The sequence below is a fragment of the Acidobacteriota bacterium genome, assembly GCA_028875575.1.
In the GTDB taxonomy this organism is placed as follows: domain Bacteria; phylum Acidobacteriota; class Terriglobia; order Versatilivoradales; family Versatilivoraceae; genus Versatilivorator.
In genome coordinates, this window is the sequence record JAPPDF010000073.1 from 1 (window position 1) to 57,671 (window position 57,671).

The 57,671-nt window shown below is 61.1% G+C and carries 42 protein-coding genes and 1 tRNA gene (1 of these 43 running past the window's edge); 14 read left to right on the forward strand and 29 right to left on the reverse strand.

Going from position 1 to position 57,671, the window contains the following annotated elements:
• Positions 1 to 156 precede the first annotated feature (156 nt).
• The 21 genes from OXI69_10820 to OXI69_10920 all read right to left on the reverse strand — a co-directional run bounded on the left by OXI69_10820 (position 157) and on the right by OXI69_10920 (position 26,728).
• Positions 157 to 1,671 (reverse strand): sodium/solute symporter, encoded by a 1,515-nt coding sequence (locus OXI69_10820; GenBank protein MDE2666636.1) that lies wholly within the window; start codon positions 1,669 to 1,671, stop codon positions 157 to 159.
• 75 nt (positions 1,672 to 1,746) lie between these two features.
• Positions 1,747 to 3,270 (reverse strand): sodium/solute symporter, encoded by a 1,524-nt coding sequence (locus OXI69_10825; GenBank protein ID MDE2666637.1) that lies wholly within the window; start codon positions 3,268 to 3,270, stop codon positions 1,747 to 1,749.
• Between the two features lie 60 nt (positions 3,271 to 3,330).
• Entirely contained in the window at positions 3,331 to 4,215 is an 885-nt protein-coding gene (locus OXI69_10830) for a DUF1932 domain-containing protein (GenBank protein MDE2666638.1), read from the reverse strand.
• A gap of 11 nt (positions 4,216 to 4,226) precedes the next feature.
• A complete protein-coding gene (locus tag OXI69_10835; protein ID MDE2666639.1) occupies positions 4,227 to 5,261 on the reverse strand; it encodes a Gfo/Idh/MocA family oxidoreductase in 1,035 nt (344 codons plus the stop codon).
• Between the two features lie 80 nt (positions 5,262 to 5,341).
• On the reverse strand, positions 5,342 to 6,520 hold the full coding sequence (locus tag OXI69_10840; GenBank protein MDE2666640.1) for a Gfo/Idh/MocA family oxidoreductase: 1,179 nt from the start codon (positions 6,518 to 6,520) through the stop codon (positions 5,342 to 5,344).
• Positions 6,521 to 6,664: 144 nt separating this feature from the next.
• A complete protein-coding gene (locus OXI69_10845) occupies positions 6,665 to 7,813 on the reverse strand; it encodes a Gfo/Idh/MocA family oxidoreductase (protein ID MDE2666641.1) in 1,149 nt (382 codons plus the stop codon).
• 10 nt (positions 7,814 to 7,823) lie between these two features.
• Positions 7,824 to 8,792 carry a sugar phosphate isomerase/epimerase gene (locus OXI69_10850; GenBank protein MDE2666642.1) on the reverse strand — a complete coding sequence of 323 codons (969 nt, stop codon included), beginning with the start codon at positions 8,790 to 8,792 and terminating at the stop codon, positions 7,824 to 7,826.
• 82 nt (positions 8,793 to 8,874) lie between these two features.
• On the reverse strand, positions 8,875 to 9,858 hold the full coding sequence (locus OXI69_10855) for an SMP-30/gluconolactonase/LRE family protein (protein ID MDE2666643.1): 984 nt from the start codon (positions 9,856 to 9,858) through the stop codon (positions 8,875 to 8,877).
• A 53-nt stretch (positions 9,859 to 9,911) separates the two neighbouring features.
• Positions 9,912 to 10,619 (reverse strand): MBL fold metallo-hydrolase, encoded by a 708-nt coding sequence (locus OXI69_10860; protein MDE2666644.1) that lies wholly within the window; start codon positions 10,617 to 10,619, stop codon positions 9,912 to 9,914.
• Complete coding sequence (locus OXI69_10865) at positions 10,610 to 11,626, reverse strand: sugar phosphate isomerase/epimerase (protein MDE2666645.1); 1,017 nt, start codon at positions 11,624 to 11,626, stop codon at positions 10,610 to 10,612. The genes OXI69_10860 and OXI69_10865 overlap by 10 nt, the downstream gene beginning before the upstream one ends.
• Before the next feature lie 59 nt (positions 11,627 to 11,685).
• A complete protein-coding gene (locus OXI69_10870) occupies positions 11,686 to 12,405 on the reverse strand; it encodes an MBL fold metallo-hydrolase (protein ID MDE2666646.1) in 720 nt (239 codons plus the stop codon).
• A 68-nt stretch (positions 12,406 to 12,473) separates the two neighbouring features.
• A complete protein-coding gene (locus OXI69_10875) occupies positions 12,474 to 14,216 on the reverse strand; it encodes a cyclase family protein (protein ID MDE2666647.1) in 1,743 nt (580 codons plus the stop codon).
• 339 nt (positions 14,217 to 14,555) lie between these two features.
• Positions 14,556 to 16,052: a M81 family metallopeptidase gene (locus OXI69_10880; protein ID MDE2666648.1), complete on the reverse strand. Its 1,497-nt coding sequence runs from the start codon at positions 16,050 to 16,052 to the stop codon at positions 14,556 to 14,558.
• Positions 16,053 to 16,150: 98 nt separating this feature from the next.
• Positions 16,151 to 17,134, reverse strand: coding sequence for an aldo/keto reductase (locus tag OXI69_10885; protein MDE2666649.1), 984 nt, complete (start codon positions 17,132 to 17,134; stop codon positions 16,151 to 16,153).
• A gap of 82 nt (positions 17,135 to 17,216) precedes the next feature.
• Positions 17,217 to 17,768, reverse strand: a complete 552-nt coding sequence (locus tag OXI69_10890) for a GNAT family protein (GenBank protein MDE2666650.1) — start codon at positions 17,766 to 17,768, stop codon at positions 17,217 to 17,219.
• A 59-nt stretch (positions 17,769 to 17,827) separates the two neighbouring features.
• Positions 17,828 to 18,661, reverse strand: a complete 834-nt coding sequence (locus tag OXI69_10895; protein MDE2666651.1) for a 3-keto-5-aminohexanoate cleavage protein — start codon at positions 18,659 to 18,661, stop codon at positions 17,828 to 17,830.
• Positions 18,662 to 18,680: 19 nt separating this feature from the next.
• Positions 18,681 to 20,276 carry an amidohydrolase family protein gene (locus OXI69_10900; GenBank protein ID MDE2666652.1) on the reverse strand — a complete coding sequence of 532 codons (1,596 nt, stop codon included), beginning with the start codon at positions 20,274 to 20,276 and terminating at the stop codon, positions 18,681 to 18,683.
• A 159-nt stretch (positions 20,277 to 20,435) separates the two neighbouring features.
• Positions 20,436 to 22,184, reverse strand: a complete 1,749-nt coding sequence (locus OXI69_10905) for a hydantoinase B/oxoprolinase family protein (GenBank protein MDE2666653.1) — start codon at positions 22,182 to 22,184, stop codon at positions 20,436 to 20,438.
• Complete coding sequence (locus OXI69_10910; protein MDE2666654.1) at positions 22,181 to 24,304, reverse strand: hydantoinase/oxoprolinase family protein; 2,124 nt, start codon at positions 24,302 to 24,304, stop codon at positions 22,181 to 22,183. The genes OXI69_10905 and OXI69_10910 overlap by 4 nt, the downstream gene beginning before the upstream one ends.
• Positions 24,305 to 24,505: 201 nt before the next feature.
• Positions 24,506 to 25,435, reverse strand: coding sequence for a dihydrodipicolinate synthase family protein (locus OXI69_10915; GenBank protein ID MDE2666655.1), 930 nt, complete (start codon positions 25,433 to 25,435; stop codon positions 24,506 to 24,508).
• Between the two features lie 66 nt (positions 25,436 to 25,501).
• The gene (locus tag OXI69_10920; protein MDE2666656.1) at positions 25,502 to 26,728 is read right to left on the reverse strand and encodes a PQQ-binding-like beta-propeller repeat protein; all 1,227 of its coding nucleotides are present in this window, start codon (positions 26,726 to 26,728) and stop codon (positions 25,502 to 25,504) included.
• 520 nt (positions 26,729 to 27,248) lie between these two features.
• Between OXI69_10920 and OXI69_10925 the strand changes: the two genes are divergently transcribed.
• Together OXI69_10925 and OXI69_10930 are read left to right on the forward strand one after the other, a co-directional pair.
• The gene (locus OXI69_10925) at positions 27,249 to 29,564 is read left to right on the forward strand and encodes a hypothetical protein (protein ID MDE2666657.1); all 2,316 of its coding nucleotides are present in this window, start codon (positions 27,249 to 27,251) and stop codon (positions 29,562 to 29,564) included.
• A gap of 249 nt (positions 29,565 to 29,813) precedes the next feature.
• Entirely contained in the window at positions 29,814 to 31,514 is a 1,701-nt protein-coding gene (locus OXI69_10930) for a hypothetical protein (GenBank protein ID MDE2666658.1), read from the forward strand.
• Positions 31,515 to 31,522: 8 nt separating this feature from the next.
• On the opposite strand, the gene OXI69_10935 is transcribed toward OXI69_10930, so the two are convergent.
• Positions 31,523 to 32,077 carry a hypothetical protein gene (locus tag OXI69_10935; GenBank protein MDE2666659.1) on the reverse strand — a complete coding sequence of 185 codons (555 nt, stop codon included), beginning with the start codon at positions 32,075 to 32,077 and terminating at the stop codon, positions 31,523 to 31,525.
• 210 nt (positions 32,078 to 32,287) lie between these two features.
• Between OXI69_10935 and OXI69_10940 the strand changes: the two genes are divergently transcribed.
• The 4 genes from OXI69_10940 (at position 32,288) to OXI69_10955 (ending at position 39,879) form a co-directional block, all read left to right on the forward strand.
• The gene (locus OXI69_10940) at positions 32,288 to 33,751 is read left to right on the forward strand and encodes a M81 family metallopeptidase (protein MDE2666660.1); all 1,464 of its coding nucleotides are present in this window, start codon (positions 32,288 to 32,290) and stop codon (positions 33,749 to 33,751) included.
• Between the two features lie 168 nt (positions 33,752 to 33,919).
• The gene (locus OXI69_10945) at positions 33,920 to 35,908 is read left to right on the forward strand and encodes a PPC domain-containing protein (GenBank protein ID MDE2666661.1); all 1,989 of its coding nucleotides are present in this window, start codon (positions 33,920 to 33,922) and stop codon (positions 35,906 to 35,908) included.
• 28 nt (positions 35,909 to 35,936) lie between these two features.
• A complete protein-coding gene (locus OXI69_10950; protein ID MDE2666662.1) occupies positions 35,937 to 38,489 on the forward strand; it encodes a DUF1553 domain-containing protein in 2,553 nt (850 codons plus the stop codon).
• Between the two features lie 43 nt (positions 38,490 to 38,532).
• Complete coding sequence (locus tag OXI69_10955) at positions 38,533 to 39,879, forward strand: DUF1501 domain-containing protein (GenBank protein MDE2666663.1); 1,347 nt, start codon at positions 38,533 to 38,535, stop codon at positions 39,877 to 39,879.
• A 15-nt stretch (positions 39,880 to 39,894) separates the two neighbouring features.
• On the opposite strand, the gene OXI69_10960 is transcribed toward OXI69_10955, so the two are convergent.
• A complete protein-coding gene (locus OXI69_10960) occupies positions 39,895 to 40,479 on the reverse strand; it encodes a nuclear transport factor 2 family protein (protein MDE2666664.1) in 585 nt (194 codons plus the stop codon).
• Positions 40,480 to 40,930: 451 nt separating this feature from the next.
• Here OXI69_10960 and OXI69_10965 point away from each other — a divergent pair, with 451 nt between their 5' ends.
• The 5 genes from OXI69_10965 (at position 40,931) to OXI69_10985 (ending at position 45,772) form a co-directional block, all read left to right on the forward strand.
• Entirely contained in the window at positions 40,931 to 41,719 is a 789-nt protein-coding gene (locus OXI69_10965) for an aldolase/citrate lyase family protein (protein ID MDE2666665.1), read from the forward strand.
• Between the two features lie 429 nt (positions 41,720 to 42,148).
• Positions 42,149 to 43,477 carry a spore maturation protein gene (locus OXI69_10970; protein ID MDE2666666.1) on the forward strand — a complete coding sequence of 443 codons (1,329 nt, stop codon included), beginning with the start codon at positions 42,149 to 42,151 and terminating at the stop codon, positions 43,475 to 43,477.
• 80 nt (positions 43,478 to 43,557) lie between these two features.
• Positions 43,558 to 43,803, forward strand: a complete 246-nt coding sequence (locus OXI69_10975) for a carboxymuconolactone decarboxylase family protein (GenBank protein ID MDE2666667.1) — start codon at positions 43,558 to 43,560, stop codon at positions 43,801 to 43,803.
• Positions 43,804 to 44,115 carry a peroxidase-related enzyme gene (locus OXI69_10980; protein ID MDE2666668.1) on the forward strand — a complete coding sequence of 104 codons (312 nt, stop codon included), beginning with the start codon at positions 43,804 to 43,806 and terminating at the stop codon, positions 44,113 to 44,115.
• A gap of 61 nt (positions 44,116 to 44,176) precedes the next feature.
• Positions 44,177 to 45,772 carry a CehA/McbA family metallohydrolase gene (locus OXI69_10985; protein ID MDE2666669.1) on the forward strand — a complete coding sequence of 532 codons (1,596 nt, stop codon included), beginning with the start codon at positions 44,177 to 44,179 and terminating at the stop codon, positions 45,770 to 45,772.
• Positions 45,773 to 45,966: 194 nt separating this feature from the next.
• On the opposite strand, the gene OXI69_10990 is transcribed toward OXI69_10985, so the two are convergent.
• The 5 genes from OXI69_10990 to OXI69_11010 form a co-directional block, all read right to left on the reverse strand.
• Positions 45,967 to 47,697 carry a hypothetical protein gene (locus OXI69_10990; protein MDE2666670.1) on the reverse strand — a complete coding sequence of 577 codons (1,731 nt, stop codon included), beginning with the start codon at positions 47,695 to 47,697 and terminating at the stop codon, positions 45,967 to 45,969.
• Positions 47,698 to 47,799: 102 nt separating this feature from the next.
• A complete protein-coding gene (locus OXI69_10995) occupies positions 47,800 to 49,326 on the reverse strand; it encodes a phosphate--AMP phosphotransferase (protein ID MDE2666671.1) in 1,527 nt (508 codons plus the stop codon).
• Between the two features lie 553 nt (positions 49,327 to 49,879).
• Entirely contained in the window at positions 49,880 to 50,317 is a 438-nt protein-coding gene (locus OXI69_11000; GenBank protein ID MDE2666672.1) for a VOC family protein, read from the reverse strand.
• 9 nt (positions 50,318 to 50,326) lie between these two features.
• Positions 50,327 to 52,312 carry a hypothetical protein gene (locus OXI69_11005; protein MDE2666673.1) on the reverse strand — a complete coding sequence of 662 codons (1,986 nt, stop codon included), beginning with the start codon at positions 52,310 to 52,312 and terminating at the stop codon, positions 50,327 to 50,329.
• A complete protein-coding gene (locus OXI69_11010) occupies positions 52,305 to 52,664 on the reverse strand; it encodes a hypothetical protein (protein MDE2666674.1) in 360 nt (119 codons plus the stop codon). The genes OXI69_11005 and OXI69_11010 overlap by 8 nt, the downstream gene beginning before the upstream one ends.
• Before the next feature lie 759 nt (positions 52,665 to 53,423).
• Between OXI69_11010 and OXI69_11015 the strand changes: the two genes are divergently transcribed.
• The 3 genes from OXI69_11015 to OXI69_11025 all read left to right on the forward strand — a co-directional run bounded on the left by OXI69_11015 (position 53,424) and on the right by OXI69_11025 (position 57,249).
• The gene (locus tag OXI69_11015; protein MDE2666675.1) at positions 53,424 to 55,556 is read left to right on the forward strand and encodes a sodium-translocating pyrophosphatase; all 2,133 of its coding nucleotides are present in this window, start codon (positions 53,424 to 53,426) and stop codon (positions 55,554 to 55,556) included.
• A gap of 112 nt (positions 55,557 to 55,668) precedes the next feature.
• Positions 55,669 to 55,744: transfer RNA gene (locus tag OXI69_11020), tRNA-Cys, on the forward strand.
• A 497-nt stretch (positions 55,745 to 56,241) separates the two neighbouring features.
• The gene (locus tag OXI69_11025) at positions 56,242 to 57,249 is read left to right on the forward strand and encodes an NADP-dependent oxidoreductase (protein MDE2666676.1); all 1,008 of its coding nucleotides are present in this window, start codon (positions 56,242 to 56,244) and stop codon (positions 57,247 to 57,249) included.
• Positions 57,250 to 57,332: 83 nt separating this feature from the next.
• Here the strand turns inward: OXI69_11025 and OXI69_11030 are convergent, their stop codons facing one another.
• A protein-coding gene (locus tag OXI69_11030) for an SDR family NAD(P)-dependent oxidoreductase (protein ID MDE2666677.1) crosses the window boundary here: on the reverse strand, positions 57,333 to 57,671 show its 3' portion. 447 nt of this gene lie beyond the right edge of the window; only the last 339 of its 786 coding nucleotides appear in the window; its start codon lies off the right edge, out of view; its stop codon occupies positions 57,333 to 57,335.

A 57,671-nucleotide genomic window follows, 5' to 3' on the forward strand; every position in this document is an offset into this window, starting at 1 on the left:
TGAGGGGGAGTCGCAGAAGCCGAGCCGCAGGCGAAGGCTGATGCGGAGGGGGGCAATCGCGGCGCCACAAAGCAGCGCCGAATGGCGAAGGCTGATGCGGTGGGGGGCATGACTCGGCTCCGGATCGTGCGAGAGGACGGCCTGCCCCGGTATCGGCTACTTCCGAGACCGAAAAAGCCGAAACACCAGTTCACTGGGGGGCTGGCCGGGACCGCCCACCAGCCGGCTGGCGAGTTGGCCCGCCAGAAGCGTCGTACACACCCCGATGGGCGCATACCAGAGAAAGGAAACACTCGAGTAGAAGATGAACCCGGCCGTGGTCACGGTTCCCAGGAGCAGCCCCAGGAAGGCGCCCCTGGACTCGGTCGTGCGGGTGAGCATTCCCAGCAGAAAAACCCCCAGCATGGGGCCGGTGAAGCTGTCTACAATGGTGGCGGCGATTTCCACGATAGAACCCAGCTGCCCCACGTAACAGGCCAGCACGGTGACCAGGACTCCCAGGCCCAGGGTCAGCAGGCGCGAGAACGCCAATTCCACCGAACCCGGACCGGGCAACCAGGGCGAAATCCAGGCCAGAGACCAGCCGAACCGCTTGACGAAATCGTTCATGATGGCCGTGGTCACCGAATTAAGCCCCGAATCGATTGACGACATGGCCGCCGCCAGGATGGCCGCGATCATGATCCCCCGCAATCCGGCCGGCATCTGGCTGGCGATGAAATAGGGAAAGACCCGGTCTCCCTGGATGTCGGCCGGCAACTGACCCGGATTGAGATGGTAGAAGGCGAACAGGCCCAGTCCGATCGAGATCATCATCAGCCCCAGGGGGAATCCTCCGCCCATGTTCATGAGAAAGGACTTCTGCATCACCTTGAGGGAGCGGGCCGACAGGTATCGCTGCACGCTGACCTGGTCGGTGCCGTAGGTTCCCAGGTGAGCCACCAGTCCGCTCAGGAAGGCTCCCCAGGTGGTGATCCGAACGGTCGGGTCCAGCGACCAATCCAGGACTCGCGTTCTCCCCCCGGCTTCGGCAATGGTCCAGATTCCGGAAATCCCTCCAACCGCGGAACTCACCACCCACAGGGCCAGGATCGACCCGCAAAACAGCACGAAGAACTGGACCACGTCGGTCCAGATCACGGCTCGCATGCCGCCCAGGACGGTGTAGAGGGTGGCCACCACGCCCACCGCCACGATGGTTTCTATCAAGGCGAATCCGGTGACCGTGTGCAGCACCAGGGAGGGAACGTAAATGGCGGTGCCCATCCAGAGGATCCGCCACAGGATGAAGACGCTGCTGGCCAGAGACCGTACGGTGACGCTGAAGCGCTTTTCCAGGTACTCGTAGGCCGTGTAGACCTTGAGACGATGGTAGAAGGGCATGAACACGAAGATGACGACTACGGCGGAGGGAAAGGCGGCCAGCATCTGCACCGCGAACTCGGCGCCATGAGTGAAGTACTCCGACGGAGTCCCCATGTAGCTGATGGCGCTGTAGAGGCTGGCGATGGTGGATATGCCCAGGGGAAACCATCCCATGGAACGGCCGGCCAGGAAGTATTCACGGGTATCTTTCTGTCCCCTGCCCACCCAGACACCGATAGAGACCATGACCAGGAGATAGGCGAACAGCAGAAGGTAATCCAGGAAGGAAAACGGAGACACGGGCATGGATGTCTTGTCCGAGACGATCCTGTTTTTGCTCTGATTCAGCCGCCCCGTCGTGTGGGGCGGGCCCGTGGCTATTTAGAACCCGGGGATCCGGTAGACCAGGTCGGTGCGCCTGGTCGGGGGGCTCCCCTGCGCCATGCTGATGGCGTAGCCGACCACCAGGGTGGTGGCCAAGCCCACGGTGCCGTACCAGAGGAATGAGACAGTGGAATAGAAGATGAAATAGCTGGTGACCAGGCTTCCCACCAGCAGGCCCCAGAAGGCTCCCTGAGAATCGCATTTGCGGGTCAGCATTCCGAGCAGAAAGACGGCCGCCATGGGACCCGCAAAGCTGTTGACCAACTTGTTGGTGATCTCGATGATGGACCCCAGCCCACCCACGAAGCAGGCCAGCACGGTAACCGCCACACCCAGGCCCAGGGTCAACAGGCGGGAGAGCTTCAATTCCCTGGCGGCCACCTCAAGGGGCGCCTCTCCGGGAGACCATCTCATGATCCACCCGGGCTTCCAGTTGAATCTCTTGAAGAAATCGGTGATCAGGGCGGTGGTGCAGGAATTCAATCCGGAGTCGATGGACGACATGGCGGCCGCCAGGATGGCGGCAATCATCATGCCCCGGAGTCCAATGGGCATCTGGGTGGCGATGAAATAGGGAAAGACCCGATCGCCCTGAATCGCATCGGGCAAATTCTGCGGGTTGGTGGCGTAGTAGGCGAACAGTCCCAACCCGATCAGGATGATGAACCCCTTCATGACCAGGCCCGCACCCATGTTCAGGATGTAGGACTTCTGCATGATCGGAAGCGACCTGGCGGTCAGATATCGCTGCACACTGACCTGGTCGGCGCCATACATGCCGATGTGACCCACCAGCGACCCCATCACCGCTCCCCAGGTAGTCACTCTGATAGTGGGGTCCAGGGACCAGTCGAACAGACGGGTCCTGCCTCCCTGCTCGGCGAGCCTCCAGATTTCGCCCGTTCCCCCCGCATCCATTCCGATAATCCAAACGGCCAGCACCGAACCACCGATCAAAATGAAGAACTGGCAGACGTCAGTCCAGATGACCGCCCGCATGCCGCCGGCCACGGTGTAGAGCGTGGCCGCGATGCCGACCCCCAGGATGGTCTCCAGCAGGGGCATGCCGGTGACGGTGTGAAGCACCAGGGCCGGCACGTAAGTGGCCGTGCCCATCCACAGAATCCTCCAGAAGACGAACACTGCGCTGGCCAAGGTACGGACCTTCAGGTCGAATCGCTCCTCCAGGTATTCGTAGGCCGTGTAGACCTGGAGCCGGTGGTAGAATGGCATGAAGACATACATCACCACCGGAACCACCAGCACGATCGAGAGGGTCTGGCTGGCCATCTCCAGGCCATGGGTATAGTACTCCGCGGGCGCCCCCATGTAGGTGATGGCACTGTAGAGGCTGGCCAGGGTGGAGATGCCGACCGGAAACCAGCCCATGGAGCGGCCGGCCAGAAAGTATTCCTTGGTGTCTTTCTGACCGCGGCCGACCCAAACGCCGATGGCGACCACCAGAACCAGGTAGGTGGTCAGAGCCACGTAGTCCAGCGCTGAAAAAACTGAGGTGTTCACGGATTTCCCCAGAGAAATTGAGCTACGACACCGGTGAGCGGTCGGCAGCTGCAGACCGGATCAGGGCTTGGGCTTCAAGCTTTCGGCCAGTTTGGATACGGTTTGCGGGAGCGTTCGGTCCCGATCCAACGTATCCGTTCGCTCCCCTCCCAAGTCGCTCTCCGCGATCATTCTGAAGACCTCAGCCGCCCCGGAGTGGATGTCCGGGGTGACACCGACGCTCCCGAAGGTTCGGGCAATCTCCTCCATTTCGGCGATCCAGCGGAAGGCCTTGGCCGGCACCCGCCTGACCTGCTCCATGGCCTTGAGCTTCTGGCCCTGGCTGTAGGCAAGCTCCGACCTCAGCTCGTCCGAGAGCCCCAGAGCCTCGGCGCTGGTGAGCACGGCCGCGTGAAGCGCCAGGGTTCCCTTGGTGAGCCCGGCATAGCACATCTTGATGGCCGAAGCCCGTCCAATCTGGCTGCCGATCCACTTGACGGCAATCCCTCGACCATCGAGCTGACCCATGGCATCCGCATTGGAGCCGGAGACATAAAAGCGGGGAGGCTGCCCCTGCCCAGGAGGAGGGCCGATGATGGAGGCGTCCAGATAGCGACCGCCGGCCGCGGAGATGATGCCTTGGATCCGACTGGAGGTCGCCGGGGAGATCGCGTTGCAGTCGGCAAAAACCGGGCGGCAGCCGGTGTTGCTCACGGCCTTGGCCACTGCTTCGGCCAGCGCCACCGCTGCCTCGGGCACCAGAATGGAAAGAATGAGGTCGGCCTGCTCTGCCAGCGCTTCCAGGCTGGGCACGGTCCTGAACCCAGCAAGCTCCGCCATCCGGCAGGTGCGAGGGCTGCGGCCCGACAGGCAGGTCATCACCTCCAGGCCACTGGCCCGAAACTCCCGTCCCACGGCATGGCCCATGTCTCCGGGACTCAGAATGGCAATGCGTTGGATCTGCAGCGGAACGCCCCCTAGAGTTCCACCGGTCGGCCTTCCCGGGCCGACCGATTGAGCGCCGTGATGGCAGCCACGTTGGCGCGGCTGTCTTCCAGGGTAACCACCGGATCGGCGCCGTCCAGAACGGTGGCCGCCATGGATTCGACTTCGTCCTGATAGGCGTTGACGTCGGCGAAGACCCTCCTCTCGGTCCTGCGATTGTCGAGGCCGTCGCCGAAGGTGGAAGACTCCTTGATTCCGGCCTCGCTGACCAGGCGCACGGTGGCCGGCTGATTCTCGCGATTGACCCAGGGAAGATCCAGATGGAGATACCCGGCGGTTCCGAGCAGGTCGGCGTCGACCTGGGTGAATGAAGCAAAGCTGGAGAAGAAGTGAAAGAAGGTTCCTTTCGGAAATCTCAGATGGCCTGAAAAACTCAGGTCGATTCCGGTGGGTCCGGTGACTTCGACGGCACGAACCTCCACCGGTTCGGCCTGTAGCACGGTACGGGCGAAGCTGACGCAATAGCTGCCCAGGTCCCAGACCGATCCGCCGCCCATGGCGGGGTCCAGGCGGATGTCCCCGGGACGTTCCAGGGTGAAGGTAAATAGGCCGCGGCCCATGCGAACCTCACCGATGGCGCCCTGAGCGATCAGGTCGCGCACATAGGAAGTTTGGGAGTGAAACCGCATCATGGTGGCTTCCTGGATGGTGACTCCGCAACGGCCGGCGGCCTCCAGGAGCTGGTCCACCTCTTCGACGGACAGGGCCAGCGGCTTTTCACAGAGCACGTGCTTTCCGGCTTCGGCGCAACGGAGAGACCACTCGGTGTGCAGCCCGTTGGGCAGAGAAATGTAGACCACGTCAATGTCGGGATCCGCCAACATCTCTTCATAGCTGCCGTAGGCCTTGGAAATGCCGTGTTCTTCGGCATAGCGATCGGCCGTATCCTGACTGCGGCTGGCTACCGCGATCAGCTTGTTTCGTTCCGACCGCTTCAGGCAGGGGATCAAGCGCTCATTGATACGGGCCGTGCTCAACAGGCCCCAGCGGGCTCGTTTATCGCCCATCCGTATACCTCACTAAGTATTTGTTAAATAAGGAGAGTAGATAATCACTGTTCATGTAGTTTCTTAGATAACTGGTCTGGTCAGTCCCGTCTAAGACTTCGGACCTCTTCCCAGCATTGGGACTTCCAGGATCGCTGCATGGCCTCCTGGACCTCGGCCACGGCCAGGGCTTCCCTGAATCCCGGCTCCCCCTGCTTTCGGCTGGCCACCGAGTTGAGGAACTCCACCGCCTCGATCAACTTGAGGTCATCGTAGCTCATGCTGATGGCCGGACCGGAGTAGAACTGCACGTAGGAGGGATGGTCGGGACTACTTTGAATCACGGTGGTCCCGTCACGCTCGGTGGCGCTGTCGGGCAGATGGAGCTGAAGCTCATTCATGCGCTCGAAGTCCCACTTCAATGCTCCCCGGGTTCCGTTCAGCTCAAAGGCCATTTCACAGCCGGGCCCCTTGATCACCCGGCAGGCTTCGAAGGTCCCCCGGGCTCCGTTGCCGAACTCGACCAGCGCGCTCACGTAGTCTTCGTTGGTGACCGGCCCCTTGGGGTCATCGGCCGAGCCTGTGGAAAAGTGGGTGCCGGACCCCTTGGGGACCAGAGGGCGTTCGGTGATGAATGTGTGGCTGGTGCTGGTCAGGCGCTTCACCGGTCCGACTATGGAGTGGGCCATGTCGGCCACGTGGGAAATGAGGTCGCCCAGGGTGCCGGTGCCCGACCATTCCTTCTGAAATCGCCAGGAGAGAACTCCATTGGGATCCCTGCCGTAACCCACCAGAAAACGACCGCGATAGTGGGTCACCTCCCCAAGCTTGCCCTCCTGAACGAGCTTGCGGGCGTATTGGACCAGCGGGGCCCAGCGGTAGTTGTAACCGACCCAGCTGATGACGTTGGCCCGGCGCGCGATCCCCTCGATTTCGGCAGTCTGCAGTGGCCCCATGCCCACCGGCTTCTCGCAGAAAATGTCCTTGCCGGCCGCCGCGGCCGCGCTCACGACCTCCAGGTGCAGGTGGTTGGGCGAGGCGACGCTGATGGCCTGAACGGAGTCGTTTTCGATGACCTCTGTCCAGTCGGTGGTCCGCTGCTCGAATCCGAAGCGTTCCTGTCCGTCCCTGGCCCGCGCTTCCACTTCGTCGGCGCAGATGACCAGGCGGGGACGAATCCCCGTGTCCCGGAACCGATCCGCCACCTGGCCATAGACGCGGCTGTGCACGTTACCGACCCAGCCCATGCCGATGACTCCAATACCGATTTCATGTGCCATCACGACTCCTTACATGCAGTGGATAGTGGATAGTGGTCAGTGGTCAGCCGCTCCTCCGCCCTGGCGGGCGGATCATACTAGAGTGAAACAGGTTTGTGTCAGTTGCTGAACGCGTCGATTAATTAGCTATCCACTAATCACTGATCACTGACCACTGACCACTTCCTCCCACTGATTCGACTCCCAGGAACGCTCCACCGCCGTATGCACGGCAGCCACCGCGGCGGCTTCCCGAACGCCCGGTGTCGCCTGCTTTTCCTCCAGAATCGACTTGACGAAACGGGAGGCCTCGATGGTTTTCAGGTCCTCGTATCCCAGGCTGGTACCCTGTCCCGGATTGAAGTGCCCGTGAAACGGATATTCGGGGTTGCTGAACAAGCGGGTATAACCCTGCCGGAGCGGTTCCCTTCCCGGATTCACATAGACCTGCAGCTCGTTCATTCGCTCGAAATCCCAGACAACCGAGCCGGTGGTGCCATTCACCTCGAATTTCAACTCCTGTTGCGGACCGGTGATGACGCGGCAGGCTTCGAAGCTTCCCCGGGCGTCGTTCTCGAACTGAACCAGGCCCCCCACATAGTCCTCGTTGGTGACTGTCTGGCGCGGCAGGGGGGGAACCTGTCCGCCCGCCCTGGGGCGGCTACCGATCCAGGTCTTTCGATTGGCCACTACCCGCTTGATGGGGCCCACCAGAAAGTGGCCCAGGTCGGTGGTATGCGAGAGCATGTCGTTCAACACGCCGGTCCCGGAGACGGATTGATCGAAGCGCCAGGAAATGGCTTCCTCCGGATTGCGGGCATAGCCTTCGAAATAGCGGCTGCGGAAATGCGTGATATCACCGAGGTAGCCCGCCCGGATGAGCTGCCTGGCGTATTGAACCATGGGCGCCCAACGGTAGTTGAAACCCACCAGGCTCAGGACGCCGGACTCCTCAACCACCCTCTGAATGGCTACCGTCTCCCGCGGAGTCCTGCCAACCGGCTTCTCGCAGAGGACGTGCTTGCCCGCCCGGGCTGCCGCGCTCACGATGGCCAAGTGGCTGTCATTGGGAGTGGTCACGCTCAGCGCCGCGATCCGATCGTCCTCGATCAGCGAGGACCAGTCGGTAGTGTGGCCCTCGAATCCGTGCCGGGAGGCTCCTTCCCGAGCCCGCTCGGCTACGGCATCGGCACAGCAGACCAGACGCACCTCCGCCTCCAGTTCCGGAAAGCGGTCTCTTAGCTGGCGATAGGCCCGGCTGTGGGTGTGTCCCATCCACCCCATGCCGATGACGCCCACACCCAATGAGTTCATGGTAGCCCGACTATAGCCAGGGTGGGTTTTCCTCGGGCATGGTCCTGATGAGGAGAGGCTTGAGGAACTCGACGCTCTTGATGATGCCTTCCGGCGCGCTCATCAGGGAATCCTCGTGCTCGATGCTCAGGACGCCATCGTAACCGACCGATCGCAAGGCGCTGAGGAATTCGCGCCACCACAGCTCTCCGTGGCCGAACCCCAGGGTCCGGTATCCCCAGGACCTCTCCAGCACCAGGTGCATGGGCGTCAGGTCTATTCCGCCGCTCAAGGCCATCTTGTGCCGGTCGATGCGGGTGTCCTTGGCATGCACGTGGAAAACGAAGTCGGGACCCAGGTTCTGAACCACCCAGCTCGGTTCCATCCCCTGGTAGAACAGGTGGCTGGGATCCAGGTTGGCCCCCACCGAGGGACCGGCGATCTCGCGCAGCCGCAGCAGCCCGGGGGTGTTGAAGACCGACTGCCCGGGGTGCATCTCGATGGCGACACGGACTCCGTGGTCGGCCGCATGCCGGCCAACCTTCTTCCAGAAAGGTGTCAGGACTTCATCCCACTGCCACTCGAGAAGATCCAGGAATTCCTGCTGGAAGCTGTGGGCCACCCAGTTGGGATAGGGCGTGCCGGAGGGATCGCCCGGGCAGCCGCTCATGGCGACCACCGTATCCACTCCCAACTTGTCAGCCAGGTCAATGCAATTGAAGAGGTCCTGGCCGTGTTTCGTGCCTCTTTCCGGGTTGGGGTCCACCGGATTCCCGTTGCAGTTCAAGGCGCTCACGACCAGATTGCGGCTGTCGACGGCAGCCTTGAATTCCGAGCGCGCCCCCGCATCGGACAGCAACAGGTCGGCGTCGCAGTGGGTAGCCTTTGAAAATCCCCCGGTGGCGATTTCAACGGCTTCGATGCCCTGCTCCACCACCCAATCCAGTGCGGCAGGAAGGGACATGTCGGGAAGTCCGTCGGTAAATAGGCCTATTTTCATGTTGGGCTCCTGGATTGGAATGCTGGTTATGTTCTACTGAACTCATTCAGGGACGGGACATCCTCCCTGCCTGGCCGGCCTCCTACTGCCCGGCTCCCGGATCCAACGGGGGAAATAGACTGTAACCAGGCACGTTGATGCCGATCTTGAAGAGGCTCTTGCCGGCGGTAACATAAAGGGTTTTCTTGTCGCTCCCTCCAAAGGTCATGTTGGTCACCACGTCTTCCGGGATGGGTATCCTGTCCAATAGCCTGCCCCGAGGAGAAATCACGTAGATCCCAGCCGGGTTGACATTGGATTCTCCCTCCCGCTTCGGCAAGGTAATTCCGGCAGCCGTCCACAGGTTTCCTTGCATATCAACGCGTAGACCGTCACCGGGTCGCCCCACACCGAAGTCGTAGACCAGCCTTTGTCCGGAAACCGCGCCCCCGGGACTGAGCTCAAACCCCCAGATTTTTCGGGCTCCGCCCGGACTGATGTTGTAATCCGCCACATAGAGAAAACGGTCGTCCGGACTGACCGCGATCCCGTTGGGTTGCTGGATTGCAGGCTGCTCCAATATTCTGGAGACTCTTCCGTCGCAGTCCAGGCGATAGACGGCTTCGACATCCATCTCCATGGTGGAACGGTCGCCATAACAGGGATCGGTGAAATAGATACGCCCCTTTCGGTCGATGGCCAAGTCGTTGGGGCTATTGTAACGCCGACCATCAAATCGCTCCGTCAACACCTCGACCTGGCCGGTTTCCAGATCGGTGCGTACGATCCGACGACGGCCACCCGACCCCATTTCGCAGCCCTCGCAACTGACCAGCCTCCCTCGGCTGTCGAACAGGTTTCCGTTGGTCCTGCCGCTGTCCGCCCTGAAGACGGAGAGCTGCCCGTCCGCCGCACGCTTCATCACTCGATTGTTGATGATGTCGCTGAAGTAGACGCTGCCGTCGGAGTGGTACGCCGGTCCCTCGGCAAAGGCGATGGTTGCGGCCCGGCTCAGCCGGGCACCGGTGTTCAGGAAACGCCGGGGCGACGGCAGGCAGGCTCGATCCGCCGGGTTTGGTTCCGACATTTCCCTTGATCGGGCTGCATTCATGGTGGCACCGGAGCGTCCGGAGTGTTTCCTCAGCACTGGTGTCTTCTGGGATCGGCGGAAGCCTCCAGCACCAGGATGGCCGGCTTCTTCCATCCCGCCGGTCCCGATGAGAGCCGTACGGTTGTGGACCGCGTATGGATCAAGGGGTCGGCGGGGCGGGTCTTCAGGAAATCACCCAGGGGGCGCATCCTGCTGGGCCACCACAGCAAGAAGTGCATGGGGATGATCCATCGCGGTCTCAATTGGTCGATAAGACTCGACAGCTCTTCCAGAGTCAGCGTGTTGGCCTGACCGGCGATGGCCAGCAGGACATCGCACTTGCCCTCGAAGATCGACAGTTCCGCCGGGCTGAGGCCATAGCCCAGATCCCCCAGATGCAGAATCCAGAGATCCTCAACCTTGAGGGCGTAGAGCGCGTTGTCCTTGGGACTGCCGCTTTCGTGAAGGGGCGATTCGGCCGCGCCCAGTGGAACCAGCGGGTTGCCGTCCACCTCGGCTTGGCGGTCTTCGCGCACCAAGTCCAGGGCGTTGATGACTTCCGGGGTTCCGTGGATCAGCCCGGGATCTCCGTGCGCCAGGTCATCCAGGGAGCTGACAATGGCCAGGTCCCCCTGGATGGCCGGTCCGGCCGGCAAACCCAGGCGGGTCGGAGAAAAGGGATCGGTGACGATGACCGGGCCGCCGTCCCGCCAGATGCGAAAACAGGCATGGCCAACCCACTCGATGTTCACGGCCACTCGATGTCATCCTCCGTAATCTGGTGGAATCCTGCCAGTTCCCACCAGCCGGTCCCTTTCCCGGGCGGCGGTCCCATCACCAGGGGCTTGAGGAACTGGATGGACTTTTCCAATCCCTCCCGCACATCCATGTAGTCGCACTCCATCTCGACCGAGAGGGCTCCCTCATATCCGATGAAGCGCAAGGTGGTGATGAAATCGCGCCAGAACCGCCGATCGTGGCCCCAGCCGATCAGGTTGAAGGTCCAGGACCGCTTTTCTGGGTTGGACGGGGTCTGGGTGGTGTCCAGCAATCCCTGCAGCTTCAGGTTGCGGGGCTCCATGCGGGTATCCTTGATATGGACGTGCAGGAGCCGATCCCCCAGGTAGGCGATGGTTTCCAGCACGTCTATGTGCTGGACGAAGAGATGTGACGGATCCAGGTTGCATCCCACAATCGGTCCGATGGCTTCCCGCAACTTCATGACCGTCACCGGTGTGTGCACGATGTCGCCGATCCAGGGCTCGAAAGCCAGGCGGCAGCCGTGATCGCGGGCAACGGCGGCGTGTTCCCGCCAGAAAGGAATGACCCGCTCCTCCCACTGCCAGCGCAGAATGGCCCGGTTGCGGGCATTGGTGGGGTCCACCACCCAACAGGGGCAGGAATCTCCGGGCGCTCCCGGCGGGCTGCCCGCGTTCAATGTCAACAGATCCACCCCCGTGGCCTCGGCCAGGCGGCAGACTCTGCGAAAGTGCTCGGAGTATTGCCTGGCTTCCGCCGGGTCGGGCGAGAGTCCGTTTCCGTGAGCCGAATAGGCGCTGATGGTAAAGCCGTGGTCATCCAGCGCGCCCTTCCAGCGCTTTAACGCTTCAGGGTCGGACAGCAGTTTTGGAAGGTCGCAGTACTTTCGGCTGGCTTCCCCCAAGCAGGCGATCTCGATCATCTCGACGCCCTGCTTTTGGGCGAAATCCAAGCCTTCCTCGAAATCGAAGGGCAGCAGGAAAAGCGTGTTGACACCGATTTTCACTTCTTACCTCCTCCCGGGGACCCGGTACGGGCCTGGGTGCATTCCGGGCTTCCATCCAATCAATCTTCCAGACCGACAGTGGGTTGGTATCCGCTGGGCTCGAGGGCGACGATGGTTGGGCGGTCCAGAACCGGCAGGTCGATGGGAAATTCGACTACCGAAGACCTGGGAAAGATCAGGGGGTCCTCCCGGCGGCGGTCCAGGAATTCCCGCAGGGGTCGCATGGGTCCCGACACCGGAGGCAGCGCGAAATGCATGGGAATGATCCACCTGGGTTTGAGATGATCGATCATCGCATCCAGATCCGGCAGGGACAAGGTGTTGTACTGACCCACGATGGCGAGCATGACCTCGCATCGCCCTTCGAAGGGAGCCACTTCCTCCCGCGGCAGCCCATATCCGAGATCGCCCATGTGCATGACCCACACCCCTCCCACCTGCAGGGCATAGAGGGCGTTGTCCTTGGGGCTTCCACTGTCGTGAATGGGCGATTCGGCTGCCCCTACAGTTACCAGCGGGCTGCCGTCGACTTCAACTTCCAATCCCTTCTCGACCACATCCAGAGCATCGATGACTCTCCGACGTCCCCGCACCAGCTCGGGGTATCCGTGGGCGTCGTCGGTCAGTGAGCTGACGATGACGGTATTGCCATCGACCCTGGCCGCATCCTCCGGCAAGTAGACGGTCTTGGGCGTGTAGGGGTCCATGACGATGACCGGTCCCCCCTCCCGCCAGACCCGAAAGCAGGCATGTCCTACCCATTCCACCTTTACCGACATAATCCCTCCAGCTTGGCTTTGGCCCGGGGAAGGAACGCCAGCCCCGGAAGTCTCCGTTTCTCGAAGACTCAATACAGGGCCAGGGCTCTGCCCGGACCTCCATGACTGTCTCGGATCTTGATGGGTGCGAAGATGAAGTAGGCTCGTTGCGGCACCTCGCCGAGCCCGATCAAGGATTCGACCCCCACCAGCCCGCGGCTCCCCAGCGCCCAGTAGGTCATCAAGGCCCGGCGGGGCTCGGCGCCTCCCAACGTGGGACCGTCGGTGCCGACGCAACGGATCCCCTTCTCGGCCAGGTAGACGACGGCCTCCGGTCCCGGCGCCGGCCATCCTTCGCTGCGGCCGTTCAACGGATCTGCCATGAACCGGTTGCCTTCAGGGAAAGGCTTGAAATAGCGGTCGCTGTAACCGCTGCGGAAAATGACGATCTCCCCCTTCTTGAGAGGTCCATGCTTGGCCTCATACTCCTGAATGACCTCAGGAGTGATTTCCGGGGAGGCTGGCCACTGATCCTTGGAGGTGGACCCGATCAGATGTTGCACGTCGATGACCCGAGCCCAACCGCAAGTCTGGGAAAGCGGCACCTGTTCCGTGGTCACCCGACTGGTCCCCCTCTTCCCGAAACGCCGTTCGTAGGCCGCCAGCCACTGCCGCACCTCCGGCGCGTATGTCTGGTTGTCGAAACCGGGCGGGGGCAGGGCGTAGGCCGGCGGCACCAGGTGGGTGCCGGTATGACTGTCCAGGTGGTGGAGCTTCATCCCGTAGGGGGGGATGATATTCCGCAGATAGGGATGACGGTTGTTGCCGACTCCCCTGCCGGGCCACCAAACCGGGAGATTGTCGGCCAGCAGCACCGACAGGTCGATGACCCGCTTGTTCCTGGCCGACTCGATCAACTGCCCGGCCAAGGGCTGGCCCACGATGGCGAATGCCCTGGATTCGGCGCCGATCCCCTGGGAATGCTTGAGGCCGACGGTACAGTAGAGGGCCCCGGTTGTCGGCAGCTTCCCCAGGCGGGTCGCTCCTTCAGTCCAGATCATTCCGTGCTTGAGACCGGCATAGTGAGTCTCCTCGGCGATGGGTCCCGGGATCGGCCCCATGCTGGGGCTGTCGGTGCCGAGCGTCATCACTTTTCGGGTCGCCAGGTACTCCATGCACTGGGGAGTGGGGTCGGGCCAACCCGGCGTCCTGCCCTCCAGGGGATCGGCGACGAATCCACGTCCCGACGGAAAGGGACGGTAGTAGCGGTCGCTGAAACCGCTGTAGAAGAGCACCGCATCGCCAAGTCCCAGGGGGCGGTGCCGCTGTTCCCAGGCCTGCACGTGCCTGGCTTCGACCAGGGAGCTGTGGCCATTGGGTGCGCTGTCGAGCAGTTCCCGAATGTCGATGACGCAGGCTTCTCCCACAAACTGCCAGGCCGGCACCTTGTCCCCGGTTACCAGGCCGTAGGGCCCGGCGTTGGGTTTCCCGGAATCGGGGGGCGCCACTGAATGGGTCGGTCCGTCGAACTGGGTGCCCACGTTCTCATCCAGCGTCAGAATATCCGAGTTGTAGGCGCTGAGCGGACCGATCCGCCGGTAGTGGTTGATCTGAAATCCCGGCCCGGCGCCGGGCCAACTGCAGGGGAACTCTGGGGCAACCATGAGGGAAAGGTCGACGAACTCCGGCCCCGGGTGCTTATCGGCCTGAATCCGCCCCGGCTGCAAACTCCAGGCCAGGCATCCCAGGATCACCAGAGTGAAGAAGACGGCCTTCGCCGACAGTGAAGGGCGGGACGAAGAACAAGGACTCGAAAACCGTTTAGGGCGCATCGATTCAAACCTCGCGGGGACTCGCTGTCAGAGGGACAACCGACTTGCTTTGACTGGCGTTCAGGGCTGCTAACCTTATCAATATCGGAAAGCCCATTGCAACCGATGGAACGGAGAGTGAAGTTTGAAGTGTGAAGTGAGAAGGGTGAAGTTTGATGGGTGAAGGGTGGAGAGTGAAGAGTGATCTGATTGGAGCATTAATCACCTTGCTGATCTCGGTCCTGATGCTTAAAGTGCAACCACGTCACAAGGCGCTTGTCTGCTCCTCAAACCCTCCGCCGTCCACCTCTTCACACCTCAAACTTCCAACTTCATACTTCACACTCCTCACTTCTCACTTCAAACTTCATTACTCGGATACTGCGCTTCCAACTCCAGTGGATAGAGCGGGCGCCGGCGGCGGTGGTAGGTGAAACTGGCCGGATTCACGCAGGTGGCCCCCGGCGTGTCCACCAGGATGGTCCGGGCCGCGACCGGATTGTAGGCGGCTCTGGGGGCAATCACACCCTTGGCCACCAGGATCTTCTTGGATTCCGGCTTGATTCCCAGGCTCTTGACCTGCTCCAGGCTCACCGGAGCCATCTTCACGCTGGTCAGCACCAGGGTGTGCTGCTCGGGGGTCTCTACGACCGCCGTCACCCCCTGGTCGAAGGAACCCCAGCCTCCATGCCTCACTTCCGGTTCCTGAAAGATGCCATCCGAGATCATCCGCACCCGGCCCTGAATGGGGACCGGGGAGCCGTGCCGGTCATCGGTCTTGGCTCCGACCTCCAGCTTCACCGGGTTGCGAACCCCGGCTTCCACGCAGCGGGCCACCGACCCGGCATCGAACAGGACCACCATGGCATTGGAGGCTTTCTGGGCCACGATTTCGGCCAGCACGACGGTGGAGTCTCCCGGACTTCCGCCGCCGACGTTGTCACCGATATCCATCAGCACCACCGGGGCCTCGGGGACCCGCATGGCCATGGCCACCGCCTCGGCCGCATCGGGCAGGTCGGCCTGGAATTCCTCCCGCCGGTCCCAGGCCCGTTGGGCCATCCAGCGCGCCGCCTTGCGGGCCAGGTCTCGGTCGCGGTCAGCCACGGCCAGAAAGCTGGCCCCGAATTCCTCCACGTCCGAGTAGGAAAATCCCATGGCCACGCTGGCGGACAGAATTCCCTGCCACCGCAAGACCGACTCAACATCCTCGTACAACCCCTTGGACGGATTCTCGTCCGTGTACTGCTTGGCGATGCTGATGATCAGTGGCGGGCATTCGAGGGCTTGCACCGGTCGAATCTCTCCCCGCAGCGTCCGGCCGAGCAATGAAGCGGCTTCCAGTCCTCGGGTTTTCTGGTCCAGATGGGGATTGGAACGATAAATGGTGGTGGCGTCGGTACTGGCCGCCATTCCCGGAGAAACGTTGGCATGCAGGTCCAGCGTCATGACGACGGGGACATCCGGCCCCACGATTTCCCGCAACCTCCGAGCCATCTCGCCGTCGGCGTCGGGGAATTCCTCCGACACGGTGGCCCCGTGCAATGCCAGATAGAGGCCGTCCAGGGGCAGGGCCGCCTTCAGAGCCTCGACCGTCTCATCCGCTATGGCGTCGAAGGTCTCCCGGACTATGGTGCCGCTCGGCATGGCGAAGGCCGCCACAAGCGGAACGGGCTCCAAACCGTTGGATTGGGCGCCCTCCAGAAAGCCACTCAGTTCGTGATTGCCTCCGGTCCAGCGCTCTATCAGCCCCCTGCCCCGGGTCAGGCTGACCTGTTCAAAGTGCTTGTAGGTGGTGGGGGTGACTGCAAAGGTATTGGATTCATGGATAAATCCCATAACACCAACGCGTTTCATTAGATGTACGCCTCCCTTTCGTCCTTATGGTGTCAAACTGTCCGGGAATTCCGACAGGCCTTTGCCGGAAATACCACAGTACGCACAACCATCCTTGCTTAGTCCCAGGAGTTCATTTCCACCATCCATTCAGGCGGGAAATCCATCTCCAGGGACTGCAAGGCATTGTCCAGATGGCCGGTGTGGCGAGCTCCGATCAGCACGGAGTCGACCCCCTCCCGCTTGAGGACCCACCCCATGGCCAGTTGAACCATGGAAAGACCCGTTCGGTCCGCCATCTGCCGAAGTTGCTCGACGACCCGAAAGCTGCGCGGGTGGAAATAGACGTCCACGTGGCCGGGAATCACGTCGAAGCGGGTGCCCTTGGGAATCTCGGCCTGATCGGCCGTGTACTTTCCGGCCAGGAATCCCGCCCCCAGCGGACTGTAGGTCACCACCCCGACCTCCTGCCGTTGACACAGGGGCAGCAGATCCGTCTCGATCTCGCGGCGAGCCAGATTATAGATGGGTTGAATGACCCCGAGGCGGGGCAAGCCCGTCCGACGACTCAGTCCGAGAGCTTCCGACAGTTGCGCGTCGGAGAAATTGCTGCATCCGCTGCAGCGAATCCTGCCGTCCTTCTCTCCTCGATCCAGCGCCGCCAAACCTTCTTCCAACGGGACGCCGGGATCATACTTGTGGAACAGGTAGAGATCAATGTAGTCGGTCTGGAGACGACGCAGGCTGGCTTCCAGGGCCTCCTCTACTTCCTGCCGGCTCTTGTTGGCCGATACCTTGGTCTGAATGGTGACCCGGGAGCGCACCCCCCGGGATTTCAGCCAACGGCCCAGAATTTTCTCCGAGGAGTACATTTCGCCGCTCACCTCGCGCACGTCCTCGACTCCCAGGTTGTCGCGCCGATATTCTCGGGCCTGCCCGCCGCCGTAGGCCTCAGCGGTATCGAAAAGGGTAATGCCGCGTTCCAGGGCAGCGTCCATGATCTGAAACGAGGTGGCCTCGTCAATTTCCCTACCGAATGTGGCGCAGCCCAGGCCGAGTCGGCTGACCACGATGCCGCTGCGGCCCAATGACCTCATTTCCATTGCTTTTCCCCTCGCCAGAAAATTGGAGCCGGTCCGAGCGGGCCGACCTCTTGGCGGCAAACGACGCCGCCCATAACCTCCATCAGGACTTCAAACCTGCCATATATTCATCCCTGAGGATACCCATGAGGATCAGGTCATGCCACTGGCCCCGGGAGTAGTGCCAGTCCCGCAGAGCCCCCTCCTCCTGGAACCCGCACTTCCGGTAGCAGCGATAACCCCGCTTGTTGGCTCGAATCACCCTGAGACCGACGCGGTGCAGGTTCAACTCCTCGAAGCAGACTTTCAGGAACAGCCGCAGGGCTTCCTCACCCAGGCCCTTGGATAGCGAAGTGACATCTCCAATGACTATTCCCACCTCGGTGTTCTGTCGCCGCAGATCCAGATATTCATAGCCGATATGGCCCAGATACTTGTGGTCCTCCCGGCGACAGATGGCGAATTTTCGGTTGGCGGGGTCCACGTTGTTGACCTGAGCCTCCACAAAGGCTCGAGCCTGCTCCAGAGATTCGGGCCAGACATAGGAACCCGTCCACCATACGATCTCATCCAGGGTTCGCCACTGGTAGAGGGCCTCGACATCGCTCAGCAGGTATTCCCTCAGATACACTCTGTCTCCTAGAAAGTGGGGCATGCTCTTCCTCCCTTCTTGGTTGAATTCCTTTCCTGAAACACACTGAATTCCGAACGCTCCTACAAGAGCCTTGCAAACAGCTCGCGGGCCTGATCGGCGTTGGCAAGAGGCCGTCCCCGTTGCAGCGCACGGGTCGCCGCCAGCCTCACCAGCTCTGCATTGCTGGCGGCTCGGGCGCCGTCGGGTCTGTAGAGATTGTTCTCGAATCCGATCCGGGCGTGTCCGCCCCGACCCAGGGCGCGGTCCATGCAGGCCAACTCCTGCTTTCCGAAGGCGCACAGGAACCACCCCTCCCGAAAGGGGCTGACCTCCAGCAACGGATCCAGGTCAGTGGGTTCCGATTGTTGATGCGGGGTATAGCGCCCAAGCACAAAGAGGACGCAGGGGGCGGAATGTGGAACGACTCCACGGTGAATGAGTCGCACCAGGAACCTGACCTGATCCGCGTCGAAAACGATAAACTGGGCAAAGATCCCTTCCGCCCTCAGCCACTCGAGGAATTCAGCCGCGGCGGATTCAGATGTCGGATTGGAGAATATTTCCCCGACGGAAAGACTCACTGCCTCGGGCCTGAGTTCCCGAACCAGGTCCATCTGCTCCTCCGGACGGTAAAGGCCGCAGGACTCGGTGGTAACCTGAATCACCAGACGGTCGCCCACCTGGGAGCGAATAGCCTGGATGGCGGCTCGGTAGGCCGTCACGTCCAGAATGTGGGCCAGATTATGGTCCCGGACATGCAGATGGATCATGGCCGCTGCCGCCTCCAGACTCTCGGCAGCCGCTCGCCCCAGTTCAGCGGGCGTCGTGGGCAGATCGGGATGGTCCCGGCGGGTCTTGCGTGCCCCGTTGGGGGCGACGCAAAGAATCGCAGGAGATGGTTTTGCCGTGGACATGCTTCCCTGTTGACGGCTGCTATTGACGGCGCAACACCCGCCCGCCGCGATTTCCCGTCAATCGACCGTCCCTGACAGTCAGAACACCGTTCACGACCACGTGAGTCATGCCGACGGCGGTCTGGTTGGGTTCGTAGGTCGTGCCCCGCTCGCTGAAGGCCTGCGGATCGAATATTGCCAGATCCGCGCAAGCTCCCTTCTCGATGACGCCCCTGTCCTTCAATCCCAGGCGGCCGGCCGGAAGTGAGGTCAAGCGGCGAATCGCCTCTTCGGGGCGGAGCTTTCCCGTATCGCGCACAAAGTGCCGGTAGAACCAGGAGGCCCAGGTGTAGGCCCCGTGGAAGGATCGGTCCCGCAGAGGTCCGTCGGTGGCCAGGGCGGTGGCGTCCGAGCCCACCATGCAATGGGGATGCTCAAAGGCCAGTTCATTTTCGTCCAGTCGGTAGGTCAGGGCCATCACCATCAGTCGGTGGATATCATCGACTTCCGCCAGCAACAGATCATAGACGGCGTCGAGAGGTTCGACACCCATCCGTCGGCCGATCTCCCCGATACTCTTTCCGGAAAACTCCGGGTAGGCCAGAGAATCGAAAATGACAATTCGCTCCCAGTCGTCCTGCACCAGTGAGCGAAGATGACTCCGGTAGGTCTTGAGCTCGCTTCGAACCCCGGAATCCCGCAGACGCGCGGCGACGGCTTGGGGACCTCCTTCCAGAGACCAGGGCGGCAGCGCCGTTCTCAGATTGGTGGTTCCGAACAAGCGGGTATGCATATCGAATCCCACGTCCTGACCCTGCCCGCGGGCTTCATCCACCATCCCCAGGGCCTGCCGGTAGGCCTGCTGTCCGTCATCGGCCAGTCTGGCCACCACCTGGATGTGGGAGATTTGCAGTGCCGCTCCCGAAGCCCGGCCGGTTCGAATGGCTTCCGCGATAGTCTCTTCCACCTCACCGGCCCGATTCCGAGTGTGGGTGGAATAGAATCCCCCGGCGTCGGCCACCAGACGGCACAACTCGACGATTTCCTCCTCGGGACAGGCCTTCTCGGGTCCGTACTCCAATCCTGTCGAAAGCCCGAAGGCGCCTTCTTCCAGGCACTGGGACAGCAACCGCTTCATGCGGCTCAGTTCCGCCGGAGTAGAGGGCTTGCTGACATCCTCGACCGCCGCCAGTCGAAGCAGACCATTCGGCACCAGCGTCAGCACGTTGACCGCAGGCTGGCCCGCTTCCAGGCGTTCCAGGTACCCGGCCATGGTGCGCCAACCGATGTCGTCCGCGGCGTGGCAGCCATAGATGTTGGACCGGGCTCGCTCGGGGTCCACGATGGGGGCGCAGCCGTGGCCACAGTTGCCGATCACTTCCAGGGTGACCCCCTGCATGACCGAGCTCACGGCCCTAGGATCGACGATCAGCGTGAAGTCGGAATGGCTGTGTATATCGATGATTCCCGGACTTGCCCACAGCCCGGCAATATTCAACTCGGCAGCGCCATCGACCCGACCGATCGATCCAACCTCCGAGATCCGCCCGTCCGTGACTGCCAGATCGGCCCGAAAGGGCGGTTTCCCCGTCCCGTCCAGCACCTCCCCACCTCGCAGGATCAGATCGCAACTCATTCTGAAGGCTCCTCCCTGATTCCACCATCACTCACCCTTCCACTTGAGGAGGCAGGGGAATGGCACGATGTTTTCTGACCGGTGCCCGAGTGGTCACGAGTGTGAAAACGCTGAAACACAGGAGTAGAAAATGATTCATCATTCATATTTCATCATTCATCATTTATCCAAACGACTTTTCACCTGCTGCCGCAGGCTCGCCGTAGCCACCGCATCCACTTGGCCGAACCCATCCAGGACGACGCCGTAGTCCCGTCGAGCGCTACCCGAGGAAACCTTGCCGTTTCTGACATCTCGAGCCACCGCCGCCGGATCTCTGGTGAGGGGATCTCCCCATCCTCCACCGCCGGCCAATCGATGATAGACCGAGTCTCCGGCCTTGATCGAGGTCGAAATCATGGTGGGCAGGATTTCAACCCCGCCGGCCCCGTCCACCTCACTCAGGGAGGGCGCACCCGGCTTCCCGCCCTTGAGTCCGTAAGGCCGGTGGTCTCGCCGATCGGAGCGGATGGACAGGGTGGAACCTCCAGCCAGAAGGCGCCACTTGCGCTCGATGGCCAGACCTCCTCGAAACCGGCCCGCTCCCCCGCTGTCCCGGACCAGCCCGTAACGCTCAATGCACAGCGGGTACTCGCTTTCGGCCTGCTCGACCGGTATGTTGCCGGCGACGTTGGAGGGATTGCACAATCCGTCGTTCCCATCCCTGTCGGGGCGCCCACCCCAGGTCCCGGTGACCAGCTCATAAAACACGTAGGGCTTCCCTTCCGGTCGCTTTCCCCCGAAAATCAGCAGTGAATTGCCCCCTTCTCCGGCCGCGAACACGCGGTCGGGCAGCAATCCGGCCAGGGCGCCCCGCACGGTGTCGGAAAGACGGAACCCGGTAACCCCTCGCATCGAGGATGCGGCCGGCATGCTGGCGTTGGCCACGGTGCCCTCCGGGGCAATGACTTTGATTGGCTTGAACATGCCGGCAGTGTTGGGAATCTCCGCTTGAATGACCGATCGCAGGCAGACCGCGACCACCGAGGTGGTAAACGAGAGCGTACAGTTGATGCCGCCGCGCACTTGGGGATCGGTCCCGGAAAAGTCGGCGGTCAAGGTGTCGCCGCTCACGGTCAGGGTCACCTGCAACCGGACGGGAGGCCCGCCGACTCCATCGCTATCCATATGGTCGGTGAAACTGGAGGACCCGTCCGGCCAGGAGGCGATCTCTGAGCGAACCAGGCGCTCGGTGTAGGTCAGAAGGTCTCGACAGCACCCCTGGAATGTCTCCAGGCCGTAGCGTTCGATGAGCTTCAGGACGGAGTTCGCTCCAATGTAGGTAGCGGCCAGTTGGGCTCTCAAATCTCCCAGAGTCACTTCAGGAATCCGGACGTTGGAAGCCAGCAACCCAAAGATGGCTTCGTCCGGACGGCCTCGCCGATAAAGCTTGAGCCAGGGAATTCGCAGTCCCTCCTGGAAGATCTCGGTGTTATCGCAAGCCGCGCTCCCGGGCAGGCGCCCTCCCAGGTCCGCGTGATGAGCCGTGCTGACGGCAAAACCGACCCGACGGTCCTCCCGGAAGACGGGGCGGACCACAAAGATATCGGGAATGTGCATGCCTCCGTCGAAGGGATCGTTGAGAATGAACACATCCCCGGGATCGATTTCGTGTCCGTATTTTTTTAACAAGGTCCGCATGGCGAACGGGACCGACGCGATGTGGTGCGGGAGTGTGACGCCTTGGGCGATCATCTCTCCCTCGGCGTCGCAAAGAGATGTGGAAAAGTCCAGGCAGTCCCGAACGATGGTGGAATAGGCCGTGCGGTAGAGGCTGATCGCCATCTGGTCCGCCGCCGACGCCAGGGCGTGTTGCATGATGGCCAAAGTGATCGGATCGGCGTGGCCTGCCGGGTCGCGCATGCTCATTGGTGGGAGCCGGCTCCTTCCATGACGACATTCTGAAGGTCGTCGAGCCAGACCCGAGTCGCGGGTGGCACCACGACGGTCGTGTCATACTCGTCGATCAACAGCGGGCCTTGGGTGATCTCCCGGAGAGAAGTTCGGGCAACTACCGGGGTATCAATCGCCCCCCACCGCGAACCGAAGTAAGCCATACGGCTGGGCGCCGCTTCGCCTTGGAGCTTAACGGGTTCGGGAAACCCCTCAGTCTGGTCCCGCATTGCTTTCCCCACCAGGCGCACCGCAAGGACTTCGACCGTGTGGCCGGCGGCGGACCGATGTCCGTAGAGCCGCTCGTGCTCAGCCTCAAAGGTTTGGCGAAGGGTGTCGACATCCTCAGGCGTGAGTGGCTTGGCCGGGAGTGGAACCCTGATTTCCGAGGTCTGTCCCCGAAATCGCATATCCACGCTGCAGGCGAGCTGAACTCGTTCTCCGGAATAGTGTCCTCGCCGGAACCAGGCCAGCATGTCCTTTTCCAGTGTCTCTCGCAACTGTTCGATTTCCCGGGGACAGAGGGATTCAACGGAGAGCAGGCAGCTCCGAACTCCGTGGCGCTCGACATCGGAGTAAAGCAGGCCGAGCGCGCTGAAGAGGCCCGGCAGTTCCGGGATCATGGCCCTTTGAACCGAAAGTTCCTCAGCCAGGCCTGCGGCGTGGACCGGCCCCGACCCCCCGAAGGCCATCAGCACAAACTCGCGGGGATCCCTTCCCCGTTCGGTTGAGACTTCCCGCAGGGCTTTCATGATGCGTGTGTTGGCTATGCGGTGAATCCCCTCGGCAGCCTCGAACAGTCCTACTCCCAGCGGACCGGCAATCCGGTCCTGAATGGCGCGCCGTGCGGCCTCCGGATCGACATGGACCTCCCCGTTGGCCAGCGGCCCGGGGCGGACATAGCCCAGGACCACGTTGGCATCGGTTACCGTCGGTTCCTTTCCTCCCTGCCGGTAGCAGGCGGGTCCCGGAACAGCTCCGGCGCTTCGGGGACCGACATGGAGCCCGCCGGCCCGGTCCAGATAGGCCATACTGCCTCCCCCGGCCCCCACTTCGGCGATGTCCAGGCTGGGTGCGCGAATGAGCTCTCCGCTGCCGCCCATGAGCCGACTGCCGGTGGACAAGGAGGCACCGACTTCATATTCGGAATGGTAGCCAACCCGTCCCTCCTCGATCATGGAGGCTTTGGCGGTGGTTCCTCCCATGTCGAAGGTGATCACGTTGGCCAGGCCCATCCTGCCTGCGGTGGTAGCGGCTGCCAGGACTCCCGCGGCGGGACCTGACTCCAGGACGAAAACGGGACGGGAGGCTGCGTCGTCTTCGGGTGTCAAGCCCCCGGCCGACTGCATGATGAGCAGGGGGGCCTCGATATCCATCCGGCGGAGACTTCTCCTTAGCGCATTCAGATAGCCGCGCATCACCGGGCGCACGTAGGCATTGACCGCGGTCGTAGCGGTTCGTTCGTATTCCTTGCGCTCGGGCAGTATCTCGGATGAGAGCGAAACTGTCAGATGGGGAAGGTGCTTCCTCAGGAAGCGACCCGCCATCATTTCATGTTCAGGGTAGGCGTAGGCATGGAGAAAGCAAACGGCCACCGATTGCACGGCCTCCTGTTCCAGTTTTTTCTTGAGATCCCACAGCTCCGACTCCCGCAGGCCTACTTGAACGTCCCCGTTGGCCAGGACACGTTCATCCACCTCGAAACGCAGATAGCGCTCCACCAGTTCCCTTGGTTTCTGGAAGAACCAGTCGTAGAGCACAGGCACCCGAATCCGCCTCAACTCCAGAACGTCCCGGAACCCCTTGGTGGTGACCAGCGCCGTTCTTGCCCCCCGACGCTCCAGCACGGCATTGGTCGCCACCGTCGTACCATGGGCGACTTCCCTCACGCGAGCGCCGGAAATCCCTGTTGAGCCGAGCCAAGCCCCGATGGCGCGGATGACGGCCTCTTCAAAGTGAGGAGGGGTCGACGGCACCTTTTGAGTGTGTAGATTTCCCCGCCCGTCCAAGACCACCACATCGGTAAAGGTGCCACCAACGTCGGCGCCAATGCGTACGCCGCCCTGAGGGAGAATGGCTCTCTTGGCGGCGTTCAACCCAACCTCCCGGGTTCATCGGCTTTGCGACTTGTTGGGAGCGAAGGTGTTTTCCTCGATTCCCGATTCAATTGGAGATCACCAGCGGCGGCAGACAAATGCAACAATCCCTGTGGGGAGGCATCGGGTTCTAAAGGTTGGATTTGGGAATGCCCTACTCTTGGAATGGAACCGGACAATCGTCTTCTGGCTTCGTCAGGATCAGGACGGTAGCAGGACGTCCCGGTTCTCGGCGACGATCCGCTTGATGTTGCGGATACAGGCACGGTCCAGAGGATAGCCCAGGTAGTTGGACCAGTTCCGGAACACGCCCAACTCCATCAGAAGGCGCTTCAGGCCCGAGAGCCAGCAGGCCAGCCGGTCGCCGCCGTAGACTGTGTATAGCATGCGTGTCGTGCGAGTCTGTATTCTGTCGGCACGGGCATAGTCGTGGGCCGCAACCGCCTGGATCATCTGACCCACCAGGTAACCCGTAAAGATTCCGCCGCCAAGCAGCAGGCCGTCATATCCGGCTCTCAAGTAATCCAGACACTGAAATTCATTGCCGTTGAGCAGGCGCAATCGGGGGCGTTTCCGCCGCGCGGCCAGGGCAATCTCCCGTCGCTGATTGTCGGACGAGCTGTCCTTGACCATGATCACCCGCCGGTCGGCATAAATGGTAGCGAGAACCGACTCCGGGATGACCACCGAACTGTGGCGCCCACGATCATAGATTCCGATGGGCAACTCACTCTCCCTCAGAATCTGACGGTAGTGGTTGGTCAGTGTCTGGGGATTGGCATTGAGAAAAAAAAGCGGCGGCGCGACCACCGCAATCTGGGCTCCATCCGCCTTGGCGGCCCGAATATTGGCGACCACGCGACTGGCCGAGTTGTCGGTGACCTGCACCGCAATCATCAGCCGGTCTCGAGAATACTTGCGGGCCGCCCTCACCAGTCTCCGTCGCTCCACATCCGGCATCCAGGGACCCTCTCCGCAAGTGCCGGCCAGGAAAAGCCCCCGGACTCCCAAGCGCAAATGGTGCTCCACCATTTTCTTGACAGCCACCGTGTCGACCTTCAAATCCTTGGTAAACGGCGTTGGCGTGGCCGACCAGACCCCTCCAAGTTTCTGCAGCTGGAGCTTGGTCATCGTTAGACTCCTACGCCCGCACTTCTCACCGGGCCGCTTCGTGTATGACAAGACTTACAAGATCAACTAACTGGTCGACCGTTCGATCCGATAGAGGTGGCTGTCGGTTCTCAAGTAGATGGCGCGGCCGTGCACGGCGAACGAGGCCAGGGTGCGACCCGGCAACCGGTTGCTGGCCAGCTTCTTGAACTCCCTCCCAACCTCCAGGACGGTCGCCTCTCCTGATTCGTTCAGCAAATAGATTTTCCCTTCGGCATACACCGGCGAAGCCGAGTACTCTCCAGGCAGCCTTTCCTGCCAGTGGTGCTTGCCGGTCCGGGCGTCCACGCAGGATGCAATACCGCGATCGCTGACCATGTAGAGTTCCTTTCCCACCAGCAAGGGAGAGGGATTCAACGGAACCCCTCGTTTCAAGCTCCAGGCCACGTGACTATCGGTCACGTCGCCCTGGCCATCGGGACGGATTGCGTAGAGCACGGGATGCGGGTACCCCGAGATGATATAGACCAAACCCAGGCCGAAAACAGGGCGAGGGACTAGGGAAAACCCGTCGTAGCGCACCGACCAGATCTCCTCCCCGGAGAGTGGGTGGTAGGTCACGACTCGATCGCCACCAGTGCTGATCAACTGGGGCTTGCCCTCCACCTCGATGGCCAAGGGGGTCGAGTATGCCATCCGACCCTCGCGAGTCTTTTTCCACCTCAACTTCCCGGTATGCTTGTCCAAGGCTGCCACGAACTGTACGTCGGTGCCGTCGCAGTTGTAGATGAGAAGGTCCTCGAACAGGACCGGAGAACCGCCCGGTCCGTGGCGGTGATCGTAGTCGAACCGATGTTTCCAAAGGATCCTGCCGTCGCTGCGAAGGCTGGCCGAGCCGAATGCTCCAAAGTGGACATAGACTCTGTCCCCGTCCAGAACGGGAGTGGGAGAGGCATGGCTGTTCTTGGAATGGATGCGGCCCGCCTGCTCCTGGCGGAATACCTCCAGGTCATGGATCAGTTTTCCGTCACTCCTGCTCAGACACAAGGCCCGCAGCGAACGTCCTTCGTCCACCGAGGCGGTCAACCAGATTTTTTCGCCCTGAATGACCGGTGACGACCAGCCGTTTCCCGGAAGGGGCACCTTCCAGGTGATATTCTTGGTTTCACTCCATTCCTTTGCGAGACCACGGGCGGAAGCGTGACCCTGGCCTCCCGGCCCCCTGAACTGTGGCCAGTCCTCTTCCTGATCCGGCAGTCCGGTTAGGGAAACGACCAGAGAAAGCAATACAAGAAAGAGGACGGGGTACTTCATTAGTGAACTCCTTGCCATATTCCCGACTTGATGAGCAGCCTCAAACCGAATTTCCTGTCATGACCCGGAACGCCGGGAAGGAAACGCGGTTGAACCGCGCTGAAAGCAAAACGCAACGTTATGCTAACTTACTTAATGATTCAACTTATTTGAACACACAGGGTTGCGCCCGTTGCCGTCAAATCGCCCCATCGGGCGCAATCACGCCATCATTACCTTCCCGTCGAAGCCTTCGGCCCACTGTCTATCCTATCTCAAAAGACTGATTATATGGACTATTGTCGGCAGTGCTCCCTTTGGCCCTCAGGCAACACCTCGTTCGGTCCCACGCATCCCACCCACTGCACTCGATCCGGTTTTCGTCCACCGGCCATTTGACTCAAAAATCTCTCAAGCAGGAAGGGCCTGACATGGAAACACCGCTTCTCTCCAGGTATACTGGTCGAGTGCAGGTCCTTCCGCCGTGTCCGTACGCTTCAGACAAGTAAATTCCGCAGCTACGACCGGGAGGTCATCAGCCATGACAAGTCGACGTGGAATATTGGTTCTGTTTTCCCTCGTTGCCATGTCTATCAATCACTCGGCACTGGCACAGTCGCAGGAGACCGGTCCGGCGCTGGGCGTCGCCAGGCTCAGCCTGGCCAAGGGCGACGTCACCGTGCAGCGAGGCGAATCGGGAGATTCGATTCAGGCCACCGTCAACATGCCGCTGGTGGAGGCCGATATTCTGACTGCTGGATTGGCCTCCCGTGCCGAAGTCCAACTGGACTACTCCAACTTTCTGCGCCTTAACGAATTGTCCGAGGTCCGACTGGCCAACCTGGGCCACCGAACCTTCCGGATTCAACTTGAGCGCGGCGTACTCACTTACAGCGAATTGAGGGGCGGCGATGCCGACGTTGATATTGAGACCCCATTGGCCGCGGTTCGTCCGGAAAAGAACGGACGCTACCGAGTGGAAGTCGTCGGTCTTGATCGCGTGACTGTCACCGTGAGGAAGGGACGGGCCGAGGTCGCCTCGGCAAGCGGCAGCGAAACACTCAAATCCGGTCAACGCATGATCGTCCGCAAGGGAGATCAGGACATCGAATTCCAGGTGGCCAAGGCCGATCCCCGGGACGACTGGGACCTTTGGAACATCAAGCGGGACCGGAACCTCATGAAGTCCAAGGCCTACGGCTACGTGCATAGGAGCGTTTACGGCGTTGAGGATCTGGACGATCATGGCCATTGGGCCTACGTTCCCAGCTACGGCCGTTGCTGGTTTCCGTCGGTTGCGGTGGGTTGGGCGCCCTATCGGCACGGTCGATGGGTGTGGATGGACTATTATGGCTGGACCTGGGTCAGTCACGACCCCTGGGGCTGGGCGCCCTACCATTACGGGCGCTGGTTCCGCCACGCTCGTTTCGGTTGGGGCTGGTACCCCGGATCCTTCTACTCCCGTCACTATTGGCAGCCGGCGCTGGTAGCCTTTTTCGGCTTTGACGGCCGTGGCGGCCTAGGAATCGGCTTGGGTTCGCGCTATGGATATTACGGCTGGATTCCGCTTGCCCCCGGGGAGCCCTACTACCCCTGGTATGGGCGTCGCTCCCGCTACGGCCGAGGACGGAGCAGGGGCGGCTCCACCATCCTGGTCAACAACCGGATTAACATCTACAACAGCTACCGCAATGCACGCCATCGCAATGGCACCACCCTGGTCGCCGCCCGACACTTCTCTCGTGGACAGATTCTGAATGCGCGTGCCCTGCAAGCCTCTGAGGTGCGACGGGCCAGCCTGATGCGTGGCCGCATTCCAGTCGTACCCGATCGCGTCAGTCAGGGTCAACTCGTTCAGAGGGACCGCCGCCTGCACCGGAACCCTGGTTCAAACATTCAAAACCGGTTCTTCTCGACCGGCCGCGCGCGGCGCAACATCGCTCGTCGCTCTTTCGTCCAGCAACGCCAGGACATGGTCCGATTCGTCGACTCCATGGGGCGAAGCGACACCAAGGCCCTTCGTCCGGCCAATTCCCGCTCGTCCACCAGACCCGAGGCCGGGCGCTCGGCCCCCGGCTTGCGCTCCCAGCGGCCTGCGGCCGCCAGATCCGGCGTAGTACCTGCCAATCGGCGCAGCCTGCCTACTCCATCCGGTCCGGCGGCGATTCGAGATCGCAGCAACGTTGATCGAAGCGTCAGGCAGCCCGCAAGTCCTCCGCGTCCAACGGCTGCCCGTCCGGATGGCGGTAGTCGGTCGGACTCGCTCGAGCGCTGGCGACGCTTCAACCGCCGCGCCGCCACCCAAGGTACGATCCCCCGTGGGACACCTTCCAGAAGTTCGACTCCGGGCTCGGCTGAATCGGCGTCGGAATCTTCCCCTTCAGTCCCATCGGTGCGGCCATCGCCACGCTTTTCGCCCAGAAGTTCCTCTCGGGTCAACAGCATCCGCGGGCAAGGCTCTCCCCGCAACAGCCGACCGTCCTCCTCGGTCTCTGGATCCTCCGGCCGAAGCTCCACGCGAGTCTCGGCGCCTTCCCGACCTTCGTCGTCCCGGTCCTCGTCACGGGTCCGCAGCACTCCCAGTCGCAACCGGCCGTCGCCGTCGGTCTCCAGGTCCTCCGGCCGAAGCTCCTCTCGGGTCTCGGCGCCTTCGCGACCCTCGTCGCCCCGATCCTCGTCACGGGTCCGCAGCACTCCCAGTCGCAGCCGGCCGTCGCCGTCGGTCTCCAGGTCTTCCGGCCGAAGCTCCTCCCGGGTTTCGGCCCCCAGTCGCTCGAGGTCGAGTTCCTCCAACCGAAGCAGTGAGTCGCGAAGCTCCAGCAAGACCCCGTCGCGAAGCCGTTCTCAAAGGCGTTAGCACATGGGGTTCCCATCGCCTGCAACATAACCGGCTTCCGGCTTGGAGCCTGACCCGGGGGCGCGGACCGCTGAAGCAGTTCGATCTCGCTTGGTGGCCCTTCCTCGCGCTTTCTGCTCCCTGGCGAATATCCATGCCCTGGCTCCGCCAAGAAAGTCTTGCCACCGTGCGCCGTTCCGTCTAGTCTTCAAGTCTGTTCACGATTGAAGAATCAGTCTCCCCCGGCCCCGTCGACTCTAGGACTTACTGGTGCCATTCAAGCTCTCAGCTCAACATCTGGCGGCGGTCAACCGCCGTCGCAGGGTAGTGGTCAACCGGGACGCCATTCACGGAGACCCCACATTTACCGATCCGGACATCCGGGATCTGGTCGACTACAAGTTCGATTTCATTGACCACTTCCGGACCCATATCGACAGCCTGTGGTGGAACTGGGGCGAGGGCCATCAGGCGCCGTATCCCAGCAAGATCCTGCCCCACTACGCCGAGACCTATGACCATCCCGGTTACCAACGATGGTTGGACGAGGGTATCGACCCCGTCCGGATCTTTCTGGAAGAAACGCGGAAACGAAAGCTGGAAGCATTTTTTGCCTATCGCATCAACGGGGGCGACAACGACCTTCACCTCCTGCCCACCCGCCAGATCTCGCTGAAGGAATCCCACCCGGACTGGCTTATCCGTTTGCCCTGGAGAGATTCGGGGATGTGGAATTTTGCCATTGAGGGCGTCAGGGACTACAAGTTGAGCATCCTGCGGGAAGTGGCCGAAAACTACGACTTCGACGGCATTGATATCGACTTCGCCCGCGCCCCTCCGGTGCTGCCTCCCGGCAGGCAGTGGCAACTGCGCCACCACCTCACGGAGTTCATGCGCGAGCTCCGTTCCATGCTCCTGGAGTTCGAGCGCAAGCGCAACCGGCCTTTCCTCCTGTCGGCCAGGGTTCCGGAAACGGTTGAGGGCGCCCACTTCGACGGCCTGGACGTGGAAACTTGGGCCCGCGAACAGATTGTGGACCTCTTCGCGCTGGGGGTGCGTTCCTTCGAGGTCGACATTCAGGGCTACCGATCCTTCACCCGGCACCGCGACATCAAGCTCTACCCCAGCCTGGACGACTGGCACAGCAGTGACGGCTACCAATGGCCGCCCATTGAAGTCTTTCGCGGGATCTTCGCCAACTGGTGGAGGCAGGGGGCTGACGGCATCCACACCTTCAACTTCTCATACGGCCGTCCCGAGCCGGCAGCCCGAATCGGAGTTCCCTTTCCCGACCCCGTCGTCCACGTTTGGCGTTCGGCCCAGTGGAGTGACACGCCGGTCTGGGAAACCCACCTGCAGGCCTATCAGGAAATGGGCATTCCCGCGGCACTGAGAGACCGGGACAAGACCTTCGTGATACAGCGCCGGGGCGGGGGCGGACACCCCTCGCTGGAGCCTGAACGATGGCATACTCCCCGATATTTTTATGCCAACTCCAACATGATGGCCCAACTACCGGCCGATCTGGCCAATGACGGCAAAGCCGATACTCTGCTTCGCCTGGAGGTGGCGGACGACCTGGACTGGAAGCCCGACCGGATCAAAGACCTGAATCTGCGGATCTTGCTGTCGGACCCGGCCGCCCGGTCCCTGCCGGATACACAAAAGCTGGAGCGAACCTTCGTCAAGCGTTTCATGCAGGCAAGAATCCGGGCACGCAAGGCCCAGCCTCCTGACAGCTACTACAACCTGCCTCCCGAAAAGGGGATCGACCGGGAGATTGAGGTAAGGTTGAACGGGGCGTTACTGGCTCGGCCCCTGATCGAGGAAGGATGGCTGACGTTTCGACCGCGGGGCACGCAGCTGATTGCCGGCACCAATCTGCTGGGGATTCGTCGGACTCGCCCGGCAGCCGATACCCAGCCCCGGATGAAGGTGGAAAAGGTCGAACTGACGGTACGCTACCGTTAGCCGGGCACTCAGGGGTTCGTGTCCCGAACCAATCGCCCGAACATTTGTCCGCCCACGTCGCCCCCACTCCAGGTTCCGGCGTACTGATCTCGGTAGATCAGCACTCTGGCCGTGTAGGTTCCAAGGTTCGGGATGCTCAAGTCAGTCAGAGTGATGACGGGGGTGTCCCCTGCCCACTGGACATTGAGCGGCAGCGGCAGCGTGACGTCCCGATTTCCGTATTGAATTCGGACCTGAAAGAGCCAGAGGCCGCCCGGAATCTTCGAAACCTTGGTGATGGTGTATTTTTCCTCCCGCAGATTTTTCTGATCCCCCACCGTGAAATGGCCGACAAGAGTCGCTCCGGATAGTGACTGCCGGAAGTGCTCTTCCAGGGCAGCCCCGTTACTGGGACCGGCATTGCGGGTACAGCCCGAGGCAGTTGCAATCACGAGGACAATGGACAATGCAAGCGTCTTGGGATTCACGATTCTTCCTTTCGGTGAAGCGGCGGCCCCCCGAAACTGCTTCGCGAAGAGCAATCGGAAGGCCGGACCTGTCATGGCGCGGAACGGCAGAATCATACCATCTCGTGCGGACTTGAGCCCGTCCTCCTCCAGATTGGGATTCGGCCGGGTGGAACCGAAAACGTTTCCGTACCCGCCCTGGATTGGGGAATAATCCTCAGCAACGGCGAGTCATGCCAGGGAACATCGAGGCATTGTGTTCCGGAAACCAACGGGATCGACGCCCTCGACTCGAGACCGGTGGCGTGATCCAGCGGATGGGAACCCATGAAACTCTTTCTCGCCTGTCTGGGCACTGAAACCAACACCTTTTCTCCCTTCCCCACCGGTTACCGCACCTTTGAGGAAACCTGCCTCGTCAGAGGGGGAAACCACGGGCACGACCCGTTTCTCTTTGCGGTTCCATTGATCCTGTGGCGCCAACTGGCCTTACGAAACGGCTGGTCGGTGGTGGAGAGTCTGTGTGCCTTTGCCCAACCTTCCGGAGTGACGCTAGGCCGCGTCTACGAGTCATTCCGGGACGAAATCCTGGCTGACCTCCGACGGGCCATGCCGGTGGACATGGTTCTACTCAGTCTGCATGGCGCCATGGTTGCCGAGGGATACGACGACTGCGAGGGGGACCTGCTGGCTCGTATCCGAGCCCTGGTCGGTCCCAAGGTGCCGGTCGGGGCCGAATTGGATCTCCACTGTCACCTGACCAGTCGGATGGTAGAGGAGGCTACCGCCATCGTCAGCTTCAAGGAATACCCCCACACGGACGCTGCCGACCGGGCCGGAGAACTCTTTCACATCCTGTCCGCGACTGCCTCAGGCACCCTTCAACCGCGCATGGCTCTATACGATTGCCGCATGATGGGCATCTACCACACCACCTCGGAGCCCATGAAGAGCTATCTGGCCGGAGTCAAGCATCTGGAGCAGCAGAAGGAGATTCTTTCGATCTCGATAGCCCACGGGTTTCTCTGGGGGGACGTTGCCGACATGGGAACCCGGATCCTGGTCGTCACCGATGGAAGACCCCGGGAAGGAAACCGCTTGGCAGAATCGCTGGGGCGCCAACTGTTTGAACTGCGTCATGGGCTCCGGCCCGACTACAGGACCATCGACCAAGCCCTGGGAGAAGCCTTGAGCCAGGGCCGGGGACCGGTGGTGCTAGCGGACGTGGCCGACAACCCGGGCGGCGGCGCGTCCGGAGACTCCACCTTCATTCTCGAGGCTCTCATCGACCGCGGGATCGAGGATGCCGCCGTGGCCTGCATCTGGGATCCGATGGCCGTAGCCATGGCTACCGAAGCGGGAGAAGGAGCCCGATTCGATGTGCGTCTCGGAGGCAAGATGGGACCGAGTTCGGGACGCCCCCTGGATATTCCAGTGACGGTAACCAAGGTGGTCCCCAATACCTGTCAAACCTTCGGCAGCGGTGCCGGCCGGTCGGTCTCGCCTCTTGGGGACGCCGTCGTTCTGCGCACCGGCGGCATCGACATCGTGGTCAACTCCATTCGAACTCAAACCCTGGGCACCGATGCCTTCACCAATCTGGGCATCGATCCTCGGACCAGGCGGATCCTGGTGGTGAAATCGATGCAGCATTTCCACGCGGCTTTCGCCCCCCTCGCCCAAGAAGTTCTATATGTGGACTCACCGGGAGCGCTGGTCAGCGATGTGACTCAAATCCCCTTCCAAAAAGCGGACCGGGGAAAGTGGCCAATCTGCGAGACGGTGGCCTGACCCTCCGGATCGGTCATTGCCAAAGGCAAAACTTCTACTCTTCAAGCTCTTGACAAAGGGTCCGGGTGTGGGCCTGTTCCGGGGGAATAGCGGTCCCTGAAGCTCTACTCCTATGGTATCCTTGGGAGTGTTTTGGGTCAGGACTGTGGTGCCGAGGTCAGCGTTCCCGTGTACTTGAGATTGATTGCCGCTACCCTGTGCCTGGCGGCTCCACTGAGCGCTCAGGATATCGAAACAGTCACTGAGCCCAAGCTGCTCTCCCATTTCCCTCTGGGCGGCCAACAGGGGACGACGTTCGACCTCGAGGTCTCGGGCGAAGCCCTGCAAGGCACCCACACCGTTTGGTTCGAGGGCGGAGAACTCTCCGCCTCCGTCCTGAAGCTGGAAAAACTCCAGTCCACCTCGGAAAAAAAGGACAAGAAACCGGAAGACTACCTGGGGAAAGCGGCGAAGGCCGATCACCGGGCCGTCTTGAAGATCCGGATACCGAAAACGGCCGCGCTCGGATTGCACCTGTTCCGGCTGGTCACTCCGCGGGGACTCTCCAATGCCCTGGGCCTGCAGGTCGTCTCCGATCCGATCATTTCGGAAACCGCCCGCCCGCACCAGACCGCGGAACAGGCGCAATACCTGTCGGTCCCCGCGGTCGTAAACGGCAGCCTCTCAGAGAAGGGCCAGCGAGACTTCTACGCATTCCGCGTTTCCCAGGGGGAGGAACTGCTCTTTGCCGTTCGTTCGGATCTGGGCCCCAGCCGCACCTACCAGGCCCAAGCCGCAATCACCCTTTACCAACGTTCCGTCAGTTGGTTCGATCCCAGCCGTGTGGTCCGGTTGGTCGTTGAGGGCCCCGCCCTGACCTGGGAGCCCTTTCAGCGATACGAGCGGACCCGCTCAACCGGCAGATTCGCCCTCTTCCAGCGTATTTCTCACCGATTTGAGAACTCGGGGCGCTATTTCCTTTCGGTCGGCACCTTTACCGGAACCGGCGATCCCAATCATGGCTACCAGCTGCGGATTATCCGGCGCCTGTCTACTGATGCCCACCAGGTCCTGGGCAGATTGGCCCACCCGGATCCGGGCGACTGGCTGGAAAGGGACTCCGCCACCCTGAGACAACTGGGAAGTTTCCAACGGCCGCTTGAGCCCAACCGTCTGGCTCTTTTGCAGCACCGCTCCGGTAGGGTCGCGGTCAACGGAACGCTCTCTGGACCAATCGAATCCGTATCTGACCAAGGCAATGCTTCCAATACTTCTCCTGCCCGTGCTTCCCGGATCGAACCGGCGCCCGAAGTGGAACCCAACGACTCCCTCGACCGACCGGGCACGGTGAAGATTCCCGGCCTGATCGAGGGCCGGATCCAGACGCCCGGCGATATCGACCTCTTCCGTTTTCAGGCCAAAGCCGGACAGAAACTGGCCTTCGAGATTGAAACTCCCGGGAACTCTCTGCCACATTTCAACCCCTGGCTCAAGCTCCTGGACGGGAGCGGCAACGAGCTGGTCTCCAACATTTACATGGAATATGGCGGCGACGGCGACGACGTCAACAAAACGGTTGAACGGAAGACGATCTTCACCATCGAGCAAACGGGCAGCTACTTCCTGCAGATCCGGGAGTTGACCTCGGTGCAAGGAGGACCCCGGTTCAGGTATCGGCTCCTGGCACGCCCGCAGGTTCCTCATCTGGGCCGGGTTGAAATCAGCCTGGGAGTCACGCCCTTCCTGTCCACGCTCGTCGACAAGACCGACCGAATCAACCTGGAGGCGGGACAGGTCAAGGAAATGGTGGTGGTGTGCGAGAAGGAGGAAGGGTTTCAGGGAAATGTCCTGCTCACGGTCGACAACCTTCCCCCCGGCGTGCAAGCCTGGGTCAGTACCGCAGCCGGCTGGACCGAGACGTTGATGCGGGGCATCCAGTATCGACCCCTCGGTGTCGAGGTCGTATCTCCCCGCCACCACCGCCCGCAACGCAGCGCAACCACGCTCGTATTCTGGGCAAGTCCCGACACCCCCATCACAGGGTCCCCGCGCTTCATTGAACTCAAGGCCCGGCCGGTTGTGGATGGGAGGGTGGGCCCGGCGTTGCCGGCAGGAAGGATTCCTTTCCTGGCTGTCCGGCCGGCCGAAGAGACTCAGGTCATGACTTCCCGCCGCTGATCTCGGGAGGTGTTGTTTGTCAGGAGGAATGTTGCTCCTTAGACCCCTTTACCCGTCGCTGGCGAAAATCCTGGCGATTTTCCTGATATGCCTCGGATGGGATCCCGGCTTGGCCCACGGCCAGGAAACCGCAGTTCCCCCAACCCTGCTTTCGCTGAGGATCGTTCCGGAGGACATTCATCTTTCGGGTCTCAGCCCGTCCCAGCAGCTGGTTTTGCTGGGCAGGTATTCCGACGGACTGGAACGCGACCTGACGGGTGCTTCGTCCCTTGAATTGGGCTCCACCGAGGTGGCAACCATCGAGGATCAAGGTCGATTGACAGCCCTTTCGGAGGGAAGCACTACCCTGCACGCCCATGTGGCCAACCATTCAGCCTCTGCAATGCTGACGGTGCAGTCGTTGGCAACGCCGCCACCCTTCAGTTTTCAGCATGATATCGGCGGAATCCTGACCAAGCGGGGTTGCAACGACAGTAGTTGCCATGCGGGTGTCAAGGGAAGAGGGGGGTTCAAACTTTCCCTCAACGCCCTGGATCCGAAGGAAGACTACCGTTGGATCGTCAACGGCGGCACCTACCAGGTCATGAGCCTGGAATCCGCAGGTCCGGAGTCCCCGCGCATCGACCTGAGCCAACCCGAAAATAGCCTGTTGCTGCGTAAACCCACGCTCCTTTTGCCTCATGGAGGTGGAGAACGCCTGACCACCAAGTCTTCCGACTACCGCACCTTGTTGGACTGGATTCAGTCCGGCGCTCCCTATGAACGCAAGGATTCAGAGGTTGAAGTTGAACAGGTGACCCTGTTTCCGGAGGAACGAGTGCTCGATGCCGAGGGCACCCACCAGTTGTTGGTCACCGCCCATCTTGCCGATGGTCGAACCCGGGACCTGACCCAACAGGCCTCCTACCAGTCCACCAACGAAGAGGTGGTGACGGTGACTGACTCCGGTCGAGTCCAGGCCCGGTCTACGGGAGAGACGACCATTATTGTCCGCACGGCCGGTCATACCGCCAGCGCACGTTTCGGAGTCATCTCCGAACCATTGCAGACCAACCCTTCGCCTCCGCCCCACAACTTTATCGACGACCACGTCTTCGGCAAGTTGAGCCGCTTTCAAATCCCCGCATCGCCGCTCTCCAGCGACGCCGAGTTCCTGCGCCGGGTCTGCCTGGATTTGACGGGAACGCTACCGCCGCCCGATCGGGCCCGGGAGTTCATCGCCAGCCGGGACCCTCAAAAACGAACGAAACTGATCGACGCCCTGCTGGATTCTCCCGAGTACGTGGACTACTGGACCTTTCGCTTCGGCCGGCTCTTCCGGGTGGCTGCCGGCGCCGTCGGGGGGGCTGAGCACGCCTACACCTATTGGCGCTGGGTGTGGCGGAACATCGCCCAAAACACGTCCTATCGGGAAATTGCCCTGGAGCGGCTGGCGGCACAGGGCTATGGCGGGGCCTCGAGGCACTTTCTTTCCTACGGGGAAGAAGCCAAGGCTGCGGATATCATGCCGGAAGAGGTACGGGTCTTCCTGGGAAGACGGCTGGATTGCGCCCAGTGCCACGACCACCCCTACGAGCAGTGGAGCCAGGATCAGTTCTGGGGGCTGGCCTCCTTCTTCGGACAGATCAGCCGAACCGAATGGACCGGGTTCGGGGCGTCGGTTCTCTTTGACGATCCCGCCGGCCGCCAACCGGATTTTGGAGAGTCGGCGGAAACGGTGAAGGTGATTCACCCCCGTCGCAAGCAGCTCGTCAAGCCCGCCTTCCTGGATGGGCAAGCCATCGCCTCCGCGGGCAACGGGCATCCGCGCCGGGAGTTTGCCCGCTGGATCACGACTCACCCCTACTTCGCCGAAACACTGGTCAACCGCATGTGGGGCCACCTTTTTGGACGCGGCCTGGTGGATCCGGTGGATGATTTCCGTTCGACCAATCCGCCTACCCACCCTGGATTATTGCAGGCACTGGCCGAGGACTGCCGGCTCCATGAATACGACCTGAAGCAGATCCTGCGTCGGATCACCCGTTCGCGGACCTACCAGCTTGCCTCGACTCCCCTTGAGTCGAACCGCGAAGATGCCTTGAACTACTCCCACTTCATCCCCAAGCCGCTGGAAGCCGAGGTGCTTCTGGATGCCATCAGCCAGGTGACCGGTGTCCCGGAAGTCTTCGAAAGCGGCCCGGGGGGCCAGGCTCCCCTGGGAACCCGGGCCATTCAACTGGAGGTGCCCGACATCTATCCCTCCGATTTTCTGCAGATGTACGGGCGACCCAATCTTCTGCAGATTCCGGAAGTCAAGGCCTCTCCCAGCCTCAACCAGGCGCTCCACATGCTGGTGGGAAAGACCTACACGGAGAAGATTTCCAGGAAGGGCGGACGCCTCGACCAGTTGATCCAAAGGGACGCCTCCCACCGCGAGGTGATTCAGGAGCTCTATCTGGCAGCCTTGTCTCGCCTGCCCTCACCGCTGGAGTTGTCCGAGCTGGAGTCGGTCTTGGGCAAGAGTTCCGACAAGAGGCAGGCTTGGGAAGACCTGGTCTGGAGTCTGATCACCTCCCGAGAGTTTGCCTTCAACCACTGACGCCGCCTTGATGGCACCCAATGCGGGCGCCAGGAGATTGACAATGATGCGAAAAGCAGGGTGTTTGACGGTTACTCCGGAGCTTCTGAAGCGACGCCACTTCCTCCGAGTCGGCTCTCTCAGCCTTCTCGGAATCAGCCTGCCTCAATATCTGAATTTCCGGAGCCTGCAGGCTGCCAGCGGCAAGGACACCCGCGGGCAGGCGAAGGCCCAGGCCTGCATCCTGGTCTGGCTGGAAGGAGGCCCCAGCCACGTGGACACCTGGGACCCCAAACCCAACAGCAGCTTCAAGCCCATTCCAACCAACGTGGCGGGAATTCAGGTTTCCGAGCTGCTTCCACGGTTGGCCAGGCAGATGGACAAGCTGGCCCTCCTCCGATCGGTCCACACCGAAGAAAACAACCATGGCCAGGGAACCTATTACGCGCTGACCGGACACCGTCCCACAGCCGCCATGCAGTTTCCCAGCCTGGGAACCATCGTCACCAAGGAACTGGGGGCTCGAAACAACGTTCCCGCCAATGTACTGGTTCCCGACACCTGGAAAACGGCTTCCTATGGTGAATATACCAAGGGCGCCTTCCTGGATCCGGCCTTCAACCCCATGGTGGTTCCCGATCCCAGCAAGGAGGATTTCCAGATTTCCGACCTGGCTCTTCCAAAATCCCTGACGGTTGAACGCCTGCGCGACCGGCGTTCGATGTTGAAACTGGTCGACAGAATGTATCGCAGCAAGATCGAAAGGGCCGAGCACCAGGCTATGGATCGATTCACCCAACAAGCCCTGCAGATGATCCTGACCCCTGAAACCCGACAGGCCTTCGACTTGAGCCAGGAATCCGAAAAGACCAGAGATGCTTACGGGCGAGGCAGCTTCGGCCAGAGTCTGCTGCTGGCTCGCAGGCTGGTTGAGGCGGGCGCCCGCTTCGTCACGGCCGCCGGCCATGAGCTGAACGGCTGGGATACCCACTCCGACAACGACGAACGCCACAAGGACAAGATGGTCCCGGGACTGGACCGAGCGCTCCCAACCCTGCTGGAAGACCTCAAGCAGCGCGGCCTGCTGGATTCCACCGTGGTCATTGTGATGGGTGAATTCGGTAGATCGCCCCACCACAACTCAAAGGCCGGACGAGACCATTGGCCTCACTGCTGGTCTCTGGCTATCGGAGGCGGCGGTATTCGTGGAGGCCAGGTGGTGGGCGCCAGCGACGAACGCGGCGCCTATGTGGCCGAACGCATGATTTCCATGGGCGACCTCTATGCCACCATCTACAAGGCCCTGGGAATCGACTGGACCAAGGAATACATGAGTCCCATAGGCCGCCCGGTAAAGATCGCCAATGCCCTGGACGATGAGACCGGTCAACCCATCGAGGAATTGATCTGAAGCAGGTGGGATTCCTCAGAGAGCCTCCCCTACCCTGACTGTGATGGGTGAGGCGTGGTGGTGGACCAAGTGCCACTTCCCCTTGACACGAAAAAAGAGATTGGTGCCCTGAGCCTGAGAACGGCTGAAGTTGGCGTTCCGGTAACTCTCGATGTTCTCCAGGCAGGACACCCAGGCGAAGTCTCCGTTCACTCGGATCGAAACCTCGGTTTCCCGGATCTTCATGTGCTCCGTATTACGGAAGATGGTGGCCCAGCTCTTGCGAATCCTCTTCCAACCGGTCAGCAGTTCCCAACTCGGATGCACACATTGGACCCAGGGCTCCTGGAGCCACACTTTTTCCATGGCTCGGAGGCTCTGGTCGGAAACCGCCCGGTAGAAACGCCGGTTCACTCGAAACACCTCCAACTGCTCGCCACTGAATCTTGCTTCTTCGCTCTCGGCGGCCCCATTCTCTTCAACCTCTCCGGGACGAGCCTCGGGTAAGCCGCTGGTGGACCCCGGCAGCCGATCAGGCAAAACCGCGCCCGGAAGTAGAATCAGCGACAGACAGAGAGCTGTTGCCCAAAGGTTTCGTCTGAACAGGTAAAGGGCGCCCATCTCATTTCCTCCGATCATTGCGTTTCAGCCACGTCCGCCCCCGCCCTCCACGACGGGCCAGACCCTTTGAGGTTGAAACAGCAAAATTTCATGGCCTATGGGGAACAAGGACCCTTTCCGGTGAATTTGGATTCCCGGATTATTGAACATGGAGGCACAGGATGCACAGCATAATCAGGACGGGAGGCTGCTGAACGAGAAGCTGACTCCGGCGACAATCGAGTGCGCATTTGCGGATGTCCAAGTCTACAAGTCAGCCGTTTCCGGAATAAATCCTGTGTATCCCGTGCATCCATGTGAATCAAATTCTCCCCCAGGCCGCTGTTCTTGACACCCGCACAGCCCATTGATTAAATTGCCCGCATTGGTTCATGGTTCCTTCAACCCCGGGAGCGTAGCGGTAGGGTGGTGCTTGCCCGCCCGTTTCCCCCCTTCAAACGAGGAAGAGTGAATGAGTTCCGTCAACAACGTCGATCGGTTCCGGCAACGCCTGCAGGAAGGCAAGATTTGTGTGGGAACCTCTGTTTCGCTTACCGATCCCATCGTCAGCGAACTGGCTGCCGAGGCTGGAAACGACCTAGTGTGGATCGAAATGGAGCACTCCTACCTTGATCTTCGCGCATTGTTGGGACATCTGGCCGCGCTGCGTGGTACCCAGGCAGCTCCCATCGTTCGTGTCGCCTGGAACGATCCCGTCCTGATCAAGCCGATTCTGGACCTGGCGCCGGCCGGCATCGTGGTACCCATGGTCTGTTCGGGGGAAGAGGCCGCCAAGGCCGTTGCCGCTTGTCGCTACCCGCCCCAAGGCATTCGTGGATTTGGCCCGATCCGAAATATGTACGGCATCGAGAGCATGGAGGAATATCTGGCCATTGCCAGAGAGCAAATCATGGTCTTTGTCCAGATTGAGCACATCCAGGCCGTCCATAATCTGGACGAGATCCTGGCGACCCCCGGCCTGGACGGCGTGGTGATCGGCCGCAACGACCTTACGGGCTCCATGGGCAAGCTGGGCCAGCACAGCGACCCGGAAGTGCTCCGAACCATCGACAGCGTCTTCGCCAGGGTTCGCGAAACCGACCTATTCCTGGGGGCCTCGATCGGCTGCAACCTGGAAACGGTCAAGGAGTGGTATGGAAAGGGAGTCCAATGGTTTGCCCTCGGTGACGATGTAGTCCACTTTTTCGAAGGCGCCAAGGCCGTGGCCGACGAGGTCCACGCGCTGGGAGAGAGCGGCTAGCCCACCTTTCTCGCCGGAGCCGGGGTGTATCATGAAAAGGGGCGTTTTTTCAGCATCTTCCCGACCTCTTCTTGGGAATCTTCTTCCGAAAGCCGGGCCCATCACACCCCGCTACGGGAAGTGTCAGTCAGCCTCCGATGAGGCGTTTCGCAACGTTGGGTCGAGTCGTCCCGGGGGGCTCGCAGTGCGATTACTCCTTGTCGCAGCCTTCTCCGTGACCCCGGTTACCGTTAGTGGAGCCGTGACCTGGGCGGGAGGGTCATCAGTTCACCCATCACCGACCTGGTCAACGACAAACAGCATTTCTCCATCGTGGCCGGGCATTCCCTCTACACCTTTGTTCTGAAGGACTAAAAACTCTTCCCCTAAGCAGACACTCACAGCCGCGCCCATGACTCCCGTTCTCCACATCTCCCGAGGAACTTCATGCTGAATGGAATCTTCGTTGTCATCGTCCTGTTTTCCATCCTGATGGCGGCCTTCACGGGTCGCATGGAGATGTTGAGCAAGGCCGTGCTAGAGTCGGCCCGCTCGGCCGTCACCCTCGCCCTGGGTCTCATCGGAGTTATGGCCTTCTTCCTGGGCTTAATGCGAGTGGCCGCCGACGGGGGCTTGTTGCGGATGATGGCCCGCGCCGTACATCCCGTGATGCGATTCCTCTTCCCGGCCATCCCCAGGGATCACCCGGCCATGAGCGCCATGATCCTGAATATCACCTCCAACCTGCTGGGGCTTGGGAACGCGGCGACCCCGTTTGGACTCAAGGCCATGATGGAGCTGGACCGACTCAACAACGACAAGGGAACTGCAACCAACGCCATGGTGCTCTTCCTGGCTCTCAACACCTCCGGCCTGGCGCTGCTGCCCCTGGGTGTCATCAGCTTGAGAGCGGCGGCCGGCTCCCAGGATGCTGCAGGAATTTTGGCGACTACCTGGTTTGCCAGTGGATGCGCCACCGTAGCCGCGATTGTGGCGGCGACTCTGCTGGCCCGAACGCCACGCTATCGCCTGGCAGGAGCGACATCCAACCAGGCTGACCAGGACCGGCGGGTTGAAGCAACCTCCTCCGATCAGGTCCAGGCAGAGGACGCGTCCATGACGCCCCAGTCCCAACTGGAACTGGTTCGACCCCGCTGGGGAAAGCCGGTAGTGCTCGGCTTTTACCTGGCTCTGTTAGCTGCTCTGACCGTGCATATCGCGCAACAGGTTGGTACCACCCCGGCGATGGACCTGGTGCGCAGCATCATGTCTTTTTGGATGTTGCCTGCTCTGATCGCGGGACTGGTGCTGTTCGGATGGACTCGCGGAGTGAAAGTCTACGAATCGCTGGTGGAAGGAGCCAAGGAGGGTTTTCAGGTCGCCGTGAAAATCATTCCCTACCTGGTTGCCATTTTGGTGGCCATCGGGATATTCCGGGCATCGGGGGGTCTGGAACTGTTGGCCCGGGGTATCGGTCCGGTCACCAACCTGATCGGCATGCCCGCAGAAGCGTTGCCGGTGGCCCTGGTCCGGCCACTCTCCGGAAGTGGAGCTCTGGGAGTAATGACCGAGGTCATGAACGCCCACGGGCCCGACTCCTTCACCGGCTACATGGTCTGTACCTTTAACGGAAGCACCGATACCACCTTCTACATTCTGGCGGTATATTTCGGTTCTGTAGGCATCAAGAAGACCCGCCACGCCCTGCCGGCCTGCCTGACCGCTGATGTCACCGGCATCCTGGCGGCGGTCCTGATTGTGAACCTGCTGTTCGGGTAGAGTTCAAACGGGCTTCTTCAATGGACCGATTGCCCCGACCCGTCCGTCGTTAGCCGAGAACCTCAGATCAGGGAGGCAGCATGGCCTACATCCGAGTGATTGAACCGGAAGCAGCCGACGGCGCTCTGCAAGCTGAATATGCCGCGGCCACAGAGCGTGCCGGCAAGGTCTTCAACATCCTGAAGATCCAGAGCCTCAATGCTGCCGCCCTTCACGCCAGCATGGCGCTCTATCGGGCCACCATGCACGGACCCTCCGGTCTTTCCAGGGCCGAGCGGGAAATGCTGGCCACGGTGGTCTCTCAACTCAACGACTGCTTCTACTGAGTGGAAGGCCACGGGGAGGATCTCCGTGTTGCGACAGGAAATCGGTTGCTGGCCGAGACCGTGAAGCGGGATTACCGGGAAGCTCCATTGGACGCCCGCCAGCGGGCCTTGTGCGAATTTGCCGAAAAGCTCACCCGCCAGCCCTCCCGAATGACCGCCGAGGACTGCCAACGGTTGAGAAGCGAGGGGCTCAGCGATCGAGATATCCTGGATGCCGTCGAAGTGATTTCCTACTTCAATTACATCAACCGCGTGGCCGACGGGTTGGGAGTCGACCTGGAACCTGAAATGAAGCGCCGTGACACAGAGTGACAACGGCCGCCTTCCCGGAACCCATGATGGTGCGCCGGCTTGCTCCGGAGTGACCTGACCGATGAACCGCCGACTCTTTCTCGTCCTGATCTGGGGATTGGGCGTTTTGACCGCCGCCCGCTGCGGCATGCTTCAGGAAGAATTGTGCCGTGTCCGTCTCTCGCTGGTCGACGGCAGCACCGGCAAGCCCGTCCCGGGGGTGATTCGCGGTTTCGTCCAGGGCCAGGAGACAGCGGTTCCGATCCATGGCCTACTGGAAAGGGGACAAGGCGTCGGATCGGTGGCCCTGCAGCAACAGGGCAAACGGCCGCCCCGCCGCCCCATCCATGACTGGTACGTCCTGTCCGAGCCCAGCGAAGTGACGCTGCCCCAAAAACCCCTGCGGCTGGAAGCCTTCTCGGGACTTGAAACGGAGATGGCGACCCTGGAGGTCGACCTCAGCCAGAGGAATGACGCCTCCTTGACCCTTTCCCTGAATTCATTCAGCCACATCAAGGACAAGAAGTGGTTTGGCGGCAACACCCACCTGCACCTCTTCAGGCTCGCGCCGGAAGAGGCTGATCGCTACCTGAGCACAATCCCGGCCGCGGACCGATTGGACGTCTTGTTCACCTCCTATCTGATCCGCCCGTCCGAAGACGCCGATTACATCACCAACCGCTATCCGGTAGGGGACCTGACCCAATTCCATTCCACCGGCGTGCTGGTCAATCAGGGTGAGGAACATCGTCACAACCTGACTCCCTGGAGTGGAGGCTACGGTCACGTCATGCTGCTGAACATCAGGAAGCTCATCCAGCCGGTCAGCATCGGTCCGGGCATCACGGGGGCCGGCACTGACGGGATTCCCCTGCAGGAAGGGATCGATGAAGCGCATCGTCAGGGAGGAACGACCATTTGGTGCCACAACGACTTAGGACTGGAACGGGTGGTCAACTTCGTCCTGGGCAAGGTGGATGCCCAGAATATCTTTGACGGGCTGTCCCTGGAGGACTATCCCCAATTTGAGGACACCTTTTATCACTACCTCAATGCCGGGCTCAGGGTTCCCTTCTCGACCGGCACCGATTGGTTCCTGTTCGACCTTGCCAGAGCCTACACCCGGGTTGCGGAACCTCTGGGAATCGCCTCCTGGCTGGAAGCGCTCAAGCGGGGACGGTCCTTCATCACCAACGGCCCCCTGTTTCACTTCCTGGTGGAGGACCAAGGGATCGGAGATACCCTCTCACTGAAATCCCCCGGGGAGGTCGGAGTCGAGGGTCGGGTGTCGGGACGAATCGACTTCGATCACCTGGAACTGATCCACAACGGCCGGGTGGTCGATCGCATCCCGTCCCGAGCAACCGGGGAACACTTTTCGGCCGAGTTGAAGAAGACGTTTGCGGTGGAAGAGCCCGGGTGGCTGGCGCTGAGAGTCTCCGGGCAGGCTGACAGCGAGTACGGGTTGCCCATCTTCGGACATACCTCGGCGATCTACCTCGAGGTGGACGGAAAATCGATCCGCCAACCCGCCGCGGTGGTCCATCTAAGGAGAGAGATTCAGGCGGCGAGAACTACGGTGGCCGAAGAGGCACTCTTCGCCACGCCCGAGGAACGAAAGCGGGTGCTGGACCTCTATGACCGCGGTCTTGCGGCCCTTGATGGAGGGTCTCGATAATCGTTGTTCTTCCCGGACCCTCACGGACCCCTTTCGAGTCCTTTCCGAGCCCCTTGCAGTCCGACCGCGGATTAATCTTGTTGAACCTTACCAACCCTTGGGAGATTCCTTTAGTGCCTTCTGCAACGCCTTAGTGGCCCTTCTTGGTCATTCGTGTGACTTCGTGGATCACTCTTTTTCCCTTCACGGGTCCCTCATTCGTCCTCTGCGGATGCCTCCTCCTTGGCCCAGCGTCCCCAGGCTTCCACGCGCAGCGCCAATTCCCCAAAGAATTCCGCGCCGAAGTCGCGACGGATCTCACCCGCCATCTGCTCCGCTTCGCTGCTCAGGGAAGACAAGGACAACTCCGCAAGAATCGTTGAATCTTTCCGGGGGCCACGGGAGGCAGCCAGAATCTTGCCGGTCAGGACATCGGCCCGGCAGACAGCCACCAGTTGCCGGAACAAAAGGTCAAGGTCCGCATAGTCCTCAGGAGACAAGACGGCCCGGCCTTCAACCGACACTTCCTCCGAACAGAGCCGCGCCAGCCGGAGTCCTTCCTCCTTGCGAGCAACCAACTGACACCAGCCGATGGTCTCGACGGCCGTGCCTGGAGGCATCCAGCCCACCACTCTCGAAAAGTCATTGTCGCCCAGCCCTCCGCTGACCTCGAGAATGTCCGGGGGAGGATCCCAGGGCACGGATCCGTGATCCTTCAGGCGGGTGGGCGGCCACGGCAGGGTCGTATGCTCCATGACGCTGAACGGGTGCCAGTAGCCGCACCACAGCGGAGCGAATATCCCATGCACAATCTGTGGGGTTCGCTCGAAGACCCGGGCCAGCAGCGGACCCGCATCGGTACCGTACCGGTCCGCCAGCCACTGCCAGGTGTAGGTCTGCCAACGTCGGGAAGGAGCAAGAAAGTCCAGCCACTCGCCGATCGGTCGGTTCTTGGCAGCCTCGGAGGCCCAGCGGGACCAGGCGACAGCGTTGGCGGCATTGGGAGAATCGAAGATGGTTCGATAACGACGCCATTCCCTTCCCGACTCATAGGAGATTCGTGCCGTCACCCCGCCAGGTTTCAGGGCATAGAGGGCATCCAGTCGCTCACAGTAGTGCTGGGGGTCCACGTAGGGAATGTCGGCCCGGCCGTAGTACTCTCCGTACACGTCGAACTCGACGATCATGGGTCGGTTGGGGTAGGCGTAGAGGTTGGGGTGGGGGATTTCGGCATTGGTGACGAAGTCGAGCACCACGTTCTTGATGTGAATCCAGACGTCCTCGGGAAGACTATCCATCGCCTCCTTGAAGATGGAACCCTGCCATTGATTCTGACCCACGGCTCCCCAGTCGCGAATGACCAGAGTCTTCCCCGCCCTGCGGCAGGCCCGCTCCATGGCTCCGAACACACCGGCCAGCCGAGCCACCTGGCGAGTCCGGTCGGGCATTTCCAACACTCCCGGAGTTTCCGTCAGCGACGTTACCACCAGCATGTCGACTTCCGGCGCCACTTCGAAGAACTCGGTCAGGGTGGCTTCCTCCCAATTCTGCAGAAAGCTCGGATCCCCCGTAGCCGACTCCGGGTATTCCCGAGCGAGCTCGTCGGGAAGATCGCGACGAACATGGTGCCAGGCCATGACTCCGAGACCCGAAGCCTTGACCTTGCCGAAGAGATCCTTCATGTAAGCCAGGTTCCGGCTACGATCCTCCAGAGTCGAGACCGCCCCACGGCTGTGCAAGTCATCGTGGCGAGCCACCTTGGGGAAGTCCCTGAAGGTCTGCCCACACAGGACCCAGTTCGCACAGGGTGGCACCGGTGAGTTGGTGTAGGCGTAGGGTAACTGCATGGCCATATTGGGAAATTCCAGGTGGGTCACGTCGAAACCCGGCGCTTCCTCTATCGACCGCTCTGCCGCTTGAGCCAGGTAGGACCTGTCGTGGTTCACAAGAAACTGCCAACCTCGTAGACCAAAGGGTCGAAAACCCCCTCTCGAGCCGGTCACTTGTGGATTCACTCGTCTTGCTCCTTCTTTAGTTTCAGAATTGGTTCAAACCCCGAGGTGCTTCTCCAAGGTGCTGACCAGTGTGGAAAGTGTCTTCACGCGGGCCCAGAGCTTGTCCTCCGCCTCCACGACCGTCCAGGGAGCGTAAGGGGTGCTGGTCCGCTCGATCATCTCCGTGACAGCCCTTCGATAGTCATTCCATCTGGTCCGATTCCTCCAGTCCTCGGAGGTCAACTTGAATCGCTTGTGCGGAGTGCATTCCCGGGCCTGGAATCGGCGCAACTGCTCCTCCGGGCTCAGATGGAGCCAAAACTTGACGCACACCACCCCCGCGGCTGTGAGGTGCCTTTCGAACTCGTTGATCTCCTGGTAGGCGCGGCGCCATTCCTCCTCGCTCGCAAATCCCTCCACCCGTTCAACCAGAACCCGGCCGTACCAGCTTCGATCGAAAATGGTCATGTGGCCGCCCTTGGGCAATTGCCGCCAGAAGCGCCACAGGTAGTGGTGGATCTTCTCTTCAGCGGTAGGCGCGTTTATCGGAACCACCTCGTATCCTCTCGGATCCAGTTCCTGAGTCAGCCGCTTGATGTTGCCGCCCTTGCCAGCCGCGTCCCAGCCCTCATAGACCACGACACTCGCCACCCGCCGCCCATAGCACTCGAATTCCAGATCTCGCAGGCGTAGTTGCAGTTTGGAAAGCCGTTTCTCATAGTCTCCCCGGTCCAGTTGCTTGCTCAAGTCGGAGCGATCCAGCACCGAGGGTTCGGAGTCAACCCTAATGTGAAGGCCTCGACTCCGAACTTCCTCATCAATGTTTTCCGCTGCCGGTATCGAAGGACCAATGGACTCCGTCCCCTTGCCCCGCCTGGACAGATGGGCCGAGAGCGCGCCAATCAGGTGTTCAAGGATCTTGACCCGCCGGTATCGGCGGTTATGAGCTTCCACCAGCTTCCAGGGAGCATTCACCGTGCTGGTCAAGGCAAGCATCTCTTCCGCGGCTTCCAGGTATTTCTTGTAGCCGCGCTCTTTCTTCCAATCCGGCTGGGTCCAGCGCCAACGCTCGAAACGATCGCTCTGCATGCTCTCCAGTCGCCGTTCCTGTTCCTTCCTGCTAACGTGCAGCCAGAACTTGATCAGCACCGCGCCGTCGTCCGTGAGCTGGCGCTCGAACTCACGAATTTCACCTCCGGCCGCCAGGGCGCCTCCACGGTCCAGACTTCCGTCAACGCGTTCCTCCAACATTTGTCGATACCAGGAGCGATCCCAGAACACCCATTCACCCTTCCCGGGAAGCCGGGTCGAGAAGCGCCAAAGAAAGGGGTGGAACTGCTCTTCAAGGGTAGGCGCCTGGGTGGTAAAGACCTTGAATCCCCTGGGGTCAAGGGGGCGTACCAGGGCGTTGATCGCATCTCCCTTGCCTGCCGCCTTCCAACCCTCAAACAGGACCACAACCGGAACTCCGGCGGCCCTGACGGCATGCTGCAGGTCGCGCAACTCTACCCTCAGCCGTGGAATGGCTTCCTGGTATTCCTCCTTGCCCATCTTCAGGTCAAGATCCAGTACTTCAAGCATCGGTCCGCTAATCCTTCGAAATCTTTTGGCTTCCCAACCTTTGGCGGCTCCCTATTGAGAGTTCTCCAGCCCCTTAGTGGCCCTTCATAGCCCTTCGTGCCCCTTCGTGGATTTCTCTTTTCGGCCTTTGTGGACAACGCTCGGCTGTTTCAAACAAGTAACGCCCCCGCCCTGCAGGACGGATCATACGAGAATGAAACATGGGATCCATATTGGCTATCGCGAGCCTGGGCCATGTCCCGTTAAACTGGTTTTCTACAGATTGAACATCGATGCACAGGATTTTTTCAGGAAACGGCTAGCTTCCAATGCCGGGAATCCGCAAATCCGCACCGGATCATCGCCCGAGCCGGCTTCTGGTGCAGGAAGCTCTCGTCCTGTTAATCCTGTGCATCCTGTGCATCGATGTTAATCATCCCTGGTGCCCTTCATTGACCCCCTTGCCGACCCTTGGCGCATCCCTCTTGAGCCAACTCGACCCTCTTGGTGACCCTTCGCAGTCCTTCGTGTTCCTTCGTGGATAACTCCTTTTTCTTTTGTTTCAAATAAGGTCTCAGTGCAGTCCCTGAACGAATTCCAGCCAGTTCCCCTCCGGATCCCGAGCGTAAACGATTCCGAGTTCGGCATTTCGGTACGATCGGAACTTCGGCTCGGTGACGAATCGAACTCCGAGGCCTCGCAACTCCGCATAGGTCTGCCGCAGATCCTTTACGTCAAAACAGACATGGCCGGCGCCGAGCTGATGCTTGTCCAGATGGCCCTGAGGGGCCGGTGGATCGACGAAATGAACCAGTTCGATCTGATGGTCGCCCGGGAAGCCCACAAAGACCAGCTGCCGCCGCGCCCCGGGAATGCCGGTGTGGTCCCCCTCCGGAGGAGCCACGGAATCGATTCGACGCAGAATTCGTAGTCCAAGAACCTGGGTGTAAAAGCGAACCATTCCCTCCAGGTCCTTGACCACGATGCCGGTATGGTGAAATCCCTCAATCAAACGGACCTCCTAGGCGGAGTTGTCTTCCCTTGATTGCCCCTCGTCTCTGGTCGACTGACCCTGTTGAGAGGGACTCAACTTGTAAAAATAACGTTCTACCAGATGGGTCGGAGCGGGGCCGGTGCCCTTGCTGACCAGGAATCCCAAACCGAATGAAACGAACAATCCCCACAGGTTGGGGTGAAAACCCAGTAAATCGATGCGACTCCCGCCAAACAGGGTCGGCAGGAAGAACCCCACCATCACCGTGAATCCGCCCACCATGGCGCTCAGCGCCCCTTGTCGAGTCATGCCCTTCCAATAGAGTCCCAGCAAAATGGGGCAAAGAAAGGTGGCGGCAAACCCGCTGCCCGTAAACACGATGATTCGTTGCAGAAAGTCGGGTGGACGGGTGGCCAGCAGCGTCACCACCATGCCCACAATCACGGTGGTGGCATAGCTGGCTCGCTTGACCGTCCGATTGCTGACCCGAGGGTTGATGGTACGCTGGTAAACGTCTCGCACCAGACCCGAGCTGATCATCAGAAGAAAGCTGTCGACTGTCGACATGACGGCGGCAAAGGGTGCCGCCACCAGGACAGCGCCCAGGATCTGGTAGGCGAGCCCCATGTCCCCCACGACCCGGGTGGTGACCAGGACCATGGCCTTGTCGGAGTTTTCGGCATTCAACTCGGGAATGAGCACCCGGGCGGCCACGAAGATGAAGACCAGCGGCAGGTAAACCATCGAGTAGAACCCGGTGACCGTCAGGATGGCCCGCTTCAGAGTTCGGCTGTCCTTGAAGGCCATCAAGCGAAGCATGGTCCCCGGCTGACCCATACCGGTGATGGCCCACATGAAGAAAAATGAAATGGCCATGCCCAGGGGATGAAAGGGGGCTCCCCGGTGAGAGCGCCCCGGCCCGAACAGCACTTCGTCGCCGCGCAGGAACACAAAGCGTTCCGTAATCCGATCACTGTCCAGGCCTATCACTCCCGTGGCTCCCATTTCGGTTTGGCGCCCGAATCGATCGGTGGCTACCTCGTTGTTGTCGTATGGAAAGCTGACCCGGAAGCGTGGGCCCAGCCTCGGGTGGTGCTCGATGGCTCGCTTGACGTCGTTGCCGGTACTGGTGGTCCGCCCCTCGCCATCGGTCGCCAGAAAGACCTCGATAAAACGATTCTCCGCCCCAACCCCCGGGTCCCACCGTATCTCCAGGGGAGCATTGGCTCGCCCGGGGTGACGATAGAGCAAGCCGGCGGTATCGAGTGGTCCCCGGGCTTGAATGACCAGATCGTTGTAGGACCCCGCCACCGAGGTAACCAGCGTTGGGGGGCGTTCCCTGAGCTTGCGGTTGATCGACTCCATTCCCCCGCCCTGCCTGATGATCACGGGAAGCAGCAGAGTGATGCCCAGAACCATCACCACGCCTTGCAGAACGTCGGTCCACACGACCGCTCGAAACCCTCCATAGGCCGTGTAGAAGATCACGGTGACTGCAAAGATGATCAGCCCGGCACTGTAACCCCAGTCGGCCGGAAGGTTGAATGTTTCCTCAATGATCAGGGCTCCAGCCTTGAATTGGGCGATCAGGTTGCAAACGGTAAAGAAAATAATGGTCGAAGTTGCAAAGAGCGCCACGGCCGTCGAATCGTATCGGTCACGAAGCACGTCGGGGATGGTGATGGCTCCCGTCTTGCGAGCCACCTGGTTCAACCGCTTTCCCAGAACCCCCATGCTGCAGACTCCGGCGACCATGTAGCTTGCGATCCAGAAAGCCAGCACCCACCCGTAGCTGTATATGAGAGAGGGAAATCCGGTGAAGCTTCCGCCGGAAGCCGCCGTGGCCGCAAAGGTAAAGGCCAGGGCCCAACTACCCAGGCCCCGGCTCCCCAGAAAATATTCACCCAGGAAAGACTTGGTCGCCAGAAGTCGATGTGAGAGAGCAGCCAGAACAAAGACACAGGCGATATAGGCGATGAAGGTGATGGTGGTGGCTGGGCTGGTCTCAGTCATGAAGGATTCCCGCCTCGTTCCGCTCCGCGCTCAAGTCATCCTCCCTAAAAAAATAGAGGCAGAACAGGACGGTGATAACGACCGCCGCCACCCAGGGCGTTATCACTCCATAAAACACCCAGTCCGGAACCCCCAATCCGAGCGGGGTGGTCAGGGACTGCGGCTGCCGGTCGAATGCCGTCAGTGGTCCAACCAGCTTGCCGAGGGAGGGTCCCGTGGCATTGGGATGCGGTTCATGCACCAGGTAGCCGGCCAGATAACAGTAGGTCACCGTATAGAGGCAACAGGCGAGCCACAGGAGGAGGAGGAAGATGCATTCTCGAAGGGAGTTGCGAAAGACCGGATCGATCATCTTGCGAGGCTGAATGGAGTGGGCAGTCAGCGCAAATCACCTCGTCCGGAAGCCCTCGCATCGGAGCCGGCGGAATGCACCGCTGAGGAGACTGCCGCCGGAAATACCACAATCTGCAAGGGTTTGGATGGAATGGCTCAGGGTGGGCGGCAGGATCGGCCCCATGCACCCATAAGACAGGCTACGGGGGCAAGAATCATACCGATCCCACAAGGGCAACCGCCCGGCCTGCCGAACCCGGAAGACCGGCTGGCCCGGACACTCTACCACGAATATCTTTGCCGATGAAGATCCGGCCTGGGCGGGCAACCTGCCCCATCCGAGTGACTTTAGGCGGCCTGAGACTCCATTGGGGACTTCCCGGCCGTCGGCGATTCCAAAACGGTTTCCGTTATCGGCCCGCCGGACCGTCCCAGGCTGAATCCCCAAGTGTTCGGTTTCAGAAACAGGCTTGTCAAATTTCTGAGACCGGACTCTCGGCTCACCTTGACATCTGCGCCGTTTTTGTCAATGATCCATGCCGGCTGAGGTGACCGAAGGCGCCACGGAACAACCGCCATCCACAGAGAGCCCGGAACTCCTGCCTGCGCGATCGAGCCTGGCCGAAGCAAACCGCAAACCCCCTGCGCCCCACCCCGAAACGCACGATTTCCAGGGGCGTCTGCGTTCCCGTGAATAAGCCGCCGGCCTGCAAACTTACTCGTGGCGGCTGCGTCCGAATCTGATTTTTGGAGCCCACTTGATTGAGGAGTTGATTGGATGATTCAAACTTGGATGACCTACTTTCCGATTGCAGGACTCATTGGGTTGGCCGTTGCCATGGTCATTTATCTTACCCTCAAACGCCTGCCGGCCGGCACCGAGTTGATGCGCGGTATCTCAGACCAGATCCAACTTGGCGCCATGACATACCTGAAGCGTCAATATCTGACTCTGTTCTTCTTTGTCACCATTGTAGCCGTACTTCTGGGCGTTTTCTTGACGTGGAACACCTCGCTTGCCTTTGTTTCAGGGGCGCTCTGCTCGGCATTGGCAGGCTTCCTGGGGATGAAAGCGGCCACCAGTGCCAACGTCAGAACGACACAGGCTGCCAAGGAGGAGGGACAGGGCAAGGCCTTGCTTACCGCCTTTAACGGCGGCGCCGTCATGGGAGTGAGTGTCGCCAGCCTGGGATTGATCGGCCTCGGCGTATTGTTCCTGATTTACGGGAAGCCGGAGACCGCCAGCGTCATCAACGGATTCGCCATGGGCGCCAGCTCCATCGCGCTGTTTGCCCGAGTGGGAGGTGGAATCTATACCAAGGCCGCCGATGTCGGCGCTGACCTGGTGGGAAAGGTGGAGGCCAATATTCCGGAGGATGACCCGCGCAACCCCGGTGTGATTGCCGACAACGTTGGTGACAACGTGGGGGACGTGGCCGGAATGGGGGCTGACATTTTCGAGTCCTATGTCGGTTCGATCGTGGCCACCATCGCAATTGGGGCCACCTTGGCCACTCAACAGTTGGCCGCGTTGAAGTCGACGCCTCAGGTGAGCGATCCGGAAGCCAGGACGATCCTGATGGCCCTGCCATTGATGCTGGCGGTCACCGGCCTGATTGCCTCCTTTGTGGGAATCTTCTCCATGAAGGCCCTCAAACGGATCTCTCCCGCCTCGGCGCTTCGCTACGCGACCTACATCGCCGCGGCGCTGTTCCTGGTGAGCGCCTACGGACTGGTTTCGACCTACGCGGTGAGCGACCAGGTGTTCTGGGCAATCTTTTGGGGTACCCTGGCAGGCGTCTTCATTGGTTTGATCACCGAGTACTACACCTCCGGCAAACCCATTCGGAGAATCTGCGACTCCAGCAAACAAGGAGCGGCAACCAACATCATCAGCGGAATGGCGGTGGGTCTGGAGTCCGCCGCGCTGCCTGTCCTGGCTATTTGCCTGGCCATCTTCGTCGCCAACGACACGGCCGGTCTCTACGGGGTGGGGATTGCCGCGGTCGGAATGCTGGCAACGGTAGGCATTACCATGTCCGTCGACGCCTACGGGCCTATCGCGGACAATGCCGGGGGCATATCGGAAATGTCCCGCCTGGGGCCCGAGGTGCGCAAGATCACTGACAGCCTGGACGCCCTTGGGAATACGACAGCGGCCATGGGCAAGGGTTTCGCCGTGGGTTCGGCCGCGCTCACGGCCCTGGCGCTGTTCGCCGCCTACTCTCAGGCCGTGGTCGGCGCAATCCAGAGCAAGCTGGAGGCACTCACAAGCGAGCAGGCCGAACTTACCGGCCAGTGGAAACAGTACGCCGCCCTGCTGGCCGATGGCGAGACGCCGCTCCGGATCGTGATCACCGAACCCACGGTGGTCATCGGGCTCTTCATCGGTGGAATTCTGCCCTTCCTCATTGGCGCCCTGACCATGACTTCGGTGGGCAAGGCGGCGGGCAATATGGTCGAGGAGATTCGCCGCCAGTTCCGGGAAATCCCGGGCCTGCTGGAAGGCAAGGAAGGGGTGGTTCCCGACGCTGCCCGTTGCGTGGACATCTCCGCCAGCGCCGCCCTGCGCGAGATGATCCTCCCCGGGGTCACCGCCGTGGTAGCACCGGTAATCGTGGGCTTTTTGCTGGGACCGGCAGCCCTGGGAGGCATGTTGGCCGGCGCAACCGTCTCAGGGGTGTTGCTGGCATTGGTGATGGCCAACGCCGGGGGAGCCTGGGACAACGCCAAGAAGGCCATTGAAAAAGGTGACGTGGCAGGAGAGCATAAGGGCAGCGATGCGCACAAGGCCACGGTGGTGGGAGATACTGTGGGAGATCCCTTCAAGGACACTTCCGGCCCTTCCATGAATATCCTGATCAAGCTGATGTCGGTGGTGTCTCTGGTGATTGCTCCGCTGCTGGTTTAGCCCCGTACTACCGCCCGGGGGGCCGCTTGACGCCCGGGCCGGTCGCGTGTATAAAATGCGGGCTCGTCGTTTCCACGGCTAGTGTTCTGTCTCAGAAACAGGGTTGTGATCGGGCGAGGTACCCAAGTGGCTAAGGGAGAGGTCTGCAAAACCTTTATTCAGGGGTTCGAATCCCCTCCTCGCCTCCAGATTCCCCTGTCTTGGCCCACTCATTGACTTCGATCAACTTATTTGAAACACCGCTGTTTCGCCCTGAATCAGCCGCGCCGTCGCACGGTCTGGAGCCGAGCTTTACCCCCCACCGCATCAGCCTTCGCCTGACGGCGCTGCTTTGCGGCGCCGCGTATGCCTCCCTCCGCATCAGCCTTCGCCTGCGGCTCGGCTTCTGCGACTCCCCCTCAAGGGGGGAGTGATAGAGTTCTACTGGAAGCCTTGTGCTGGCCTCAAGCACTCCCCCCTGGAGGGGGAGTCGGTGAGACAAGGGCCCCGCCCGCAGCCGAACCGGTGGGGGGGACGGAATCGGCGAGATCGCCACATAGGAGCTTCAGTCCGCCGTCGAGCCGGTGGGGGGCCCAGTCTCCAGGGCTGGTAAGAGGCCCCTGTTTCTCCCTGTATGATCCGTCTAGCAGGGCGGGGGCGGCACTTGTCTGATTGCAGCAGCGGAATAGCGCGGGGGGAAGCAGCTTTGTTCCACCGAAAAATCGTTCTGGCAGCTCGCCCCCAGGGCATGCCCAAGTTATCGGATTTCAAGTTGGTCACCTCCCCGCTTCCGCCCCCCGCGCCGGGAGAGTGCCTCGTTCGCGGCATCTATCTTTCCCTCGATCCCTATATGCGCGGTCGCCTGGACGACCGCAAGTCCTATGCGGCATCGGTACAGCCGGGACAAGTGTTGGTCGGTCAGGTCGTGGGAAAAGTGGTGGCCTCGCATCATCCGAGTCTTGAGCCCGGCGATTCGGTAGTGGGAGATCTGGGTTGGCAGGATCGGGGGGTCGCGCCGGCCGAGTCATTGACCCGAGTGGATCCGGGGCAGGAATCGCTGTCCACGACGCTCGGCATCTTGGGGATGACCGGCCTGACGGCCTACTTTGGATTGCTGCGCGTCTGCCAACCGCGAGCGGGAGAAACGGTGGTGATCTCGGGAGCTGCCGGCGCCGTGGGATCCACTGTCGGACAGATTGCCAAGATCAAGGGATGCCGCGTGGTTGGTGTGACCGGCTCTCAAACCAAGGCACACTACCTCAGGGAACAGATGGGATTCGATGCGGCGCTGGTTTGGGGCTCGGAACCCAATGGCCCGGACTGCCTGGCGGCCGCCTGTCCCGATGGCATCGACGTCTACTTCGACAATCTGGGCGGCGCGGTCACCGATGCCGTGATGACTCTGCTCAATCTCAAGGCTCGAGTGGCCGTCTGCGGCCAAAGCTCTCAATACAACCTGAATCGCCCCGAGCAAGGACCGCGCTGGTTGCGCAACCTGATCATCAAGCGGGCCAGCGTCCAGGGGTTTCTGGTGTGGGACTTTGCGGCGGAGCACGCTCAAGCCTTGCGGCAGTTGCAGGACTGGCTTGGGGCCGGCAAGCTTCGCAACCGGGAGCATGTGGTGGAGGGCATCGAAAACGCACCCGGGGCATTCATCGAGATGCTGGAGGGTCGTCACCTGGGAAAGTACCTGGTCAGGCTGTCATCCGAGTGATCGCACCCAGACGCCGGAGTGGATCGGTCTAGGCCTGGATTTCCTGGTACTTCCGGCACATCTGTCGCAGTACTCTTTCTCTCTCAGGACATGGCCATGCCTCCGCAAATGTTGAAGGCTTGGCCGGTAATGGCTGCCGATTCGTCCGAGGCCAGCAGTATCGTCATCGGAACGATTTCCCGGGGTTGCAGTCGCCTCCCGATCGGAGTGATACCCGCTTCCAGTTCCGATAGCTCGATCCCCATGCGCTGGGCGTCATAGCGGATCCTTCGGTCGTTCATCTCGGTCTGCACGGGCCCCGGACAGATAGCGTTGACGGTGACGCCGTCCCCGGCTACTTCCAGTGCCAGGGTACGGGTGAGCCCCAGCAGCCCATGTTTGGAGGCGGCATAGGCCACACCGTGGAAATGAGGCGTCCTGGA

Bases quoted from the DNA above. Each gene is read 5' to 3' on its own strand.
- OXI69_10820 (MDE2666636.1), bottom strand. From the start codon at position 1,671: ATGCCCGTGTCTCCGTTTTCCTTCCTGGATTACCTTCTGCTGTTCGCC.
- OXI69_10835 (MDE2666639.1), bottom strand. From the start codon at position 5,261: ATGGGCGATAAACGAGCCCGCTGGGGCCTGTTGAGCACGGCCCGTATC.
- OXI69_10840 (MDE2666640.1), bottom strand. From the start codon at position 6,520: ATGGCACATGAAATCGGTATTGGAGTCATCGGCATGGGCTGGGTCGGT.
- OXI69_10845 (MDE2666641.1), bottom strand. From the start codon at position 7,813: ATGAACTCATTGGGTGTGGGCGTCATCGGCATGGGGTGGATGGGACAC.
- OXI69_10850 (MDE2666642.1), bottom strand. From the start codon at position 8,792: ATGAAAATAGGCCTATTTACCGACGGACTTCCCGACATGTCCCTTCCT.
- OXI69_10855 (MDE2666643.1), bottom strand. From the start codon at position 9,858: ATGTCGGAACCAAACCCGGCGGATCGAGCCTGCCTGCCGTCGCCCCGG.
- OXI69_10870 (MDE2666646.1), bottom strand. From the start codon at position 12,405: ATGTCGGTAAAGGTGGAATGGGTAGGACATGCCTGCTTTCGGGTCTGG.
- OXI69_10875 (MDE2666647.1), bottom strand. From the start codon at position 14,216: ATGCGCCCTAAACGGTTTTCGAGTCCTTGTTCTTCGTCCCGCCCTTCA.
- OXI69_10880 (MDE2666648.1), bottom strand. From the start codon at position 16,052: ATGAAACGCGTTGGTGTTATGGGATTTATCCATGAATCCAATACCTTT.
- OXI69_10885 (MDE2666649.1), bottom strand. From the start codon at position 17,134: ATGGAAATGAGGTCATTGGGCCGCAGCGGCATCGTGGTCAGCCGACTC.
- OXI69_10890 (MDE2666650.1), bottom strand. From the start codon at position 17,768: ATGCCCCACTTTCTAGGAGACAGAGTGTATCTGAGGGAATACCTGCTG.
- OXI69_10895 (MDE2666651.1), bottom strand. From the start codon at position 18,661: ATGTCCACGGCAAAACCATCTCCTGCGATTCTTTGCGTCGCCCCCAAC.
- OXI69_10900 (MDE2666652.1), bottom strand. From the start codon at position 20,276: ATGAGTTGCGATCTGATCCTGCGAGGTGGGGAGGTGCTGGACGGGACG.
- OXI69_10905 (MDE2666653.1), bottom strand. From the start codon at position 22,184: ATGAGCATGCGCGACCCGGCAGGCCACGCCGATCCGATCACTTTGGCC.
- OXI69_10915 (MDE2666655.1), bottom strand. From the start codon at position 25,435: ATGACCAAGCTCCAGCTGCAGAAACTTGGAGGGGTCTGGTCGGCCACG.
- OXI69_10920 (MDE2666656.1), bottom strand. From the start codon at position 26,728: ATGAAGTACCCCGTCCTCTTTCTTGTATTGCTTTCTCTGGTCGTTTCC.
- OXI69_10925 (MDE2666657.1), top strand. From the start codon at position 27,249: ATGACAAGTCGACGTGGAATATTGGTTCTGTTTTCCCTCGTTGCCATG.
- OXI69_10935 (MDE2666659.1), bottom strand. From the start codon at position 32,077: ATGATTCTGCCGTTCCGCGCCATGACAGGTCCGGCCTTCCGATTGCTC.
- OXI69_10940 (MDE2666660.1), top strand. From the start codon at position 32,288: ATGAAACTCTTTCTCGCCTGTCTGGGCACTGAAACCAACACCTTTTCT.
- OXI69_10950 (MDE2666662.1), top strand. From the start codon at position 35,937: ATGTTGCTCCTTAGACCCCTTTACCCGTCGCTGGCGAAAATCCTGGCG.
- OXI69_10955 (MDE2666663.1), top strand. From the start codon at position 38,533: ATGATGCGAAAAGCAGGGTGTTTGACGGTTACTCCGGAGCTTCTGAAG.
- OXI69_10960 (MDE2666664.1), bottom strand. From the start codon at position 40,479: ATGGGCGCCCTTTACCTGTTCAGACGAAACCTTTGGGCAACAGCTCTC.
- OXI69_10965 (MDE2666665.1), top strand. From the start codon at position 40,931: ATGAGTTCCGTCAACAACGTCGATCGGTTCCGGCAACGCCTGCAGGAA.
- OXI69_10975 (MDE2666667.1), top strand. From the start codon at position 43,558: ATGGCCTACATCCGAGTGATTGAACCGGAAGCAGCCGACGGCGCTCTG.
- OXI69_10985 (MDE2666669.1), top strand. From the start codon at position 44,177: ATGAACCGCCGACTCTTTCTCGTCCTGATCTGGGGATTGGGCGTTTTG.
- OXI69_10995 (MDE2666671.1), bottom strand. From the start codon at position 49,326: ATGCTTGAAGTACTGGATCTTGACCTGAAGATGGGCAAGGAGGAATAC.
- OXI69_11005 (MDE2666673.1), bottom strand. From the start codon at position 52,312: ATGACTGAGACCAGCCCAGCCACCACCATCACCTTCATCGCCTATATC.
- OXI69_11010 (MDE2666674.1), bottom strand. From the start codon at position 52,664: ATGATCGATCCGGTCTTTCGCAACTCCCTTCGAGAATGCATCTTCCTC.
- OXI69_11015 (MDE2666675.1), top strand. From the start codon at position 53,424: ATGATTCAAACTTGGATGACCTACTTTCCGATTGCAGGACTCATTGGG.